Below are 54,298 nucleotides of genomic sequence, written 5' to 3'. Positions count from 1 at the left end.
TCCCGGGGTTATCCCAGTCTTACAGGCAGGTTGCCCACGTGTTACTCACCCGTCCGCCGCTAAGTTTATTAGGAGCAAGCTCCCATAAACTTCGCTCGACTTGCATGTATTAGGCACGCCGCCAGCGTTCGTCCTGAGCCAGGATCAAACTCTCCATAAAAAGTTTGAGTTAGCTCTCTTTGACTTTGGTCCCACAATTCCTTGTGGCACGCTTGGCTTGTTACACTGTTCAGTTTTCAAAGAGCAATTCCAACAACATTTAACATTTTATCATATCTTGTTGGCGTTTGTCAACATTTTTTTGTTAAATTTAATCGTTTCATTATAAGTCGTTAATCCTTAAAAAGAAGCGACAAGAGATATATTACACTATCAATTACCTATTGTCAATAACTTATTTAAATTTATTTTAAATCATTGTTTAACTATCTGATTTGTTATTATCTCTTCATTCTTTATTTAGAACAAAAATGCCAATCTTTGATTATTGTATTCGTATAAGCGTGATTTCCCGAAAGATAAAGAAAAGGGTTAACCTAAAAGGAATTGATTTTCTCCTTCGGTCAACCCTTCATATTTTCTTAATCCCTCTCACGCATCAACGGGAATAATAATACATCTCTAATTGAAGGTTGGTTAGTCAACAACATTACAAGTCGATCTATACCTATTCCTAGTCCACCCGTTGGGGGCATACCGATTTCTAATGCATGGATAAAGTCCTCATCCATCTCATGAGCTTCATCATTACCCAATTCACGTTCTTTTAACTGTGATTCAAAACGCTCCCTTTGATCAATCGGATCATTCAATTCAGTAAATGCATTTGCATGCTCTCTGCTAACAATAAATAATTCAAAACGATCAGTAAATCTTGGATCTTTATCATTTTTCTTAGCCAAAGGTGAAATTTCAACTGGATGACCGTAAACAAAAGTTGGCTGAACCAATTTTTCTTCAACTAATTGTTCAAAAAACTCATTTACGATATGGCCGTAAGTCATATGTGGTTCGATCTGTATATTATATTTTTTAGCTAATCTACGAGCTTCTTCATCAGACATTTGGCCACTTAAATCTACGCCAGCATATTTCTTTATTGCATCTACCATTGAAATTCTTTCCCATGGAGGATCAAGATTAATTTCCTGCCCTTGATATTCGATTTTGGTTGTTCCAAGTACCTCTTTTGCTACATAAGCAATAGCATTTTCTGTCAATTCCATAATACTCTTGTAATCACCATATGCCTCGTAAAGCTCTAACATGGTGAACTCAGGATTATGTCTCGTAGAAATGCCTTCATTTCTAAAGACTCTTCCAATTTCATACACTTTCTCCATTCCACCAACGATTAAACGTTTTAGGTGTAATTCTAGTGCAATTCTCATATATAATTGCATATCAAGTGCATTATGATGAGTAATGAATGGTCTTGCTGAAGCCCCACCTGCAATAGCATGCATAGTCGGGGTCTCTACTTCTATAAAGCCTAATTGATCGAAATATTTCCTCAAGGCTTTAATAATATTGCTTCTCATAATAAATGTTTCTTTAACTTCGGGATTAACAATTAGGTCTATATATCTTTGACGATACCTTAGTTCTACGTCCTTTAATCCGTGAAATTTATCAGGTAATGGATATAATGATTTTGATAAAATGTGTAATTTGTAGACTTTGATACTTGTTTCGCCCTTATTTGTTTTGAAAACTTTTCCTTCGACACCAATAATGTCTCCTAAATCCAATAGATCAAATACTTTAAACTCATTTTCAGTTACTTGATCTTTTCTAATATAGATTTGGATTCTACCACTAACATCTTGAATATGAGCAAAACCAGCTTTTCCTTGCAGACGTTTCGACATTACCCTACCAGCAATCTTAACATTTACATCTCTTGATTCAATTTCTTCTTTACTAAATTGGTTTAACTCATCTAATATTTCTTGTGCTGTATGCGTTCTTTCATATTTGTAGCCAAATGGTTCAAAACCTAGTTCTCTCAATTCGGCCAGTTTTTGACGCCGCACAAGAAGCAGATCATTTAAATCGACTACCTCTTGGCTCATACTACCAACTCCATATATAAAATTTTCATTGTATTATTTTTTAATATCCAAAATTTCATATTGAATTATTCCAGCTGGAACATTTACGTCAACAATTGCACCCTTTTGTTTACCTAATAGTGCTTTACCAACTGGTGATTCATTAGAAATTTTATTAGCCATAGGATCAGACTCAGCAGAGCCTACGATTGTGTATTCAACTATTTCATTATATTCTAGATCTTTTAACTTCACGGTTGAACCAACACTTACAACATCAGTTTCTACTTCATCTTCATTGATAACTCGAGCATTTCTTAGCATTTTTTCCAAAGTGATTATTCTTCCTTCAATAAATGCCTGCTCATTTTTAGCGTCATCATACTCTGAATTTTCGCTTATGTCACCATATCCAATCGCTGTTTTAATTCTTTCCGCTACTTCATGACGCTTGACGGATTTTAAATACTCTAATTCCTCTTCAAGTTTCTTTAAACCAGAAGGTGTTAAAATAACCTCTTTATCAGCCATAAATAATTCCCCTTTATGAAAAGTTTTCAGTACCAATTATATGTTTTTAAAAATAAAATATCCGAGCTAAATCAAGATGTGAAAAAAATAATAAAGATAGAACAAAAAGCTTCTTCTGGTTAAGAAAAAAGAAGCTTCAAAGCTTTGGTTTACCATGCCAATATTAAAAATTTATTAATCTGATGGAGGTATTATATTGCAATCATTTTTAATTGTCAACCAAATCCAAAAAAATCTAAAAAATTGCAGTATTAGCTTCTAACTCCTTAACATAACCCATCAATAATTGCTTCATTTCATCTTTTGATTCTATTTTATTGATCATCTCACGTACTTTAGCCGCCTGTGGTAAACCCTTTAGATACCATCCAGCGTGTTTTCTCATTTCTTTAACCCCTAATAACTCACCCTTTAGCTCTATGAGTTTGTCAAGATGAACAAAGGCAACATCTATTTTTTCCCTTGGAGTAGGTTCTGGATAAAGGATGCCTGTAGTTAGATATTTCACAGTCCGATACAAAATCCAAGGATTACCTAAAGCAGCCCTACCAATCATAACCCCATCAACACCGGTTTGATCAATCATCCTCTTGGCATCTTCAGGTGAAAATATATCTCCATTTCCTATCACTGGAATCTTAACAGTTGCTTTAACTTTGGAGATTAAATTCCAATCCGCCTTACCAGAGTACATCTGTTCCCTAGTCCTACCATGAATGATCACAGCACTTGCACCAGCACTTTCAACAGCCTTAGCATTTTCAATTACATAGATATGTTCAGCATCCCATCCGGTTCTCATCTTGACAGTAACAGGTTTTTTCACAGCTTTAACTATCGCTTTGATTGCATCTTCAATTCTTAAAGGATCTAGAAGCCATTTAGCACCTGCGCCATTTTTAGTCACCTTAGGAACCGGACAACCCATATTAATATCAATAATATCAGCCTTTGTTCCCTCATCAATAACCTTAGCAGCTTCAACTAAGCTTTCCTTTTCGCCACCAAAGATTTGTAAACTCAAAGGTCTCTCATTATCATCTATCTCGATCATTTTTAAAGTTCGTTCATTTTTTTGAAGTATTGCTTTATCGCTTATCATTTCTGTCGTGATCAGACCTGTTCCAAACTCTCTGGCTATGACTCGAAAAGCTTTGTTATTAATCCCCGCCATCGGAGCCAATATTACATTATTTTCTAATTGAACATCACCTATTCTCATTTATACCCCCCTGGTGTCTAATATAGTATATTGTTAAGTTTGATCTATGGTATCCAAAGCTTAACTTCATTTTCACTACTGTCTAGGCGCTTTATTAATTGCTCTATAGACAATTCTTCACCTGGAATACCACCTTTATAAATTTCAGATAAAGGTACAAGTACAAACAATCGTTGTGATAAATATGGGTGTGGAACTTGCAAATTTTGACTTCTAATTATTTTATCACCATATAGCAAAATATCAATATCGATTGTTCTTGGTCCCCAGTGAACTTCCCTCTTCCTTCCCAATTTGTGTTCTATCTCGTGAATATATTCTAAGAGTTCTTCCGGGGATAAAATCGTATTGATCTCAATAACCATATTTAAAAAGTCAGGTTGTTCTTTTAATCCAAATGGTTCTGTTTCATATATAGAAGATTCTTTGATTAATTCAATACTTTTATGCCCGTTTAAAGTTAAGATAGCTTCTTTCATATTTTGGTATCTATCACCAATATTTGAACCTAATCCTAGAAAGACCTGGATCATCTATCGTCAGCACTCCTTCTAATTTCTACTGAAACACTTTGTAAATGTCCAGGGATTGGTGGCTGAAGTTTTCTTACCCTTACCATAACCTCTTCTAATGGAAATAAGGCTAATAATTCTTCCGCAATACTTTCGGCTAAAGATTCTAGTAATTTTCTTCTTTTACCCATAAGTAAATCTTTTACAAGTTCATAAACTTTTGCATAATTAACCGTATCCTCTAGACAATCACTTTTTCCAGCCTTTTTTAAATTCAAAAACATTTCTAAATCAACTTCAAACTTTTGCCCTAAGCGATTCTCTTCTTCAAATACACCATGATATGCGTAGAATTGCATTTTTTCAAATATTATTTTGTCCATTACTAACTCCCCATCTTATTTGATATAAATAATGGCATCCATCATTTTGCAAACCCTTTTTATTTCTTTTACGTCATGAACTCTCATGATTTTACAACCTTTTGCAATACCTATTGAAACTGTAGCTGCAGTTCCTTCTAACCTCTGATCAACAGGTAAATCTAATGTTAAACCGATCATTGATTTTCTAGAAGTGCCCAATAAAACCGGATACCCTAATGCCACAATCTCATCAAGACGATTCATAACGACTAAATTTTGTTCGTAGGTTTTTGCAAATCCAATTCCCGGATCAAGAATAATATTATCATCCTTAACACCGGCTTTGATCGCAATATCAATACTCTCCCTTAAATCAGCAATTATATCATCCATTAGGGATTGATAGTTTCTATCCTCACGATTATGCATCAAGATAACGGGTACCTCTAGTTCTGCAGCAACATTTGCCATATCAGGATCCCTTTTAAATCCCCATACGTCATTAATAATATGTGCGCCAGCTTCAATTGCTCTTTTAGCTACTTCCGCTTTATAAGTATCAATAGAAATCGGTACCGATATCTCCTGTGATAACCTCTCTATAATTGGGATTACCCTTTTTAATTCCTCTTCTAAAGGAACAGCTTGATGTCCAGGACGGGTAGATTCTCCCCCTACATCAATAATATCTGCTCCCTCTTCAACCATTTTTTTTGCTTGGTTAATGGCCGCTTCTAAGTCGTTAAATTTCCCACCATCTGAAAAGGAATCTGGGGTAACATTTAGTATACCCATAACTAATGTCTTTTCTCCTATTGATAATGGGATTCCTCTGCAATCGAGAACTTTTTCCTGATTGCTTCTTTCATTCATTTTAAGTACATCTTCAATCTCTTTAGCAATTTGTTTTAACCCGAAGGGCTGAACCTTCAATTTTTTTATAACTTCAATAAACTGTTTTTTGGTAGCCATTAATAAAACATCAGAAACTTCCTCGGTTAAGTTTGAAACCCCTCTATGTAAAACTGCTTCGCCATTTTTAGATAGCAATTCTTGTTTCAATATGTTTGCCGCTTCTAATGGAACCCTTTGTACCTTAATCAGCAGCATCTCTCCCTTTGGGAGCATTACATTAATTCCGGCATTATCAGCGCCAATTTTATTCATTTCTTCTTTTAACTTAGCCGATGAATCGACTTTAATAAGGTGGGTATTATATTTTAAGTCATTCACTTCTCATTCACTTCCTTTGTTGTTAATGATGGTTTGCTTTATTGAATCTTTATAGGCCTTGATTATAGAGTATGTTAGTGTATTCATGTCAAAAAAATATTCTCGTTCATTTAACTTAAGAATTGGTACAACTTCTTGAATAGAGTTAGTAATAAAAATTTCATCAGCTTCAATCAATGTTTCAGGAGAAAACAATCCTTCCATAAGCGATATATTATTTTGTTCACATATAGAAATAATTTGTTGTCTTGTAATACCATTTAAAATCCCAGCATCCAATGAAGGAGTGTACACTTTCCCCTGCTTCACAAAAAAAATATTACTCACAATCCCTTCGGCCACGTAACCATCATGAGTTAAAAATATCCCTTCATAATTTTCTAAGTCTATGATTTCGTGTTTGGCAATTACATTGTTTAAAAAATTTATTGATTTTAATCTAATTCTAGTTTCAGCTAAGTTTCTAGGGGTTTTTAGAATGATAGCATTTTTCCCCATAGACGGCTCATCACTAAACGGCGGTAAAGGTTTGATTTGCCATAATATTGTTGGTTTGTCATATTTTTGGTTAGGTAATCCCAATGGAGCGGTCCCTGCTGTTACAGTTACCCTCACATAAGCGTCATTTAAATTATTAATTTCTAGCAACCGGTTTAAGTCCTGAGACATTTTGTTTTGATCAATTTTACTCTCTATTCCGATAAGGCTAAGTCCCTCTTTTAACCTCTTAATATGCTCTTGAAATAAGAACGGAGTACCATCATATACTCTAAAAGTTTCAAATAATCCTACTCCGTATAGAAATCCATGATCTTTAACGGATATTGATAGCTGGTCTTCCTCAACAATTTGTTCATTTAATATCCATTTCATAGGGTACCCTCGCATAATGACTAATAAAGTTTTTAATCAATTCTTTACCATATTCTGTTAAAATTGATTCCGGATGAAATTGAACACCTTCTAAAGGGTATTCTTTGTGTCTAATCGCCATTATCTCTCCCGCATTAGTTTTAGCCGACACTTCAAATTCAGGAGATAAACTCTTGTCATCAACGATTAGAGAATGATATCTTGTGGCTTTGAATGCTTGAGGAATATTTTTGAATATCGTTTTTTGATCATGGTAGATTATTGAGGTTTTTCCATGCATTAATTTTTCTGCACGGACTACTTTACCACCAAAGGCTTGGGCTATCGCTTGATGACCCAAACACACTCCTAATATAGGGATTCTGCCAGAGAAATGTTTGATGACTTCTAAACTAATCCCCGCTTCATCCGGGGTACAGGGTCCCGGAGAGATAACGATATAATTGGGGTTTTTATTCTCGATATCTAATAAAGTTATTTCATCATTGCGACTAACTTCAAGATCTTCACCTAATTCCCCAAAATATTGTACTAAGTTAAAGGTAAAAGAATCATAGTTGTCTATAACTAAAATCATGGTCGCGTCTCCTTTATCGCTTTTTCACTGCTCTCTACAGCCCTCCATAAAGCTTCAGCCTTGTTTAAGGACTCGATATACTCATTCTTAGGTATTGAATCAATTACTATTCCTGCACCAGCTTGAATATAACCGACCCCATCTTTAACCAGCAAGGTTCTTATTAAAATATTTAACTCTAAGTCACCACTAAAACTGATCCATCCCATCGACCCAGTATACGGTCCTCTTTTAACTGGCTCCAATTCTTCAATAATTTCCATCGTTCTAATCTTTGGAGCACCCGTAATAGTCCCTCCCGGAAAAGTTGCTCTAATACAATCATATATATCTTTTTTATCGTCTATCTGCCCTATCACATTGGAAACAATGTGCATGACGTGGGAGTATTTTTCGACAACCATAAATTCATTTACTTTGACAGTCCCAAACTTACAAACTCTCCCTAAATCATTTCTCTCTAAATCGACAAGCATTACATGTTCAGCTGTTTCTTTTTCGTTTCCTAATAGGTCTTTTACCAACATCTCATCTTCATGCTCATCTCTTCCCCGAGGTCTCGTTCCTGCAATCGGACGGGTTTGGATATAACCATCTGATACCTCTATTAAAAGTTCGGGAGAACCACTAACCAATTGCACATCTGGAAATTTGATGTAACCCATGTATGGAGAAGGATTGATCAAACGCAAATGTTGATAAATGTTAAATCCATCACTGTTTAATCTTCTTGATTGACGAACAGATAGGTTAACTTGAAACACATCGCCTTGAGCGATGTAATCCTGGACTTTCTTAACCGCATCTATGAAACCTTCCTCTGTAAAAGATGTAGAAATGATAGAACGATCTACCTTGCCATTATAAATTTTAATATTTGAAGTATTCTCGTCTATATTGGAAAGGGTATCATCCCAAACTTGCAGTAATTTTTTTAGTTGAAAATCATATATCTCCTTTAATGAATCTCCATCTTCAAAATGTACAAGTTCCACGTAATGAAGTTCCTGTTCTTGATTATCGTATATCCATACTTTATCGATAATCATAAGATACAAGTCAGGCACCTTTACGTCATCAGTCGCTATTTCTGGTAACTTCTCGAAATACTTTCCCATATCATAACTAAGATAACCGATCGCTCCACCAAAGAATTTTGGTAATTCTTTTATCTTAGGTACAGAAAAGCCATCCATTACTCCCTTTAGAATTTCTAAAGGATTTCCATAATATATTACTTCGTCTCCTGCCCGGTTTATTTTTGCTATTTGATAATCCTTACCTTTGATAACCAATACTGGATCTCCACCGATATAGGTGTAACGTCCTATTCTCCCACTTTCAAATATAAAACTATATTCTCCATTACTATTGACTTTTTGAAACAATTTTATCGGATCAAAGGTTACAAATTTTTTCTTTATCCCAATTGGCAAATATCGGAAACCATTATTAAAAAGTTGTTCTAATTGCTCATAAGACGGATAGTTCATAGTTTCACTCCATTTACATTAACATTGTCTCAAATTAATTAGAGAGGATTCTAACTGCATTATCTAAACTTAAGTATACATTTTTATAGGAGTATAAAAAACCCTAAAGAACATATCCGAATTTTAAAACCATGAACAAAATGCGACAAAAAAGGCCAACAAAAGTTGACCTCATTTTTAATCAATATTTTTTATTATATCGTCTAATATTTGAACATTCATTTCTGCTTTTAGTTGCTCTAATACCTCAGGCAAAGAATTACCTTGGCTTAGCGCTATTTCCCTTCTTATTCGATCTTTGACCTCTTCTAGAGTATATTGTACGGCATCTTTATGATCGACAACACGAATAATCGCATATCCACTATCTATGGGAACTGTGGCAATTTCGTTGATTTCTAAAGCTTTTGCCTTATTTAATATTGCAGGATCAACCGAAGGGTCGTCTATTGTGACCATCCCTAGATCTCCGCCATTACCTAAAGTTAACATATCGATTGAACGTTCCTTAGCCAGAGTATTAAAATCAGACCCATTATTTAATTCATTAACAACTTGGTTTGCTTCTTCTTCAGTGGCAACTACAATCTGCTGAATACGGAACCTTTCTGGGATACCATATTGTGAACGATTATTCTCATAATAATCTTTAATCTGTTCTTCAGATATATTCACATCTTTAGTTGCTAACTCTTCCCAAAGAATATAGTATTCTATATATTCAAGTAATTGTTCCTTCGTCCAGCCCACCTGTTCCTTTAAGTAACCTACAAAATCCTCCTCGGAATTATAATCTTTTTTTAACTCTGCATACTGACGCTGAATTTCATCTTGACTAGCCTTGATACCATATCTGTTTGCGGCTTCAACGATAATTTTTCGATTGATCATTTCGTTTAATACTTCTTTTCCATATAATCTTTTTAATTCATTTATAAATTCTTCATAAGTAATTTCTTTGCCATTTACCACAGCAACTGCACTTGGCGATTGATTGCCATTATTAAGCCATAGGTATCCTGTGATAATCGTACCTATTAATAACACGATGATCCCTATTAAGATCTTTTCTCTTGACATTCTATCCAACTCCTTGCTATGAGCCCAAAGCTTCTAAAAGCTTACCTAACTCCTCTTTATTGTAGTGGTACTTCGTATTACAAAATTGACAAACTACTTCCACTACATCTTCTTTCTCTATCATATCTTCAATTTCCTCTTTACCTAAACTAATTAATACTTTTTTGATTCTTTCTTTTGAACAATTACATTTAAACTGAATATCCATTTTTTCAAGTATCTGAACTGGATCTGCAAACAATTTTTCCAAAATATCTTCAGGCGTTAACCCTTGATCAATTAAGCTTGATACAGGAGGAAAATTTTCCAGGGTCCTTTCTATCAAACTGATCTCTTCGTCAGTTATATTAGGTAAAATTTGAATAATAAACCCACCTGCTGCCTTTATGGAATAATCCTTATTTACCAAAACACCCACTGCTACAGCTGAAGGAGTTTGTTCAGAGTGAGCAAAATAGTAAGTGAAATCTTCCCCTAATTCCCCTGATACGATAGGAATACTTCCCCTATAAGGTTCCTTTAGGCCTAAATCCTTAATAATGTATATATTTCCTTTTCCAACAGCTCTAGCAACATCTAATTTTCCCTTTTTATTCTTCGGTATGTCTACTACTGGATTAGTAACGTAACCTCGCACCTCACCCTTATTATTGGCATCTATTACTATTTGACCTATCGGTCCATCACCTTTTATCTGAATGGTTAACTTTTCGTCACCTTTAAGCATGGCACCCATCATAGCTCCTATTGTTGCAGCCCTTCCTAAAGCTGCACTAGCAGTAGGCCAAGTGTCATGGCTCTTTTGTAATTGACTCACTAATTCAGTTGAATTTATTACGTAAACTCTTACTTTACCATCAAAAGCTAATGCTTTAACTAAATAGTCTTTCATCTTTAATCCTCCTCAAAAAGTCAATAACAATAGCTATTCTAATCAATGAACTTATTAATTATAAAAGGACCCCAGCACTTGGGAATCCTTCTAAACTATTCTTACTTATTCTTATTTCGATTGTAAATAATCCTCAATCCTTCTAGTGTTAATAAAGAATTAACGACTTCAATAGTCTTTGATTCACTAGCTATCAAATTAGCTAAGCCACCCGTGGCAACAACTTTAGGTTTATTTGGAGACTGCTTTATCATTCTTTCAACTATAGCATCTACTTGTCCAGCAAAGCCATAAATAATTCCAGATTGCATTGCATTTACAGTATTTTTAGCAACCACATTGGGCGGCTTTACTAACTCAATACGAGGCAGTTTAGCCGCTTTATGATATAGTGCTTCTGTGGATATATAGATCCCCGGAGCAATTGCTCCACCCTGATAAGCCCCGTTTTTGTCGATATAATCAAATGTTGTTGCTGTCCCAAAATCAATAATTATTAAAGGTGTGCCATAGATTTCAATAGCAGCAATAGCATTAACTATGCGATCCGCTCCAACCTCTTTTGGGTTTTCCATATTGATTTTAATTCCAGTCTTAATTCCTGGTCCCACAACCAATGGTGTCTTCTTGATATACTTTTTTACCATTTTTTCTAGAGTGACAATTAATGGAGGAACAACTGATGAAATGATGGCCCCATCAATATCACTAAATGATAGACTATGATATTCGAATAATTGCTTGATTAACATCCCATATTCATCTTCTGTTTTGTTACGATCCGTAGCTACTCTCCAATATTCTACTAAATGTTGTCCTTTGTAGACTCCCAAAACGATATTTGTATTTCCAACATCGATCACAAGGATCATCTGCTTCACCTTAACTTTCATCTTCTTTTCATGACTTATCTTACCAATATGAAGTTACTTAATCAACATTTTAAAAAAATTAACCACAAAAATAAAAAACACTAATTTCCTAAGCGACAAAGAAAAACCACCCTAACGGGTGATTTTAATAAGTTTGACATTAATTCAGTTTAATCTAGAATAATCCTTTTATCACACCATTTTCATCAATATCCATATTTAATGCCGCAGGTTTTTTCGGTAGTCCCGGCATAGTCATAACATCACCGGTTAATGCAACGATAAAACCTGCCCCGATTGACGGTCTTAACTCACGAATTGTAATCTTAAATCCCTTAGGTCTACCCAATAATTTTGGATCATCAGATAAAGAGTATTGGGTCTTAGCCATGCATATTGGCAATTTATCCCATCCTCTTTTACTAAATTGGGCAATTTGTTTTTTGGCTGAACTTGTAAATTCTACACCATCTGCTCCATAGACTGACTTAGCAATTTTCTCAATCTTCGCCTCGATAGAATCGTCTAAAGAATATAATTCAGAATGTTCTTTTTCATTTTCTTCAATTGTTGTTATTAGCTTCTCAGCTAACTCTATCCCACCTTCTCCACCTTTAGCCCATACTTCTGAAATGGCCACCGGTACACCTTCAGCTTCAATCAATTGCTTTAATTCTTGAAGCTCATTTTCAGTGTCCGTATGGAATCTATTGATAGCTATTACAAATGGTAAATTGAATTCTCTTATGGTATCCATATGCTTTTGTAGATTGACAAATCCCTTTCTTAAGGCATCAATATTTTCTTCCATTAAGTCGTCTTTTGCTACGCCACCATGCATTTTTAATGCCCTTACTGTAGCAACAATAACCACAGCATTAGGTTTATACTCTCCATAACGTGAAGCAATATGGAAGAACTTTTCAGCACCTAAGTCAGCACCAAAACCAGCCTCTGTAACTGTATAATCAGCTAGTTTTAAAGCAATCTTTGTAGCAAGTATACTATTTGTACCATGAGCAATATTGGCAAATGGACCTCCATGGATAAGAGCTGGTGTATTTTCTAATGTTTGAACTAAATTTGGCTTTATCGCATCTTTAAGTAGTAATGCCATTGCCCCTTGTGCATTTAAATCGGCCACAGTTACTGGCTTTCTATCATATGTATAAGCCACCACTATCCTACTTAATCTCTCTTTAAGATCCTGTAAACCGTTAGATAAACAAAGAATTGCCATAACTTCCGAAGCAACTGTTATATCAAATCCATCTTCTCTTGGTACTCCTTGAATTGGTCCACCTAGTCCTACGACAATCTTTCTTAGAGCCCTATCGTTAAGGTCAACAACTCTTTTCCAAATAATTCTTCTTGGGTCAATATTTAATTGATTTCCTTGATGAATATGATTATCTATTATTGCTGATAAAGCATTATGAGCTGTTGTTATCGCATGAATATCCCCAGTAAAGTGCAAATTTATGTCTTCCATCGGTACAACCTGAGAATAACCACCACCAGCAGCTCCACCTTTAATTCCCATACTAGGTCCTAATGATGGTTCTCGTAAAGCGATTATTGCCTTCTTACCTATCCTATTAAACGCTTGGCCAAGACCTACAGTCACCGTAGACTTACCTTCCCCTGCCGGTGTAGGGTTAATGGCCGTTACTAGGATTAACTTACCATCTTTTCTGTCGTGTAAGCGTTTTAAAATTTCAAGTGAAACCTTCGCCTTATAGTTTCCATATAACTCTAATTCTTCGTCTAGAATTCCAATTTCTTCTGCAATCTCTTTAATAGGTTTCATTTTTGCTCTTTGAGCAATCTCAATATCACTTAAAAAGTTCTCCATAAAATCACCCCTTTAAATTTCCTCTCTCCTGTATCATATACAATTATAACCAAAACCTCAACGAAAACAAAAAAAAGACGCTTAAGAAGCGTCAAAAAATTTTTAATCATCGAAAAAATCATCTATGGTTTTTTCATCTTTAAAGTTCAATTCTGAATCAGAACGGTTTTCCTTACCTTGAATTTGAACTTTTATATCTGGTTCAGGTTTTTGATTTTCCAATTTACCACTTTCGATAAGTTGTTTAATCTCTTGTTCGTTTAGAGTTTCTTTCTCAATCAATGTTTGAGCTATTAATTCTAGCTCCGTCTTATGATCTTCTAATACCTGTTTACATCTATTGTAACTTTCTTCAATTATCGCTTTTACCTCTAGATCAATTTCGTATGCAATCTTATCGCTATAATTTTGTTGGCGTGTATAATCTCTTCCTAAAAATACTTCTCCTCTACCTTTCCCAAATTGCATCGGTCCCAAATTACTCATACCAAACTCTGTAACCATTCGTCTAGCTATTTCAGTCGCGCGCTCAAAATCATTATGAGCACCTGTACTTACTTCTCCAAGGATGATTTCTTCAGCAACACGACCACCAAGTAGTCCGGTAATCTTATCTAACAATTCCGGTCTAGTCATGAAAAATCTATCTTCTTTTGGTAACATAACAGTATACCCGCCGGCACTGCCCCTTGGCACAATTGTCACTTTATGAACTTGATCTGCATTTTCAAGATGATATCCAACTATAGTATGTCCTGCTTCATGATAAGCGACAATTTTTTTCTCTTTCTCACTGATAACTCTGCTTTTTTTCTCAGGTCCAGCAATGACACGATCGATAGCTTCATCAATCTCCGACATAGTTATCTCTTTTTTATCTCTTCTTGCTGCTAACAATGCTGCTTCATTAAGCAGATTTTCTAAATCAGCTCCAGTAAAACCTGGAGTCCTTCTAGCAATTATACTAAGATCCACATCTTTAGCTAAAGGTTTATTCCGAGCATGTACCTTTAATACTTCTTCACGTCCCTTTACATCTGGACGATCGATGATGATTTGCCTATCAAAACGCCCTGGTCTTAGTAAAGCCGGATCTAAGATGTCTGCCCGGTTAGTTGCAGCCATCATGATAATTCCTTCGTTAACTCCAAAACCATCCATTTCAACAAGTAACTGGTTTAAGGTTTGTTCCCTTTCATCATGGCCACCACCCAAACCAGCACCACGCTGACGACCAACGGCATCAATCTCATCTATAAATATGATACATGGAGCGTTTTTCTTAGCATTTTCAAATAGATCACGAACCCTAGAAGCACCTACACCCACAAACATCTCCACGAAATCAGAACCACTAATACTAAAGAATGGCACACCTGCCTCTCCAGCTACAGCCCTTGCCAATAAAGTTTTACCAGTACCAGGAGGTCCAACCAATAAAACTCCCTTTGGAATTCTAGCCCCTAGTGAAGTGAATTTTCTCGGGTCTTTAAGAAACTCAACTACCTCAATTAATTCTTCTTTTTCTTCATCTACACCAGCAACGTCCTTAAATGTAATTTTCTTCTTTTCTTCATTGTATAGACGTGCTCGACTTTTACCAAAGTTCATTACTTTACTTCCGCCACCCTGGGCTTGATTAAGTAAGAAAAAGAAAAGAACAAATATGAGGACAAAAGGTATTATAGATGTTAAAAAAGTAATCCAAATCGAATCCCTTTTTGGTTCTAAAAAGGTCAACTTGACTGGAGCACTAGTTAAATCATCTAAAAATCCTTCGCTAAAAGGAGCATTTGTATAAAAACGTTTTTTATTTTCAGCATTTTTTGCATAAGTTCCTTCAATACGGTACGTCAAACCATCGGGTCTGGCAGTAACTTCGCTATATTTTCCTGCCTTTAACTCTTCTTGAAATTGTGAAAAAGTTATCTGTTCCGTCGTAATATTCGGCTTTGTAAAAAAGCTCACTATTCCAACTGTAAGCAGGAAAATCAGTAAATAAAAACCAGTATTTTTTAAATAACGGTTCATTTCTTGCCTCCTCTCATACACTTACAATATTGTACCAAAAAGAATAACTACTAACAATAGGTGCATTAACCTGAATACACTTCTGGTTTAAGAACGCCTATGTATGGTATATTACGATATTTCTCAGCATAGTCTAAGCCATATCCCACTACAAACTCATCAGGTATGGTAAATCCACTTAAATCAGGTTTCAAATCTACCTTTCTGCGATGTGGCTTATCTAATAATGTAACGATTTTGATGGAGTTTAAGTTTCTACCCTTTAACATTTCAACCAAATAACTCAAAGTTAAGCCACTATCGATTATATCTTCAACGATAATAATATCTCTTCCTTCCACAGTTGTATCTAAATCTTTCAAGATTCTAACTACACCTGATGATTCTGTTGATTTACCATAGCTTGAAACAGCCATAAAGTCCATTTCCACTTCAATATCCATGTTCCTAACTAAATCAGCCATGAATAAAACAGCACCTTTTAATATACATACCATCAAAGGTGTTTTGCCTTGGTACTCTTTGCTCAAAGTTTCTCCAAGTTCTTTTACTTTTGCCTCGATTTCTTCCTTTGTAATTAATATTTCTTTGATGTCGTTTTCCATAATCATCCTCCTGTATTACACTATTTTAGATTTTCAAATTATAATTACAGCTATTATGTTTTTATATTTATTATTGATCAATAAAAACCACATAAAGAAAATCTTCTGTCGATTCAGAAATCAGAGCATGCTTTGACCTTCTGATCCCAGGAATCCAAAGTATTTCACCATCACATTCAAGGATCGGTTGTAAGTCACGATACTCCTTTGATATTTTTTCATCAATAAATATGTCTTTTACTTTTTTAGAACCACCTAATCCCAGTATTTCTATACGATCACCAGCATTACGGGAACGAATAATTAATTTCTTATTTTTTAATTGATTATAATCAAACACAGCCCATACTCCAGATGGTTCTTCAGGTTTTTTTGTAACATAGGCTATAATTTTTTTGTTAACCTCATCTAATTCTACGTCACCCGGAACGGTAAGTTGATAGGAATATGGCTTATTTCCCCGTTCCTTTACTGGAGTAAAAATAATTTGATCATAATCCCGATACACCCGTACACCAGGTAAATCGATAGACTTTGATGGATGTTTTTGATTTATTAAACGCATAATCCCATCAATATGGATATAGGTTAGCTCCTGATTTAAATTTAGATACCTTAATATTAGATAAATGACTCTTCTTTGTAAAGCAATATCCAGTTTTTGCAGGGATGATATATTTAGACTATTAGTATCACCTCGTTCATTAATCATATTTTCTGCTAAAAATTCCTCTGCTATTTTATTAAGATATCTATCCTCATCCTGAATTACTTTTGCAATTTGATGTAGATGAGAAGTTATTTTGTAATTATATTTTTCTAAATAAGGTAAGATATTTAACCTTACTTCATTTCGAAAATACTTCGTTGAAAAATTACTCTTATCTGTCCTGTAAGAAATGGAATTTTTTTTACAATAATTTTCTATCTCTTCCCTAGTTACATCTAATAATGGTCTTACTATCTTAAGCCCTTCAAAATCACGGGTATAGGGAATGCCAGCTAGCCCATGAATTCCTGTCCCTCTAATTATTCTCATCATAATGGTTTCTGCTTGGTCATTAGCATGGTGTCCTAAAGCAATAATCCTAGCATTCCATTCTCTCGCCACGTCACGATAAAATTGGTACCGCACTTCTCTAGCTGCTTCTTGGGCACCAAGCCCTGTCCTTTTCATATAAAGAGGAACATTTATTGATTTCACTACGACTTTAATCCCTCTTTTTTCGCATTCATTTTTTACAAACTCTGCATCTTCTTCTGCATCTCTACCTCTAAATTGATGATTTAGATGAGCTACAATTAGCTTATTAGTCAATATTTTGGACATAACATCTAAAAGAGCCATGGAATCAGGACCACCTGATACCCCTATGATAATCGGTTTATTATTATCCACCATCTGATAAGATTTAATTGTTTTTTCAACTTTCTTTAACATAATTACGCTCTTTCCCTCTTATGGTCTGTGATATTACCCCTGAAATAATTAGTCCAAAAGCAATTGCCCCTGAGATTAATAAGGTTTTTGTTCCCAACCTTACTCCAGTCAAATAATCATTCTCCACAAAATTCCGCATAGTATCATATGCCAAACCACCAGGTACGAGAGGTATAATACCTGAAATACTAAAAACAGTAACAGGAATTTTATGATATCTAGCCAATACTTGACTAAAATTTGCTACAAAAAAAGCTGCTACTAATGTAGCCGATACCATCTCATATTTAAGAACATCTATTAGCCAAGTATATATTGACCAACCTAACATACCTATGATCCCACCGCTAGTGATAGTTTTTTTAGGTACGTTAAAAATAATTCCAAATGCCATTGTAGCTATTAAGCTAGAATATAATGGTTTTAAATCTAAATCTAGAAATATCATTATCCATCACACACTTCTTACTTTCTATATTATTCCTATTTATAAAAATGAGATAACTACAGCGATTCCGGTACCAATTGCTAAAGCAGTAATTAAAGCCTCTGAACCTCTAGCTACACCAGATACCAAATCTCCGGCCATCAAATCCCTTACTGCGTTTGTTATTTGAACTCCTGGGACCATCGGCATTATTGAACCAACTACTATTTTTTCTAAATGGTTTCCCAATCCTATTTTTAGAAAGAAAACAGAGATTAATCCAATTATTGTTGAGGTAATGATTTCCGTAAAAAATTTTACCCGAACTAAGCGATGAATGTAAATAAATACAACAAAACCGATTCCTCCGGTTATGAAAGCTGAAAGATAGTCTTTCCAATCACCACCAAACATCAAAGCAAAAAAACCAGTAGCGATTGCAGCAGCTATGATTTGTATCCATTTGGGGTATAGATGTTTTTGGTTTTCAATTTCTAACAACTTTTCATATGCTTCGTCTATAGTTAACGAACCATTACAGATTCTTCGTGAAATATCATTAACTAAAACTACTTTATTCAGGTCTATCGAACGTTCAAAAATTCTTATGAATTTTGTTTGTTCCTGTCCTTTGTTTTCTCCTTGGACCGTTAGAAAAATTCCCGTAGGAGTTACAAAACTATAAACTTCCTTAACTGAATAAGATTGAGCTATTCGGATCATCGTATCTTCAACCCGATATGTTTCTCCACCGTTAGAAAGTATTATTTTTCCTGCTAATAAACAAACTTCGATGATTTCAGATATATCGGCCTTCACTTCAAGGTTTCCCCCAAATCTACCAATAATAAATTAAATGTACAAAAACTAGAATAAATAAAATAACGGAAGTTGTAAATAACCATTCTATCCAACGGTTAGATTTATTTTTATCATCTAAAGTTGGAGTATTATTTTGTAAATCTTTAATAACTTTTTTTGAATTTATCGATTTACCGTACAAGACCTCTTTAAACGTTGGCTTTAAAGGCCTTAGTAAATTAATATTACGTATTATATCATAAACTTTATTTATATCACGGGATTGTTTAAAAATTTTGAGCAATTTATTTTTACCAATACTTATTTGAATAAAAACCATTACTAGAGCAAATAGATCATAATGAGAATCGGCTTTGCGATTGCCAACTTTCCAACTACCACGATCATAAAGCTCCGTAAATTGTCTAACCCCCTCATTAAAACGAGTAACTCCACCAAGATCAATAATTGAGATCCTTAGCTTTTCGGGTTCAATTAGGATATGTTCTGGTTTGATGTCTCCAAGTACCCAACCCTCATCATGAATCGAAATTAATAATTCTAGAACTCGCCTAAAGACATTGTAATACTCTATGCAGTCCTTACCATAAAGATATTTTTCAATCGATATTCCATTTTTATAGGGCATCACGTAAAATGTAAATAGTTTTTCCTTATACTGAAAATCATCTATATCAAACACAGAAAACCCAAGGAGTTGACCTTGGGTATTATTTAAACGCTGAATAACCTGTATTTCAAGACTTAAATCTATGGTGGCTAGACTCATTTTAAGGGCATATTGTTTGCCTAAGAATTGGACTAAATAAACTATACCATTTTCCCCCGAACCAAGGATCCTAATCACAGTATATTTTTTTTTATTCCACTTTCCAGTAATAACGGTTCCAGGTTTTAATATATTGTCTTTTGAATTAAATAACATACTCATCTAAAACACCATTTGTAATAGATTTATTAAACTGATTATCAAGCTGAGCAAAATATTGTATACTAGCTAAAATAGCTGGCCCTGTAGGCGTATTGCCCCTTGGTGTCAAGTTATTTAAAAGAGAATTTATCCGTTTAATTTCATTTGTCCAGGGGACTTTAATATCTATGTAACTGCTTTCTCCTGGAAAAGTAACGATGGAAATGTAGCTACTACCAGCCCTCGATGATAAGCTTAGCTGAAAATCCAAAATTGCTTCTTCAACCTTTTTCATCTTTCTTGCCATGCTAGCACTCTGATCTATTAAAAGTAAAACATTGAGATGTCCATATTCAGCCATGTTATCCATCATCTGCGCTACTTTTATTCGTTCCTTTGGGGGAATGGAAACTAGGTCATCATTACCTAATATTTGTGTCAATTGAGTATGTACAACTTGTTGAATGGTGTTATTGATAGCTTGTCTAGTAACCATTTGTACAGTTCTTGAAATTTTTTCTAAAGGAACAATCTGACTCAGACCGCCACCGGAGTCCGCGATATTTTTAATCTCTAATCTACCTTGTTCACCAATTGTTCCAGCATCTGTAATACCAACAACATTTACCGAAATATTCTGTCGATTAGCCTGTCTAGCGGCTACAATCGGTGATATTCCTTGATTCGAAAATCCGTCAGTAATTAGCGTTATTTGATTGAACTTTACATTACGAACCACAAACCTTCCTCCTCTCTTTAATACATTAATATCCACAATCGAGGAAGGTTATACCAAATAATATTCCTAATTTATCTTTTTCTCTCGTTCTATTCTTGATATACCCGGTATTTTTATCGTAGACCAATCAGGTTTGTTTTCTTCAATTTTTGCAACGATTACGGTCATATCATCATTAATCACTCCCTTTTTATCACGAACTACCTTTTCTAATATTAAGTCGGCAAATTCTTGCGGGTCATTTGTCTCTATTTCTTGAATCATTCGCTTCATCCATAGTTCTTTATTAACCACCTGTTTTGGCGAGTCATATATCCCATCTGTTAACATTACTAAAAGATCACCTGGTTTTAGTGAAAATTCCTTACTATCAATATCAATATCTTGAATTATCCCTACTGGAAGATTACTTGCCGATATCATAAAAATTTCATCTTGACGTTTTATGAAACTTGGGGTTGAGCCAACCTTCAAAAACTTTGTATATCCATCAAATAAATCTATAATCGCTAAATCAAGAGTGGAGAAAATATCCTCCTGTGATCTTAATAGTAATACTGAATTAATCGTTTTTATCGAGAAAGTCTCATCAAATCCGGAACGCAATAATTGACGAAGTAACTCAAGTGTTGTCTTGCTCTCCTTTTGGGCTCTCTCACCATTTCCCATACCATCGCTTAAAGCAATTGCATATTTTCCATTGCCGATTTCGATTGTACTAAAACTATCTCCCGATAGCCATTTTCCATCTTTTGCTGCGCTAGCATAACCAATACCAACATCATAATTCTTGGCTGACTTTAGACACATTTTACAGCTACCATCATTGCCATAACATTCTTTCTTACTTACTATTATATTTTCCCCAACCACTTCAGATAATAATGGAGCGACCACCTTAGTACATTCTTCAGTACCATTACAGGTAGGTTGTATTACCTCTATTTCTACATTTCCTTCATCTAAATTTATTACATTTACTTGTCTAATCGATAATCCGAGCATCTCCAGAGAATCTTTTATCTGTTGCTCTTGCTCCTTTAACTCTTTATCCCCCTTATTAATTTCTGTCGCCAGATCTTTCATTACTTGAGAAACTCCGAACAGTTGATGCGCTACTAAAAGTCTGCTTTCTTCCAATTGTGTTTTCCAATATAAATGCTCACTATAGCTTTCATAAATATCTAATAGCTGAAATGCTATCTGATCACTCTTTACACACTTGTCTGACCAACTATCAGGAATGTCTTTTTTAGAAAATTTTTCTTTAGACTCTATTGTCGTCATCAACTCTGTGATCAAATTATAAGTTTTAAAAAACTCTTCATCCCAACATTTTTTTCTTTTCCAACATACATCACAATTACTTTTTGTTACGTGATTGATAAAATGATTTACTTGTTCATTTTGTTCTAAACGGGGTGAAATAGAAATATCTTGGAAACTATTTGCTAATTGTGAAAACATATTGGCAAATTGCTCAATCTTTTTAGAGGTGATATTTCTAATCCCCGTAATATAATCTTGATAATAATGATGATATTCATTTGTCCCGGGTACAAATTTAGCAATCCCTTTTAAAAAATTGTTAGGAGTAAGTAGAAAAAATATTATCGCAATTATTGATTCACTTAATGATTGTAATATTTGATCTTGATTTCCTATATAAACTGATAAGATCGCAGTACCTAGCAAAAAACCTATGGTAACCCCGATTTTATTAGCTTGTTTCAAAAGTCCAGCTAATAATCCAGCAAAAGCTAGTAGACTAATTTGATATATTGCATTCGAATTAGAAAGGCTTAATATTAAACCAGTTACAACTCCAATTGTTGCTCCAATTGTACTTCCACCCGCTAGAGCAAAAATTAATATAAAATATCGAGAAATCATATTCTCTATCAAATACCCATTTAATGTCCAACCAACTGTTCCCGACATTACAGATGCTAAAACAATCGTTAGAGCAATAATTTCTTCTTGGTTTAAAGTTACGTTTTCTCGTTTATAAATTAAAATTGGCATAGCTTGTACAAAAATTAAAGTAAGAATAAAACCTAATAAACTTTCTATACCCGTCATTATCCATGGATAAAACTGATTTGCCTGATTATTAGAGAATAGAGCTATTTGAGGAATAAAAATGGCGATGGCTACTATAAATGGTGAATATGTGAGATCTATTTTACGCTTTTTTTCTAGCCATTTTTCAATTACAAGAAAGATTATCATCCCGAACAATACCCTGTCGGTATAATTATAGGCGGCTAGATTCGAACCAAATAATATTGCTAAAGAGATAAAAAATAACTTACTTCGCTTCAATTGGTACATCACTGCAAAAAAGGGAATTGCAAAAGGTGACAATTCATTTAAAATCATTGCCCTCCCTAACAATAAGCCCATAATAAGAATATGGATTTCCAACTTTTTAACAAACAAATTAGAAAGAGATCTAAAAAGCTTTTTTAACAATTCATTTAAACGATTTATATATTTAGATGTAATCTCCCCTTGAATCTGCAAACCCGTTCTGATATTCATTTTTCGTATCATCAATGGCACCACCTTATTACTTTTTGTGCCATCTATTATAATCATAAACCACTATAAAATTTGTCAAAACAGGAATGGTAATCAAAAAAAATTTACGACAATTTTCTTGTTAACGACACGAACCTATGAGGTGTTTAACGTTTTGCAAACATACGTTTCTAAAAATTGCTGTCGATTTACTGGAGAAAACCGACTAATCCGACAAAACTTCCTAAAAAAATAACCATGTTTGGATATTGAATTAAATAAAAAAAACAAATAAAAAAACACGTTTGATAAACGTGTTTGACTTCGATTAATGGTGGACGGTGACGGGATCGAACCGCCGACCCCCTGCTTGTAAGGCAGGTGCTCTCCCAGCTGAGCTAACCGTCCTTATTATGGTGACCCGTAGGGGATTCGAACCCCTGTTACCGCCGTGAAAGGGCGGTGTCTTAACCACTTGACCAACGGGCCACATATTTAAAATGGTAGCGGCGGAGGGAATCGAACCCCCGACCTCACGGGTATGAACCGTACGCTCTAGCCAGCTGAGCTACGCCGCCATAACATCTTAGTTTTTAATTGGTTGCGGGGACAGGATTTGAACCTGCGACCTTCGGGTTATGAGCCCGACGAGCTACCAGCTGCTCCACCCCGCGTCAGTCACGAGATTTATTATATTATATCTATAACTCCTTTGTCAATATTTTTTTTTATTTTTATTATCACTTTCTATCCCCTTTTTCTAAAGAATTAAGACTTAAGAAAAAGCACCTAAAAGGTGCTTTTATTTATACTTAACCGCGACGTGTGCCACGCCCCCCTCTTTTAGAGTCAGTACTTTTCCTCAGAGAAGAGAGTCGTTCTTCACTATCCTTTAAAAACTTGTTTAATTTCTCATCAAAACTTTCCCTAGAATAGCGACGCGTTTGTTTCATCGATTTACTTACTTGCTTTTCTCGAGCTCCTCTTAATGATAAGCCTATCTTCCCATTCTCTTCAACATTAATTACTTTAACTGTAACCACATCATCGACTTTTAAAAATTCATTAACATCTTTCACATAACTATCTGAGATTTCTGAAATGTGGACCAAACCAGTTTCACCATTTGGCAGCTCAACAAAAGCCCCAAAGTGGGTAATTCCAGTTACCTTTCCTTCCAATTTGCTGCCTATTTCGATTGACATGTATTAAAAGTGCCTCCTTAATAAAAATAAATAAAACTAAGCTGATTATACCTAAATATTTGAAAGCATGTCAATATAGACAATAGTTACTCCTCTAGAGATATTATTATTATTTCCCCAGGTTTCGATAAAAAATAATATTTTCTAGCTAGTTCTGCAATATAATCTTTATTTTGCAGAAGTTGGGCCTTTTTTTCCAAGTCATTTTTTATAGTTAACACCCTTTGTTCTTCTTTCTTTAATTCTACTAATTTTCCTTTTATCTCGCTGATGTCCTGCCATTGATGATATACCGTAAAAATAGCCCATAACGAAAATGCTGCTAAGATTAATAAAATGCCCTTAATTCTTTTTTTGCTGGGATTATTAATCTTACTCAGATTATGTTTCTTAACTTGCAAGCATAATTCCTCCCCAAGGAGATATTAAAAATTACTAAAGTCTGAATAACTTCTTCAAAAGGGACAAAAATTCCTCTTTTTTTATTAATTTTTTCCCCTTAATTGCTATTTTCCTTATATTTTTATATATCCATTTATACAAAATTAAAAATGGATAGGAAATAAACATCCCCAATGATAAAGCCATTTTAATTAAGGATGCTACGATTAATAATATAAAATGGTACACTACAATTATAGGCTTAATTATCACCAAATCGATGACTTTAATAATCTCAATTATTCCATGGTACAAAAAATTATACGCTAATAACCATAATTCAACAATAATCTTGCTAAAGCTAATAAAGTATATCCATAATCCTAAAAAAAACGCAAACAATATTACCAATCTAATTTGACCATGATTACTCCACAATAATGCCAAAAAAATTATAATCGCTGAGGAAATACCAAAGATAATATCTAAAAAAAATATCAATAATCTAGGTAATTTAATTTTATCGATCAATACTCTATATCCATCAAATAATGTCCCCAATAAGAATCCGCCACTTAACATAATAATCAAGGTCAGAAATTGTTCTTGTAAAGTCACTTAAACAATCTGCCAAAGAACCCCTTAGCTCTCTCCGTCGAGTATCCATCATTTAAATAACTTATATCCTTAATTAACCCAGTAATTTCAACCTCGCCTTGTGATACGTTCAAATTCTTTATGTGAAGATTTTGTCCGCGAATGTTTAAATATCCATAATCCGTATTTAATAAAAATTCCTCACTATCAAAACTATCTACATCTTCTACTCCTGATACCTTTAAATGTTCTCTATTTAAAAGTAAAATTTTATGTTCTCTTTGTGGTCGCTCTTCCATTTTCATTCCCCCTTTCTGCTACATATTATGGCTTGGCCTAGAACTTTAGAACAAAAAAAGAAGGGTTACCCCTTCCTATTCGTAAATTTTTTCTTCGCTAATTCTTTCTTCTTTGATTATTTCATACATCTTGGCAGCTTCCTCTTTTTTCGAGGTCTCTTTAATTTCTTTTACCAAAATTGTTAATTTTCTTTGGCCTAACTTAATGATAATATTGTCTCCCTCTTTAACATTTGTACTTGCTTTAGCAGTTTTACCGTTTACTTGGATTCTTCCTTGATCAGTAACTTCCTTTGCTAACGTTCTTCTCTTTATTATCCTTGATACCTTTAAGAATTTATCAATTCTCATATCTATTCCCCTTTATTATATTAACCTACTCTTGGATTCAATCCAATATTTTTCCATCAATTCTAAAGATGCTTCTTCAATCGGAATATTTAATTCCTTCAATTTATTCTCGATATAGTTAAACCTTTTAATGAATTTGGTATTGGTTTTGGCTAAAGCTTCTTCGGGATCTATTTTCATAAAACGCGCCAAATTAACAACAGCAAATAATAAATCACCAAGTTCCTCCATCTGGTTACTTTTATCAGCACTTTTCACTTCTTCAAATTCTTCTTGAATCTTTTTATAGACATCTGTAATTTCAGTCCAATCAAAACCAACTTTTGCAGCCTTTTTCTGTAATTTATATGCTTTTAATATGGCAGGTAGGTCTTTTGGTATTCCATCTAAGATAGAATTTGACTGTTTTCCTTTGTCGATCTTTTCCTGCTGTTTTATTTGGTGCCAATGCTCAAGAGCCTCTTCTGCTTCATTAGCGTTTTCATCACCAAAAACATGAGGATGCCTTCTAACGAGTTTTTGGTTCAGTTGTTGAATAACATCATAAATATTGAAGAAACCTTCTTCTTCGGCGATTTGTGAATGTAACATTACCTGTAACAGCACATCACCTAATTCTTCTTCCATATGTTCCATATCCATTTCATCTATGGTTTCAACTAATTCATAAGTTTCCTCTATAAGATTTTTCCGTATTGATTGATGGGTTTGTTTCCTATCCCAAGGACAACCATTGGGACTTCTTAGAATTTGAACTATTTCAACTAATCGAGAAAAATTACGTTCCAAAATCTTTTCATCCTTTACCTTAGGTATGAAAAGAGAACTTAAGTGATGGAAATCTTCTGGATTATGATCTAGCTCATACAACGGTACTTTCTTTATCACTTCTTCTCCAATAATTCCTAAGTTAGAAGTTATGTATATCGGCATTTCATCCGGATATATTTCCATCAAAGTAAGCTTAACTTCTGAAGCTACCCATTGATTATAAACTTGTCCTATTATCGTGTTTTTTGTTGGATTTAAGTCTGAAAGGGTTAATGTTTCACCATTTAGAAATAATAATCCTTCTATCGGGTCAATTTGTAATCTTGAAAAAGCAGTATCTAAAAAGCTTTCTCCACCTAAAACGTTTACAGATACATTTTGCTCTTCCCCTCGCTGTAAAATGTATTGAACGCTCCTCTCAGCCACCATTGGATGACCAGGCACCGCATAAACAAGAGATTTTCCGGTTGATGCTTCTCCAATCAATGATGATGCAATTCTTGAATATACTTGGTCATAATCGGTTAATGTATCATATAAATAATCAAATGTTTTAAATGCAATTCTTTCCTTCTTTAAAAAATCTACAACCGGATGAATCCTAGTCCTTAAATATAGATTTTTAGTATTTTTAAGTAATTTATAGATTCCTAATGATAATTGGTCTTCGTTACCCGAGCCAAGACCAATTATTGTTATCTTTCCACCCATAAAAAAACCCCTTAGCCTTTTAAGATTTTCACTTTATCTGCAAGCTTTATCATTTTTTGTCCATACTTTGGTATTCTATTTAGATCCTGTCTCGTTATTGCACCTGAAATAAATAGACTAACAACAAAAGAAAGAACTCCTATCCCAACTGACGTTAAAGCGATTATCGCCATTAGCAAACGTTCTGATAAGATTATCGGTTCTAATCCAACTTGGATAAGAATTTTTGATATGAAAACAAATAATCCCATCATCAAAGTAGCGATTACTGGTTTTAGTATGAAATTTGAAAAACTGATTTTAATATCAATATAACGCATTATTGAAACAATATTTAAAGTAGCTGCCAAACCATACGCAGTTACTGTTGCTATTGCTGCCCCATTTATAGAAATATAATAAACTAACGTGATATTTAAAACCAATTTAAAAATAACTGCTATTAATAAGTTTTTAGCAGGTAACATCACTTTACCAATTCCTTGTAAAATACCGGAAGAAGTCATAAATAAGGTCGAAAATATGGTAGTAAAAGCTAAAATTGCCATCGTGTCAGTCCCAACATTATCCTTATAAAGCATAATATTGACTGGTTCAGCTAATACAGCTAATCCTATAGATGCTGGTAATCCTATCATTAGAGTCAAGCGTAAAGCCAATTCTGTACCCTTTGCTACCAAATCCATGTCATTTTTTGCCTTAGCACCCGAAACTGCTGGAACTAACGCTATAGATAGTGAAGTTGCAAAAAATGCAGCAAATTGAATTAAAGCTTGTCCCCTTGAATAAATTCCAAACCAGTACTCAGTGAAGTTTGCTAACATCTGACCCTTTAAGTAAGTACCGAATAAAAACTTCGATTTTGTTACGGATAACGCGATAACATTGGAAACAGAAAATGAATCAACTATCTGAAAAAATGGTAAAATTATTGAACCTAAAGCAATCGGTATAGAATAATATAATATCTTTTTGATAACCTGCGTTGTATCTTCTTGTTTTCCAATATGGATTTTCCCTGATTCTAATATCATTTCATCTGTTATTTGATTGGTTTTTTTCCAGTATAATAAAAGAACCAGGAAGGCAAATATTGCCCCTGTTACTGCTCCGAAGGTAGCCCCAGCAGCAGCGTAATAAACACTATAACCATTGTTGATAAACCAATATGACAATATTAAGATCGTTATAACACGTACGATTTGTTCAACTATTTGCGAATTTGCTGTTGGTATCATATACTGATGACCTTGATAATAACCCCTGATAGCTGCCATTGTTGGAACGATTAATAACGCAAAAGAAACACTTTTTATTACTATAGTCAATTCTGGATTTCCCATCCACCTGGCTATTGAACTAGCTCCAAAAAATAGCAAAGCGAAAAAAATAAAACCTGTAACCGATAATACATAGACAGAAATATTAAGTACTCTTCTAGCACCAATTTTATCACCTAATGCTAAACGCTCTGCCACAATCTTAGAAATGGCCAATGGAAAACCAGCGGTAGCCATAATAAGTAACATACTATATAAAGGATAAACTTTATTATATGCTGCTAAGCCAACATCTCCAGTTATATTCTGATATGGGATCCTGTATATAGCTCCCAGTAATTTGGATGTCAATGCTGCGGCTCCCAATATAGCTGCACCAGTAACAAATGATTGCCTACTCTTAGAACCCATTGAAATTCCTCTCCTCAAATGTTTTTAACACGTACATTATTATATCAGTAACCCCCGTGCATTTCATTATGTTTATTTTTTGTTAATTCTATAGAAAGAAGCAGGCAATGCCTGCTTCTTACTGTTCCATCTGTTTTGCTAAAAATGAAGCTGCCGTCTCCGCAATTTTTACTTCTAAATCTCCCATTTCCGCCCCATCTTCTCCAATTAAAACTACGGAACCGATAGGGTCTCCTGCCGAAATTATGGGAGCAACAACGTAAGAGGAAATATTTTCTGATAAATCTTTAACTATCTCATATTCACCTAAATTTGTTTCGATCAACGTTTTTCGATTTTCCATACTCTGCTCAATGACTTCGCCAATCGATTTATCAAGATATTCTTTCTTACCTACACCTGCTACAGCGATTATTGAATCACGATCGGAAATTAGCGTTATATGATTTAGATTTTCATATAAAGAATCCGCATATTCTTGTGCAAAGTCACCAAGCTCTCCAATTGGAGAATATTTTTTTAAGATTACTTCTCCATCATGATCAACAAAGATTTCTAGCGGGTCTCCTTCTCGGATTCTTAAAGTTCTCCTTATTTCCTTAGGAATAACTACCCTGCCTAAATCATCAATACGACGAACAATACCTGTTGCTTTCATAATTCTAGATGCCTCACTTTCTTGTAAGTTGTGATTTCCTTACTAAAAAATGTAATAGTAATATTATCATGTACAATTACATAAGTTTTATGAGTTTTAAAGCATATTTTGGTTTATTAAACTTTTCTTGGTTCCTTCTTAGTATTCTTCCATTAATAAATCATTATACAGGAGTGAGACATCTGTATTCAGGGATTTTCGCCAAAATAATTTCACCTAAAGATTGATTTCTGAAATGATATTAGGTAATTTTTCTACAATAAATTTACCAAAACCTGAATTATACGCCAGTGCTCTATCTTGATCACTTAATTCATCAATTCTTAAGATTTTTCTGTCAATAACCTTGATAATATGATAGCCATAATCCGTTTTAACTAAACCGCTTATTTCATTTAAAGGTAAAGCAAGAACTGCTTCTTTGAATTCAGGAACCCAAAATGCAACACGTGCATCACGATATATCCCGCCATTATCTTTGCTGCCTGGATCATCTGAATATTCTTTCGCTAATTTACCAAAATCTTCACCTGCTTTTAATTTTGCTAAAACCTCTTCAGCAAGTTTTTTGGCCTCCTCTTCATTGCGATCAGAATTGATTGCCACTAATATTTGACTAACTGTCGCTACTGTAAATTCTTCTCTATTTTCACTGTATTCCTTCTCGACAAAATAATTTTCAATTGTGTAATATCTATTCATATAACTGATTAAATCGCTTTCAGTAATCTTTAGATTATTTAAAAGTTCATTGTATTTTTCTTTAGAGCCAGATTCTTGAATTTTCTTTTCCTTCACTATTTCAAAATTTGTTTTAGCTTTCTCCTCAATAGATGGGTCAACCTCTGCTTGCTCAAACAGATACTTTTCCCCAATATACATCTTCAGTATTTGAGTCTTCAATTCTTTCTCTTGCTCTTTATCTAGTTGCTCTAAGTATTCCTGGATAGATGGATCAAAATAACTCATTACACTTAAAAAAGTATTAAATTCTGCCTCTGTTACTTCTCCTCCCTCATATTTAGCAATAACCTTTTGAGTAGGTTCAGTTTGACTACTACATCCTACGATACTAACTAAAGCTAATAATAAAACACCTAAAATTATCTTGTTAATTTTTTTCACTTGACAGGTTCTCCTTCCTTTTTTAAAGCTTCTTGATAACGTTTTAGAAAATTCTCGATTAAACTGATTGATTGTTCTGATGTAAGGTTCTTGATATTAAAGGTTATACCTATTTGATGGCCAGAGGAAAGTTTAATTCTCCTATTAAAATCTCCAGATATCTTAAATAATTTGTACCCATCTACAACTTGATTTTGGTCAACACTTACCTTTAGTACTATCTCATTGCCATTTTGGATTATCGATTCAATTCGATAGATATATGCATAAGCCTTTATCCTTGCAACTGCAAGAAGATTTCGAACTGGTTGTGGTAAATCTCCAAAACGATCTATTAATTCTTCTTCTAATTCAAATGTTTCTTGGAGCGTTTTAACATTGGCAAACTTTTTATACATCTCTATTTTTTGCATTGAATCTCCAATATAATCACCTGGTAGGTATGCATCAATTTCCAACTCTAATTGAGGCTCAAAAGTAATCTCCTCCGTAATTTCCCCTTTTAACTCACTTATAGCTTCCTTTAACATTTGGCTATATAAATCAAAGCCTACCGATGCGATAAAACCATGTTGTTCAGCACCTAATAAGTTACCAGCACCTCTTATCGCTAAATCTCTCATAGCAATCTTAAACCCTGAACCTAACTCCGTAAACTCTTTAATCGCCTGTAACCTTTTTTCAGCAACTTCAGATAAAATTTTATCCTGTTGATAAGTAAAATAGGCATAAGCAATTCTATTTGATCTTCCTACCCTACCTCTTAATTGATAGAGTTGGGATAACCCCATCTTATCAGCATCATAAATGATTAAAGTATTGACATTAGGGATATCCACACCAGTTTCAATAATCGTAGTACTTACTAATACATCATACTCTCCTTCTAAAAAGTCAAACATGATGTTTTCTAATTCAGATTCTTTTAATTGCCCATGTGCCACAGCAATCCTTGCTTCAGGAATAAGAGCTTTGAGTTGGTCAGCTATCTTTTGAATCGATTTTACTCTATTATATAGAAAATACACTTGTCCGCCCCTAGCTATCTCCCTTTCTATCGCTTCACGTACCATTGCATTACTGTATTCTAGTACGTATGTTTGAACTGGGAAACGATTTTCAGGAGGTGTTTCAATAAGAGATAAATCTCTAACACCTAACATCGACATATGAAGCGTTCTAGGTATTGGAGTAGCTGTTAGAGTTAATACATCCACATTAGTCTTCAATTCTTTTAATTTTTCTTTATGTCTAACCCCAAATCTTTGCTCCTCATCGATGATTAATAGACCTAAATCTTTAAATATAATATCCTTTGATAATAAACGGTGGGTACCGATTACGATATCAACTGTACCATCCTTTATTCCTTTAATTACTTGGTTTTGATCTTTTCTTGAACGAAAACGGCTGATCACCTCAATTTTTATCGGATAATCCATAAATCTTTCTTTGAATGTTTCAAAGTGCTGTTGAGCTAGTATTGTCGTAGGAACCAATACTGCAACCTGTTTACCAGAAATAGCCGCTTTAAAAGCAGCTCTCATTGCAACTTCTGTTTTTCCATAACCTACATCACCACATAATAAACGGTCCATAGGACTACTCTTTTCCATATCTTGTGTGATCTCTTCAATAGCTCTCAATTGATCCTGTGTTTCATCATATGGGAAAAGAGCAGCAAATTCACGATGATACTCATTGTCCTTTGGAAAAGCGAAGCCTTTTGTTGCATTTCTTTTAGCATATAATTTAATCAAATCTTTGGCGATATCTTTTACGGAAGATTTAACTTTGTTTTTTACTTTGTTCCATTCATTGCCTCCCAATGAATAAACTTTAGGCGCATTTTCTTCTCCACCAATATACTTTTGAACTAAATCAATTTGTTCAATGGGAACGTAAAGCTTATCATTTCCGGCATATTTTATTTGAAGATAATCCTTGTGTATTCCATTTATTTCTAATGTTTGTATTCCTATATATTTACCAATACCATGATTTACATGAACGACATAATCCCCAACACGGAGGTCAGTGTAATTTTTTATCCTTTCTGTATTGGTTTGCTGAACAGTTTTCCTTGCCTTCCGTTGTTTCTTAGAAAATACTTCTCCCTCTGTTATTATCGCTAAACGGATACTAGACATTTCAAAACCAGATTGCAAATTACCAATTATTATTACAGAATTTGCAGGATTGATATCAATGCTTTGAGTTAGGATGTCTACTTCCATACCATAATCTTCTAAAACCCGTTGTAACCTTTTAGCCCGCTCCATATCAGCAGCTAAAAAGACTGTATTTACACCAGACTTCTTCCACCTACTTAATTCAGATTTAAGAACATTAATCTGACCATGGAAATTTTGCATATTTCTACTAACAAAATTAACTATGTTTTCTGGGGAGGTGTTTGGAATTTGCTTCAAGAAAAGTGACAAATATATTACCTGTTTTCCCTGAAACGTCATTAAATCAGTGAACGACTTATAAACTTCTAGCTGCGGTAAGAATTCTCCTTGTTGCAATAGGGCTGTTGTCCACTCACCAACTTCTTTCTCTACCTGTTTAGAAACCTCAATAATGCGATGTACCTCATCAAAAATGATAATGCTATTTTTTTCTAAATAGTCAAATAGAGTGTTACTTCTTGAATAGAGAAGAGAAACATATTTATATATTCCACTAAAATAATTAGCTTGTTTTAACTGTTCAATTTCCCAGGAAATATTAGAATGAAGTTTTTCTTTGATTGATTGATCCTTAGTTTTATCTAATTGCTCTCTTAACAAGGTCTCAGCTTTAACGGCAGCCTGTTGAAAGTCCTCTTTGGTAGCAATCCACTCACGTACTGGCGTTATTATAATTGAATCTAAATAATTTACCGACCTTTGCGAATCAATATCAAAGGTTCTGATAGAATCTATCTCTATATCAAATAATTCTAGTCTTATTGGATTTGTTTCAGTAATGGGAAAGATATCGATAATTCCACCACGAATACTAAATTCGCCTGGTTTACTAACAATATCTGAACGCTCATATCCTAAATATATCAACTGATTTAAAAACTTCTCTAATTCAATTTCCGTTCCAACCTTCAAAGTAATAATCGATTTTTTAAAATAACTTTTTGGTGGAACCAATTTACTTAAACCGATATAAGGAATGATATAAATGCCATTCTTTTTATTAATCAAATTCTGCAACACACGGATTCTTTGACTTAATGTTTCTGGACTTTGTGCATCTATATCCATAAATGTAAATTCATTAGCTGGATATAAAAATATTCTATCATTATCAAATAATTCGATTAAATCTTCATAAACCTTCTGAGCTTGTAGCAAATTATGAGTGATCACTACTAGCGGTCTCTTTTCCTCATGAAAAAGACTTGCCATTAAGATATTCTTTGTTGAGCCACTTAACCCTGTAACCAATTGCTCTCTTAGTCCTTCTCTAAAACCAGTAATGATCGATTGAAATTCGTTACTAGTAGAGAATTTTTTTAAAATATATTCCATAAAATCCTCCTTTCCTATTAAATTTATATTCACCATCTTTTAATCAAGACAAAATAAGCTTTAGCTAGACAGCCAAAGCCCTATTGCTGACCGTATATCTATTGCAAAGGATTAGAAATTAGTGATAATTCAGGATTTTTTTCTAACGCCTCTTGGCAATATTCACATATAATATTAGCAGTCATGTCTCCATTTAACTCAAAGGTAATTATACTCTTCAGCTCTAAGGGGGTCAAGGATTGTAAGCCTAATCTTACTTCGTCAACCTGATTTAGATCAATGCGACCCAAATTTTGACCACAATATTTACATACATATCTTAACATTGTAGTGTGCCTCCATTATCCCATTTATAATCCTATTATTTCCCGCCCCCTGTAAAGTCCATACCAAAATTTAAGATTTTTTATATATCTTAACTTTTCTACTGATAAGTACTCATAATTTTTTTGAAGTCTACACCATTTATCCAATCTATAATAGCATCACTCACCGTATTAATACTTTTTTCAATAACAGTCTTTTCTTGAGCGCTAAATGGCGTCAATACATAATCAACCACAGGTATCTCCTCTTTTCTGTCTATACCAATCCTAATTCGCTTGAATTGATCAGTTCCAACATTCTGAATGATTGACTTCATTCCATTATGTCCACCAGCACTTCCTTTTTCTCTGATCCTAATTTTCCCTAGAGGTAGATCTAAATCATCATAAATGATAATCATATCTTCTATATCAATCTTATACCAATCTAAAATAGGTCTGACTGCCTCCCCAGATAAATTCATATATGTTAAAGGCTTAACTAATAATACTTGTTGATTGTTATGGCTAATCTTGGTAATCAAAGCATTAAATTTAGAAATGTCTTTTATCATAGAATTTTCACCGATTTTTTTAGTTAAATTATCAATGGTTAAAAACCCAATATTATGTTTAGTATATTCATATTTTTTTCCGGGATTGCCTAACCCAACTATAATTTTCATAGATTATCCTCCTACCATAAACTTGCTGACTTTATTGTAACAAATCTTAAGAAAAGAAAAAACGTAACCTTGTTAGGTTACGCCATTTAAATGTAGATCTAATCATTTAGCTGCATCTATGCCACGACCATCTTTAGCATCCACAATCTCCGGTTCTGAATCGGGTACATCTCCTTCTATCTCTTCCTCATTCATTTTAGGCGGTAATATTGTTAAGACCACTGATTCTGATTCATTGAGAACCTCTAATTCATCCGGAATGTCTATATCCTTTATTAATAGACTATCTCCAATTTCTAGATCTGTTACATCTACGTAAATTGATTCAGGTATAAGGGTCGGCAAAGCTCTAACCTTAATCATTCTCAATTGCTGCTGAATAGTTCCTCCACTTTTCACTCCGACCGCTTGACCAGTAAGATGTATTGGAACTGCAATATCAATAGCTTTATCCATTTCTACCCGCTGTAAATCGACATGGATTATTTCTTTATTAATAGCATCCTTTTGAACTTCATTCATTTTTACTGGTACTAATTCTTCTCCTATCTCAACTTGAAAAATACTACTCATTCCATGTCTGTTAAGCTGTTTATAAAGAGCTTTTTTATTTAATTGTATAGGTTGACTAGATTGTTCATGCCCATACAATACACCTGGGATAAAACCCTCTTCTCTTAATTGTCGTAAATAGGCATTAGAATTTTTGGATCTTGGTATAGCCTCTATATTAGATTTTTCCATAGATTTCCCCTCCAGAAATAAGCTATCCATATTATTTCCTGATATAGGGAAATCTAAACTATTTTAGTCAAATAATTTGCTTACAGATAATTGTTCATGGATCCTTATTATCGCTTCACCGATAAGCGGTGCAACGGAAAGCACCTTGATCTTATCTATATTTTTCTCCGCAGGCAATGGTATGGTGTTGGTAATTACTAATTCCTTGATATGAGATTTTTGTATCCTTTCAATCGCTGGCCCGGATAAAACGGGATGAGTACAAGTTGCATAAACTTCTTCAGCTCCTGCCTCTTTTAAGGCATTAGCAGCTAAAGTAATTGTTCCTGCTGTATCAATAATATCATCTATCAGTATTGCTGTCTTTCCTTCTACGTTACCAACGATATTCATAACCTCAGCTACATTAGGCTCTGGTCTACGCTTATCAATTATGGCAATTGGAGCACCCAGTCTTTCTGCCATTTTTCTTGCTCTAGTAACCCCGCCATGATCAGGTGAGACAACTACAATATCTTTTAAATTCTTCTTTGAGAAGAAATCTGCCAAAATTGGTACTCCTAATAAATGATCTACAGGAATATCAAAAAATCCCTGTATCTGTGTAGCATGTAAATCCATTGCGATCATGCGATGAGCACCAGCGGTTTCAATTAAATTTGCTACTAACTTTGCTGTAATTGGGTCACGAGCCCTAGCTTTTCTATCTTGTCTTGCATATCCGTAATAAGGAATAACTACATTGATACTTTTAGCTGATGCTCTTTTTAATGCATCTACCATGATTAATAGTTCCATCAGATTTTCATTAACAGGGGCACAGGTCGGTTGAATTACAAATACATCAGAACCGCGGACACTTTCATTTAACTTGACTTGAATTTCGCCATCACTAAAATGGGCAACTTCAGCGTCACCTACTGGTACACCAATTATTTGTGCAATTTCTTCAGCTAGTTCTCTGTTTGCATTGCATGTAAAAACCTTTAAATTTGAATCAGCGTATGACATTTTATTTTCCTCCAAAAAGTTATCTATTTATTTGAATTGATTTGTTTTTTTTCCTTGATTTTCTTAACATAATCTTTCTTATTTGTCTGTCTTTCTCTAGCTATAGCTAAACTAAAATCAGGAACATCATCAGTTATTGTAGAACCTGCTGCCACATAAGCGTCTTTTCCAACGCTAACAGGTGCGATTAGATTAGTATTACATCCAATAAAAGATCGATCTTCAATTATCGTGCGATGTTTACTAAACCCATCGTAATTTACAGTAATTGTTCCACAACCTATATTTATATCTTCTCCTAAGTCTGCGTCACCGATATAAGAAAGATGTGAGACCTTAGTCCCTTTTCCCAGCTTAGAATTTTTAATTTCAACAAAATCTCCTACTTTAACTGATGCTCCAATATGTGACCCAGGTCTGATAAAAGCAAATGGACCTATTTTCGCATTCTCTTCAATATTAGAAGATATCACAACTGAATAGGTAATTGATACATTACTAGCTACTTCAACATTTGTCAGTTCTGTGTTTGGTCCAATCTCACAATTTGAACCAATGACTGTTTTTCCCCTTAAATAGGTACCTGGATAAATTATGGTATCTGGAGCTATCTGAACATCCTTCTCAATATATGTGTTATCAGGGTCAATTATTGTAACCCCTTCTCTCATATGCTTTTCAATTACGCGGTTTCTCATAATTTTTTCAGCCTTAGCCAAGGCTATCCGGTCATTAACTCCGATTGTTTCTAAATGATTATCAGTTTTATAAGCTGTAACTATCTCTCCACTAGTTTTAAGGATTTCGATCACATCAGTAAGGTAGTACTCACCTTGCTTATTATTGTTATTAACCTTAGAAAGTGCAGCAAATAATTTTTGATTATCAAAACAGTAGGTTCCAGAATTGACTTCCTTTATTTCTTTTTCTTCTAATGATGCATCTTTTTCTTCTACTATTTTAAGCACATTACCTTTATCATCGCGAATTATTCTTCCATAACCTGTAGGAGAGCTCAATTCGGTTGTTAAAATGGTCGCTGCAGCATTTTTATTATGATGCTTTTCAATAAGGGCTGACAAAGTTTCCTTTGTAAATAAAGGTGTATCACCACAAATAACTAAAGTAGTTCCTGATTTATTGCTTAAAATTGGACTTGCTTGAGATACAGCATGAGCTGTTCCTAGTTGTTCCAATTGTTCGGCAAATAAGGCGTTGCCACCAACGTACTCTTTAACCTTTTCCGATTCATGTCCTACTATTACAACAATTTCTTGCGTATTGATTTCTTGTAAGACGTCAATAACATGCCCAATCATTGGTTTGCCACCAACTTTATGAAGTACTTTAGGCAGTGTGGATTTCATCCGTGTTCCTTTGCCAGCTGCTAATACAATTGAATACAAATCAGACATAAACTACCCCCATTTTTTCGCTCAATAATACCCATTTTGACTATATATCAATTGTACACTGTTTTCAAGATAATTTAACTATAGGATTATTTTTCAAAAAACATCAATTTCCACAATCTATAAAAATAAAAGAGGGCCCATATTTTGAGCCCTCTTGCTTCTTAAAATAATCAAAATTTTATGCACCTGCTACCATTTCTTCTTCCTCAGCACGTTCATACTCTGCAAGTACAGCAGCTTGAATCTTTTCACGTGTGGAAGAAGTAATAGGATGAGCTATATCTCGAAACTCTCCATCTGGAGTTCTCTTACTTGGCATAGCAACAAACATTCCATTGTTACCATCAATGACACGAATATCATGGACAACAAACTCATTATCAATAGTAATAGATGCAATAGCTCTCATTCGACCCTCCGTATTAACTCTGCGAAGTCTTACATCAGTAACTTCCATTCTATTTTTCACCACCTTTTCTATAAATCCAAGCTCGAGATAAATATTCTATATAAATAGAAAAAATCCTGCAATTAAATGACAAAAAAATAAAAAAATTTGAAATTTATTCAGATTTAAACGCTATCATTTCGATTTCTACCTTCACATCTTTAGGTAATCTTGCAACTTCTACAGTGGACCTAGCTGGTTTATGTTCTTTGAAGTAAGTGGCATAAACTTCATTCATCTCTTGGAATTCATTCATATCCTTTAGATATACAGTTACTTTAACAACATCATTAAGAGTTAATTGTTCGGCTTCTAATACGGCTATTAAGTTCTTAAATACTTGCTCTGTTTGTTCCTTTATATTACCATCAATCAATTCACCATCTTTTGTCAAAGGAATTTGTCCTGAAGTAAAGATAAAGGAATTTACTTTAACAGCCTGAGAATAAGGACCAATCGCTTTAGGCGCTTTGTTTGTAGAAATAGTTTCCATTTTTATCCCTCCTTGAAATAATTACCTAATTCTACTTTTATATTTTTTTCCTTCTCATCAACTTCAGTCAGACGAGCTAAAGATATGTAATCTTCAACCAATTTCTCTTGGGCACCATCTACCTCCACGAAGACTCCTATTCCTTTTATCTGAGCATTAAATTCCTGTAGAAGATTGATCATACCCTTTATTGTGCCTCCAGCTTTCATAAAATCATCAATGATTAAAACATTGGCTCCCTCTCTTAAGGCTCTTTTTGCCAAAGACATAGTTTGAATCCTTTTTGTGGAACCAGAAATATAATTAATGGTTACAACAGAACCTTCTGTTACCTTACTATCTTTATTTGCCACCAAAACCGGAACGTTTAAATAACTTGCTGTAGCGTGGGCAATTGGTATTCCTTTAGTTTCAACTGTTACTATCACATCTATTTCTTCTTTAGCAAAAATTGAAGCAAACATTCTTCCAATTGTTTTGAGCCATTTTGGAGTACCTATAATATCTAACATATATAAGTATCCACCAGGTAAAAGTCTTTCATTATTAGATAATTCTTGACAGATCTTTATCATACTTTCCTTAGCTTCTTTTATAGAAATAGCTGGTATATATTTAACTCCTCCTGCGGCTCCAGCAGAAGTAACCAATTCACCAATCCCTTCACTTTGGAACATTTCGTTAACGATAACTATATCTTCGCTAATCGATGATTTGGCGGCTTGATAACATTCGGCAAAATAGGTTAACGGAATTAAGGTATGAGGATTTTCTAAAAACTGCCTCGTCAAATCAACTATTCTTTCACTTCGCCGCATTTTCTTCATACTACACCTCCATAAAAACGAATATTTTGAACAGAATATATCACTATAGTACGTATTTTTCAAGTTAGTATTACCTTAGTAAGCGTACTGCATATACTTCCTTACAAAATCCCCTTAATGCATTATAAATACGATTTTTTCTTGACTCCATATTTACTAATGCATATACAGTAGGACCACTTCCCGACATTAGTACCCCTTCTCCACTAAATTGCTTCATTTGTTTGTACAATTGTTTAACTTGGGGATAAAGTGAAAACGTTACATTCTCTAATACATTGGAAAGTAATTTTGTCATCATAGAAAAATCCTGATCTTCAATAGCTTTTATCATTTGCTCCGTCTTTGGATGCTCTTTAATTTCATCAAGTTTAAGGGCATTATATATCACAGATGTAGATACTCCTATTGGCAATTTAGCTAATATTACCCAACCTGAAGGAACAGAAGTTATCTTTTGAATCTTCTCGCCCCTACCAGTTGCTAATGCTGTACCTCCGACAACACAAAAGGGTACGTCTGAACCAATTTCTTCTCCTAATTCCATCAGTTCTTTTTCACTTAAACCGAGTTTCCACAAGCGATTTAATCCTCTTAATGTTGCTGCAGCATCACTGCTACCACCTGCCAAACCAGCAGCAACCGGGATATTCTTTTCTAAGTAAATTTTTACACCTTTATCAATATTAAACTTCGATTTAATCAGTTTTGCCGATTTATATACAAGATTTCTTTCATCGTTAGGAACTATACCAGAATTTGATTCTAATATTATCTGATTCCCTTCTATTTCCTCAAAAGAAATTCTATCCGCTAAATCTATCGTCGTCATGATCATTTCAATTTCATGATAACCATCATCACGCTTACCTATAACATCTAATGTTAAATTTATTTTAGCTGGAGCTTTTTCAAACAGCTTCATTAACCATCACCCACTCTAATAACTATATCCATCATTTCATTTTAGCATTTTACTTATAAAATAAAAAGCTAGGGAAAATTATTTCCCTAGCTCGTTGTCCACAATTTATGATCGACCCTTTTCAACTAAGCTTCTCTCGGCTATCTCAATAGCCTTTTTCACCATGTTTCCTGCATCGCGGGTTGTGATTCCACCCCATCCTTCCTTTTGGACGGTATCATAAAAACCAAGTTCTTTTGCTAATTCTTCTTTAAAAGCTTCAGACATCACTCCGCGTCTACGGCCCATCATTATACCTCCCTTTTTTGTGGACGCTCATAGTATATGTATTTTTGTTTGTATTTAATAACGTTAAAGTATGGGATTAATAACAAAAAAAAAGTAGAACAGAATGTCCTACCCTCAAAATATTATATACCACTTGTTATTTTAACTTGTCCATCATCCTTACATATTGTAAGTTCAACAGATGCAGTAAGTATATCAGCGTAACTATAAGATACCCTTTTAAAAGAATTATTATCTTCATCTAACTTTACAATGAAGACAGAAGGGTAGGTCTCTTCTAGAACACCTGTGCGTTCTATTGTTTTCTTTCTCCCACCATTGGCCTTAAGCATAATTTTTTCACCTATATAGTGATCCAAATTACGCTTAATTGCAGTTAACGAACTATTAGCCATATATACTAACCACCTCTCTACGTACCAATTGTAACATAGAGGGGATAAAATGTCAATGAAAAGATATATTATAGCAGTGGTACAATTATCTTGTCAATACATTTCTTAATCATTTAATAACTTTTCTAAGTAATTGGTTAAAATTGCAAATTCATCAAGATTGAATGTTTCGGCTCTTCTTTTAGGATCAATGTTTATTTCTGAAAATAATTGTTCTAATTGCTGTTTTTTACCTTTTTCAATTAAACCATGAATTAAATTATTAAACAAAGTCTTACGCCTATGTTGGAAAGCAACTCTCACTACTTTGAAGAAAAATTCTTCATCAACAATTTTAATAGGTGGATTTTTTCGAACTTTTAATTGGATTACAGCAGAATCGACATTAGGTTTGGGGATAAATACAGTGCTTGGAACACTAAAGATGATATTTGCCTCTGCATAATAATTCACCAATACAGTCAAACTGCCATAATCCTTACCACCTGGTTTTGCAGTTATCCTTTCAGCTACTTCTTTTTGAATCATTACAGTAATGGAATCGACCTTTGTTTTTTCTGTTAGTATCTTTATTAAGATTGGGCTTGTTACATAATATGGTAAATTGGCAACCACCTTTATTGAGCTAAAACCACTTAGTTCGTTTTTAATAATTGAATCAATGGATGTTTTAAGTACATCAGCATTAATTACTTTAATATTTTGGTATTCAGCTAATGTTTCGTTAAGAATAGGTATTAAACGTTGATCTATTTCTATTGCAACCACTTTACCCGCTCGCTCAGCTAATTTTTGTGTTAAAGCTCCAATGCCTGGACCTATCTCGATAACCCCGGTTGAATCGTTGATGTCGGCACTGTCTGCAATTTTATCGAGAATATTGGGGTCTACTAGGAAGTTTTGTCCCAAACTTTTTTTAAAGGCAAAATTATATTTTTTGATAACACTTTGGGTCATAGTTTTATTAGAAATATTTTTTTCCATCGTCCATTCATTCCTTCTCATCTATCGACTTTAAAGCATTAATAAATTCTTCTTCACTGATCCGAAACATTTTCAATCTGCTATATAGTTGTTTGGCGTTTGCATAGCCAATCCCCAATGCATTTCCTAATGCTAGTCTCCGTTGTCTGGCTTTTTGACCACCGACTAAACCTGCATCTATTAGTCTTTCCCACGAAATCATTTCTATTGGTTCTTCTATCCACTCAGTTTTAACTTGACTTAATGCACGTTTTATAACCTCTGGAGAAGCATTTTCTACTCCTAAATCACCGTTTTTTATTGCTTCTTCTTTCGTAATAAATGCATGCTTTATGCCTGAAACATGTTGACTAATAGTTTTACGAATTTTCTCCCCCGGATAATCTGGGTCAGTAAATACAATCACTCCCCTAGTTTCCTGAGCTTTTTGGATCTGACGAATTACTTCCTTAGAAATTGCCGAACCACCAGTTTCTATCGTATCAGCCTTTACCGCCCTTTTAATAGCTACTGTATCATCTCTTCCTTCAACTACAATAACTTCCTTAATAATCAATTTTAATTCCTCCATGATCAATTTAGGCCACACCTATTTAGGCTATTAATTTAATGTAAATGCCTTTTACCGTAAAATAAACAGGGAATAACCCTGTTTATTTTAACTAAAATTTGAATACTTTCTTAGCATTTTCAGTCGTTATTTTTTCTATTTCTTCTATATCCATACCTCTTAATTCAGCAATTTTTTCTGCTATATACCTTACATAGGAAGACTCGTTTCTCTTACCACGAAATGGTTCAGGGGTTAGATAAGGCGAATCTGTTTCAATTAATATCCTCTCTAATGGGATATTGGACGCAACTTCTTTAGGCTTTTTGGCATTTTTAAAGGTTACTGGTCCACTAAAGGAAATATAAAAGCCCATCTCTATACATTCTTTAGCCATCTCCACACTTCCAGAAAAAGAATGCATAACTCCTCCTATTTTATTAACCCCTTCCTCTTTTAAAATATTACATACATCCTGATGGGCATCCCTATCGTGAATTACTATTGGCAAACCTACACGCTTAGCCAGTTGTATTTGCTTTCTGAACACTTCCTGTTGAATATCTTTAGGAGCAAAATCCCAATAATAATCTAAACCAATCTCTCCAATAGCTAAAATTTTAGGATGTTTGCTTAACTCTTCAATCCACTTTAAGTCTTCATCAGTCATTTCGTGAGCATTATTAGGATGAAAGCCGATAACCCCAAAGATAAAATCATATTTATCTATTAGATCAAGGGTTGCCAAAATCGTCTTCCTATTGTAACCAACGTTAATTATATGGCTAAGTCCATTTTCCTTCGCTCTAAGGATTACTTCTTCGCGATCCTCTTCAAATTTTTCATCATCAAGATGAGCATGAGTATCTATCAGCATAATGATCACCTATTTTTATTTTACTTGTGCCCCATTTGGAATATCGTCAGATACGGTAGCCAATACAAGTTTATCTCCTTCAGAAGTTGCAAGGATCATTCCATTAGAAACTTCTCCTCTTAACTTAACAGGTTTTAAATTTGTTACACAAATCACTTTCTTACCAATCAATTCTTCTGGTTTATAGTATTTAGCTATACCCGAAACCACTTGTCTTTTTTCATAACCTAAATCTAATTGGATTTTTAGTAATTTGTCAGCCTTTGGAATCTTTTCAGCTTCGATTACCTCTGCTACACGTAAATCAACTTTGAAAAAATCATCTATGGTAATTTGAGTTACATTTGCTTGATCCATATCTTCATCCCCATTTTTCCTCACTTGTTGTTCTTGTTTTACTTTGTTTTCCTCTGCCTTTTTCTTCGCTGCTAAAGTTGTCTCATCGATAATCCTAAGTTCTTCTTGGATATCTAACCGTGGAAAGATAGCCTCTTTTTTATCTACTTTGGTTCCTGGAGAAATTATATTCCAATCTTTTGCTTGATCCCAGCTGATTTGATCATTATTTATGCCCAATTGCTCCCAAATTTTTTGTGGAGCCTTTGTCATAAATGGCTGAATTAAAATAGATATTACCCTGATACTTTCAACCAAATGGTACAATACAGTACCAAGACGATCTTTTTGGGATTCATTTTTCGCCAATACCCAAGGCATAGTTTCATCAATATATTTGTTAGTTCTACCAATTAACTGCCAGATATGTGTTAAAGCTTGACTAAATAACATCTTATCTAAAGTTTCTTCTACTTTTATTGCTGTATCATGAGCAAATTGTTTTAATTCTTGATCTAGTTCAGTTACAGCCTTTGGCGTGGGTAATACACCCTCAAAATATTTTTCAACCATTGCTACGGTTCTGCTAACTAAATTTCCTAAATCGTTAGCCAAATCCACATTTAATCGTTGAATAAAGGCTTCTGGTGTAAACACACCGTCAGAACCAAAAGCGATTTCTCTTAATAAGAAGTATCTAACACTATCTGAACCATAACGATCGATCAAAAATTTTGGATCAATAGCATTTCCTTTTGATTTAGACATCTTACCATCGGGCATTAATAACCAACCATGCCCAAATACTTGCTTCGGTAATGGTAAGTCTAAAGCCATCAATATTATCGGCCAATAAATGGTGTGAAATCTTAAAATATCTTTACCGATCAAATGGACATCAGCAGGCCAAAAATGTTCGAATCTCTCTCTTTCCTTCGGATCATCAGATAGATAACCTAAAGCAGTGATATAGTTTGTTAAAGCATCAATCCATACATAAATCACATGTTTAGGATCATCTGGGATTTTGATCCCCCAATCAAAGGTACTTCTAGAAATGGACAAATCCTCTAAACCAGGTTTTAAAAAGTTATTTATCATCTCATTTTTTCTTGACTCTGGTTGAATAAACTCTGGGTTTTCCTCAATATATTTTAATAAACGATCTTGGTATTTAGACATTCTGAAGAAATAGCTTTTTTCCTTAACTTTATCTACAGACCGTCCACAGTCTGGACATACATAACCTTCTTCTGAATCAGCCTGCCTTTCTGTCCAGAAAGCCTCACACGGTACACAATAGTATCCTTCATATTCTCCTAAATAGATATCTCCATTCTCTTGAAGTCTTTTAAATATCTTTTTAACAACCTTTTCATGACGTTCTTCAGTTGTTCTAATAAAATCATCATATGAAATATCTAGTTTTTGCCATAAATCCTTAATCCAATCTATTATGGGATCAATAAAATCGATTGGTTCTAATCCTTCTTCAGCTGCTCTTTTTTGTAATTTTTGACCATGCTCATCAGTACCAGTTAAATAGAAAACATCATAACCACGCAATCTTTTATACCTAGCCATGGTATCAGCAGCAATAGTGGTATAAGCGTTACCAATGTGCAACTTATCACTTGGATAATAGATTGGTGTGGTAATATAATAAGTTTTCTTACTCATATGCCCCAACTCCTTTCCAAAAATCAAAAAACCCCCATCCTTTCTTGGGACGAGAGTTCTACTCACGCGGTACCACCCAAATTCCTTTAAGCAATTAAAGGCCCTTTGTGTGTCAAAATTGACTCCTTTAACGCAGAATGTACGTTATTCCCTAAAAGGGGTTAAACATGATCATTAGATCATTCAAACCCTTCTCAGAAATAAATCCTCCAGGACCATCTTCATTCACTCCACTTACTGGTTCCCAGCATTCCCAGCTCTCTTTGAAAGTGGTCATGAATTACTCATCCCTTCATCGTAATCACATATAACTACTAATTACCATTGTATCAATTTCTTCCCCAAAATATACATAATTATTCGCTAACTGTCAACCGTATTTTAAAATTTTTAAAATGACATTTTTCAGAAAATTCTTGCTATCAAAAAACTATTGACTATTTTGGGAATGACTGGTACTATAAGTACATAAAATAATTTGTCGAATTTTGACGACATTTATTTTATGTTTTTAGTGAGGGGAGGAAATTAAATGTTAAAGTCTACTGGTATTGTACGTAAAGTAGATGAACTAGGAAGAGTTGTTATACCTATTGAGCTTCGTAGAACTTTAGGCATCAGCGAAAAAGATGCATTGGAAATTTATGTTGATGGTGAGCGTATCATCCTAAAGAAATACGAGCCAGCTTGTATCTTCTGCGGTAATGCTGAAAACGTAACTCACTTTAAAGGTAAGATCATCTGCAGCGAATGCTTAAACGAAATGCCAAGAGGTTAATTTAACTACATGATTAACTACATAATATGTTAAAAACAAAAGCTTCAGAATAATATTCGAAGCTTTTGTTTTTTAATACCCATGATAAATCTTATAAACATCCCTTTTTGGTAAATTTCGGTCCTTAGCGGTTAATTTAATAGCTTCCTTAGATGTTTTACCATCTTTTATATAATACTCAACATGCTCGTTTATCGTTAGTGCTATCCACCATGACTCTGGTCCCTTTTTTTGACTTTCACTTATTCCCTCAATTACTAATGTCATCTCACCTTTTAACGGATTGAATTCAATATATTTAAGAATTTCCTCAATTGTACCCCTAATGAACTCTTCATGTTTTTTAGTTAATTCCCGAATTAAAACTGCTTTACGATTTCCTAACACCTCAGTAATAACTTTTAAAGTTTTCTTTATCCGATGTGGTGCCTCATAAAATACTAATGTTTCTGTATAATCTTTTATTCTTTCCAACTCTTTTGTTATTGACTTTTTTTCTCTAGGCAAAAAGCCTAAAAATACAAACTTTCTTGTAGATAATCCTGAAGCAACCAAGCCTGAAATCGCTGCATTTGCACCGGGTATTGGGATAACAGAAATTCCACGACTAACTGCTTCATTAACTAGCTCATTCCCTGGATCTGAGATCGCTGGCATACCAGCATCACTAACTAAGGCTATATTTGTCCCTTCTTCTAGCCTTTTTATCAACTCTTTTCCACTTGAATCTTTATTATGTTCGTGATAACTAACTAACCGTTTTTGGATATCAAAATGATTTAATAATTTTATCGTATGTCTTGTATCTTCCGCCGCAATCAGATCAACTTGTCGTAATATTTTAACTGCTCGATATGTCATATCATCTAGATTTCCTATCGGCGTCCCAACAAGATATAGTACTCCCAAATCATTTTCACTATTATAGCTTTTTTGAGTATTCACTTAGTACACCTTCTTTATTTTTATACCTATTCTTTACCATAATATATTTGATACACTTCATCCGTATATTTACCTACCTGTTCATATACTATTAATGGAGGTAAAACATGTATTTCTTTTCCACCATGCTTTATTGCTTCTACTAAAACCATATTAGCCTCTTTATGTTTAAAGGGGTGAACAAATCTGATCCTCTTTGGCTCTAATTTAGCCTCTCGTAATAAAGTAATAATATCCACTAATCTAAAAGGACGATGAACCATTGATAATCGTCCACCGACTTTTAATAATTGCCTACTAGCTTCGATCACTTCTTCTAAATTTGTACGCAATTCATGCCTTGCAATAGCAAGATGATGATTTGTATTTTTATCCTGTCCTGTTAATGGGAGATAGGGCGGATTAACGAGTACCGCATCGAATTTGCCTCTACCTAACCTGTCAGGTGAATCCTTTAGGTCACCTTGTAAAAAATGAATTCGATGAGATAAGTTATTGAGTTTAGTGCTACGTTGAGCCATATCGACCAATCGTTCTTGAATTTCGACTCCATAGATTTCAGCCTTTGTCCTAGTTGAAATTAATAGTGGAATTACCCCATTTCCACTACAAAGATCAATTATTTTCCCACTCAAAGGAATGTTAGCAAAGTTAGCTAATAATACAGCATCCATAGAAAAAGAAAAGACTTCGTCACTCTGAATTATTTTAAGATTTTCCGTTAGTTCATCTAATCTTTCTGTATGAAGTAAATCAATATCCATCAATATCCTCCTTATGATCTTAACCACAAAATATATCGTAAAAAAAAGTCACATCTGTGACTTTTAAATAAAAATCTATTGAGACTTGTTAAGAAAAGATAAGCAAAATAAACAATCTCCTTCTGTCCTTAGGTTACCAAAATGCAGATTACATACATGAAAACCTTCATGGTATAATCGAGCTAAGTTATCGTAACCTTCTCCAACAACCTTTTTATTATTAATAGTAGACTTAGATTTACCCTTTTTTTCTGATGAAGTATACTCACTTTCTAATCTTCGACGCAATTCCTCATTTTCTATCCGTAAATGGTGATTTTCCTCTAAAAGGGTGACGACTTTTTGTTTTAGTTGTCCTAATTCACGATATAAATTCCCCAATTTTTCTTCAATATCAACTATATGTGAAAAAATTTCGTTTTTTTCCACATTATCACCCCAAGTATTAAAATTCAAAATCCCCTTCAACTACATCATCTAGAGGTAAAATTTCCACAGTCTGGGTTTCTTTAAGTTCAACCTGAACCTTTCTTTCTAATATATTAAGCCCTACAACTCGGCCAATACCCATAGGCGTCATAACATTACTGCCTACTTCAGGTAAATCCTGTTTACTAGCCTCATAATTATCATTCTCATATTTAAGACAGCACATCAAACGTCCACATAATCCTGAAATTTTGGCTGGATTTAAAGATAAATTTTGATCTTTAGCCATCTTTATCGATACTGGTTCAAAGTCACCTAAAAATGATTTGCAACATAAAACTCGGCCACATGGCCCAATTCCACCGAGCATTTTTGCTTCATCTCTTACACCAATTTGTCTTAATTCAATCCTGGTTTTGAATACGGCAGCCAAATCCTTAACTAGCTCTCTAAAATCGACTCTGCCATCAGCGGTAAAATAAAATATGATCTTATTTCTATCAAAAGTGTATTCCACATCGACCAATTTCATTTCTAAACCATGTTTTTCGATTTTTTCTAAACAAACATTAAAAGCTGCTTTGGCATCAGCCTTATTTTTTTCAACAATTATTGCATCTTCTTCATTTGCTAATCTTATGACTTTTTTTAAAGGTAGTACAACATCTTCCTCACTTACTTCTTTCTTACCAATAACGACTTGGCCATATTCGATACCTCTAGCAGTTTCTACGATTACATATTGACCTTCATCTATCATCAAATCATCTGGATCAAAATAATATATCTTGCCAGCTTTTTTAAAACGAACTCCTACTACTGAGTACACAAATAATTATCCCTCCCAAATAGATAGAACCAAATGTTCTAATGCTAATTGTAAATTTACATTTGCCGCAATTTGTTTCTTTGCAAAGAAAATCTTCTCAATTTGATCAATGAGCCGTTCTTCTGTTAGTTGCATACCTTGCTTAATTAAAATATTTTCATAATCCCTGTAAACCAAGAATGCATTTCTATTTAATTTAACATTCAGAATATCTCTATACCATAAAATCAGCAAGTCCAAAAATTGCGATAAATGTTGTTTTATATAATCATTCTTAACTATTTTATCATTTACTGTTAATAATGCACGATAATCTTCAGAATATATTTCCTCGTTCCATTGTACCATTATATTTTTCATTTGTGCAAATTCATCAGAGTCTAAAATGTTTTTGACTTCCTCAATATCTACCGTTAAATTTGAGGCAAGTAAAATTTCTACTTCCCGATAACCTTTTTGTTTCATTTCTTGCACTATACTTTGTTGATCTAAATAGGGAAAAGTTATTATTTGACACCGAGACCTTATTGTAGATATTAACTGATGTTGACTTTCGACGAGCAATATAGCAACCAATGGTGATATTGGTTCTTCTAAAAACTTTAATAAGCTATTTGCTGCTTGTAAGGTCATAAATTCTGCCTGTTTGATAATCAGTACTTTATATTTGGAGTCTACTAATTTGTACTGAAAACTCTTCTGCAACTGACGAATTTGTTCAATTTTGATGGACTTCCCATCTGGCTCTATCCAAATAACATCTTGATGATTATGATGCTCAATTCGGCGACAATTATGACAACTATCACAGGCATCAGCTTGGGTGGAAATGCAATTTAATGCTTTAGCAAATTCTAATGCCATCTTATCTTTTCCTACACCTTTAGGACCAGCAAATATATAGGCATGGGAAACACGTTGATGTTCAATCATCCCTGTTAATAATTTTGCAATCCTTTTCTGTCCTAATACATTTGACATAGCCATTGATTCATCCCTACCTAGCAAAAATCAATAATAAAGATTTACTAGCAAACCTCTAATCTCACCAATCTGATCTAGAATATTAAGTTGTTTGCCTTCTTTCTCTATTATCCCATCTGTTAATTCAATTAACCTTTGATCTATTTCTTTAATAATTTTGTATCTTTTTTGTCTTCCTCGCGAATCAAAACCAAATCTCTCTTCCAAGGCAAGCGCCCCATTTATAACCTCTTCCATAAACTTTTTGATAGCCCTTTTATATGCTTCTAAATCCTTTAGTTTTTTTGTTTTAGTCAATTTTTCTCCTTGTTCATCAATTTCATTCAGTAATTTATTGAGATACTCTATTGAATGTCGCTTCCCCTCTTGATGTAAAAAATCAGAAAAACCCTTGTTCGATTCGAAGTTTTCGATATTTCTTTTAGATTTTAACTTAATTGAAGAACCTTGACTTATTTGACCTATCCTCATAACAATCAATCCTAAAATTGAAAATATTGTTCAATCGGTAATACAAATACTGTAGCCCCACCAACTTGTACTTCAACAGGATAAGGAATATATGAATCTGCATTTCCACCCAATGAAGATATTGGTGAAACTAATTGCTCTCTAGACTTACAATTCTCTTTAATTATTGTTAAAACATCTTCTACCCGCTCATCTTCTATACCTATAAAAAATGTTGTATTGCCAGACCTAAGAAATCCTCCGGTGCTTGCTAATTTTGTAGCTCTAATATTTTCTCTAATTAGCGCATTTGAAAATCTTTGGCTATCCTTATCTTGGATAATGGCAATAACAAGTTTCATTAAATTACCCCTCCTTCCAATTCATATTTAAAAACTTTTCAAAATCTTTTTTTATCACTTCAAAAATCATTTCTATCGATTTATTAGCGTCGATTTTTAATATTCGATTAGGATATTCTTCTGCAAGTACTGAAAATCCCTGATAGACCCTTTCATGATATTCTATGTCTTTTTGCTCGATCCGGTCTAAATCACTGTCAAACTCCCGATTATTTCTTTTTATCATTCGTTCTCTTCCTAATTCAGGAGAAATATATAGTAGGTATGTCCTATTAGGTTGTAATTGGGAACTGGCAAATCTATTTATCTCTTCGACAATTTCCTTATCTATCCCTAATCCGTAAGATTGGTAAGCAATACTTGCATCAATATAACGATCACATAAAACTATTTTTCCTTGCTCTAAAGCTGGAATTATCAGTTCATGTACCAACTGCGCCCTTGAAGCTGCATACAGTAAGATTTCAGTTTGATTTTTAAGTTCTAAATGATTAGGATCTAACAATATCTTTCTAATCTGGTCGCTGATGTGTGTTCCACCGGGTTCTCTAGTAGTAACAACATCATACCCTTGTTCACGCAAGTAATTAGCTAATAATTGCAATTGAGTTGTTTTTCCTGATCCATCTGGACCTTCAAATGTAATGAATAATCCTTTCACATTCCTGCCTCCAATTTATTGATCTAAAACCTTAATTCGCTGTAAATAATGATCATGAATTCCTTGAAATCTTATACCTTTATCTTTTAATTCTATCAAATACTCGATCGTCTCCTTCGTTATCTCTTCACCTAATTGTAACACTGGTATCCCCGGCGGGTAAGGAATCACCATTTCGGCTGCTATTTTCCCTATTGATTCCTGTAGCGATACCAATCTAGTTTTGCTATAAAGAATTTTTTCTAAGGAAATTTTACTTTGCTTGTTATTTAAAAAAATAAAATGATCTACAGATCCAACCTCTGTATTTTCAATATCCTGTATATCATCAATAGAATTAATAAGTGTTTGCTCAATTTCCCATAAACCATCGCTTAATCGCTTTAAATCTTGATAGCTTGTACCTGGGGTAACGATGGATAGAGCATTATATAAATCAGCTAATTCTAAATATATGTTTTTCTGTTCTAGATATTTTTGAATATCTACTCCTGAAACCTTCTTATTTTGACTATGAATAATTATTTTTAATGGATCAAGAAAATAACGTCTATCCAATCGATGTTTTACTCTCATTATTTTTAATTGATCAACTTTTTGATAAAAATCATCAAGTAACTGAATTATATTATCCCACAGACCTTTGCCTTCTTTTTCAATCCAGTGACATGTCAAATCTAAAGAAGCCATGATCGGATAAGAGGGACTGGAAGTTTGAATCATTGATAGGTATAACTTTAATCGATCTACGTCAATATATTTACTTCTAACATGAAGCATAGAACCCATTGTCATTGCAAATAGGGTTTTATGAGTAGATTGGACAACAATATCTGCCCCCATCTCTAAAGAGGAGCTAGGAAAGGAGGGATGTAAGCCAAAATGAGCCCCATGGGCTTCATCAACTAATATTGGAATTTTATAACTGTGAACCAAGTCAATTATTTCCTTTAAATCAATCCCAATTCCATAATAATTGGGATTCATAATAAATACTCCTTTGGCATCAGGATGAGTCCTTAAGGTTTGTTCCAAACTTTCTTTGTTAATACTACCAGCTATCCCTAGTTGAGGTATCATTTTAGGATTTATATAGATCGGTACTGCTCTTGCAAGCATTAAACCATGAATCACTGATTTATGGACATTTCTTTGTACAATAATTTTGTCTCCTGGCTGACAAGTTGCTAGTATCATCGCTAGATTCCCTGTAGTACTACCATTCACAAGAAAAAATGTATGATCGGCTCCAAATAGTTTTGCCGCCCTTTGTTCAGCTTCTAAAATTACCCCTTCGGGTTGATGCAAATCATCTAAACCAGGAATTTCGGTCATATCTATCTTTAATATTTCTTGATAAACCTTTCGTCCTAAAGGACTGAAACCTTCTCCCATTTTATGACCTGGAACATGAAAAGATATCGAGTTTCGCTGATAATAGGAGACTAATTTATCAAAAAGCGGTGCATTTGCTTTATCCATAGAAAACCTCTTTTTGCTTATATTTTATAGATATAAACCAGTTAATTTTTTGGCTTAATTCTCAAGTTATTTATATTATTATAATATAACGTATAATCATTTACACCTTAAAAAATTTCTAAATCTACACCCTTAAACCAAGGTGGCACGTTACAAATACAATTTCTGACTTTTCCACAAAAATAAATAACGGTAATTTCCCAAGTAATAAAAAAGCACTCTTTTTCTAAATAAAAGAGTGCTCAGACTGAAGACTAACCTCATGCTAAATTAC

56 protein-coding genes, 4 tRNA genes, 1 rRNA gene and 1 other annotated feature are annotated in these 54,298 nt (G+C 33.9%); of the genes, 1 reads left to right on the top strand and 60 read right to left on the bottom strand.

The window, feature by feature from the left end:
* The 51 genes from BHF71_RS01160 to metG form a co-directional block, all read right to left on the bottom strand.
* A 16S ribosomal RNA gene (locus BHF71_RS01160) occupies positions 1-160 on the bottom strand; the annotation flags it as partial.
* A 421-nt stretch (positions 161-581) separates the two neighbouring features.
* Positions 582-2,075 carry a lysine--tRNA ligase gene (gene lysS, locus BHF71_RS01155; protein ID WP_069655859.1) on the bottom strand — a complete coding sequence of 498 codons (1,494 nt, stop codon included), beginning with the start codon at positions 2,073-2,075 and terminating at the stop codon, positions 582-584.
* A gap of 33 nt (positions 2,076-2,108) precedes the next feature.
* Positions 2,109-2,585 (bottom strand): transcription elongation factor GreA, encoded by a 477-nt coding sequence (gene greA / locus BHF71_RS01150; protein ID WP_069655858.1) that lies wholly within the window; start codon positions 2,583-2,585, stop codon positions 2,109-2,111.
* Between the two features lie 235 nt (positions 2,586-2,820).
* On the bottom strand, positions 2,821-3,807 hold the full coding sequence (gene dusB, locus BHF71_RS01145; protein ID WP_069655857.1) for a tRNA dihydrouridine synthase DusB: 987 nt from the start codon (positions 3,805-3,807) through the stop codon (positions 2,821-2,823).
* A gap of 44 nt (positions 3,808-3,851) precedes the next feature.
* Positions 3,852-4,340 carry a 2-amino-4-hydroxy-6-hydroxymethyldihydropteridine diphosphokinase gene (gene folK, locus BHF71_RS01140; RefSeq protein ID WP_069655856.1) on the bottom strand — a complete coding sequence of 163 codons (489 nt, stop codon included), beginning with the start codon at positions 4,338-4,340 and terminating at the stop codon, positions 3,852-3,854.
* Positions 4,337-4,702: a dihydroneopterin aldolase gene (gene folB, locus BHF71_RS01135; RefSeq protein ID WP_069655855.1), complete on the bottom strand. Its 366-nt coding sequence runs from the start codon at positions 4,700-4,702 to the stop codon at positions 4,337-4,339. Before folB ends, folK begins: the two co-directional genes overlap by 4 nt.
* A 15-nt stretch (positions 4,703-4,717) precedes the next feature.
* Positions 4,718-5,917, bottom strand: coding sequence for a dihydropteroate synthase (folP, locus tag BHF71_RS01130; RefSeq protein WP_245683799.1), 1,200 nt, complete (start codon positions 5,915-5,917; stop codon positions 4,718-4,720).
* A 3-nt stretch (positions 5,918-5,920) separates the two neighbouring features.
* Positions 5,921-6,790, bottom strand: a complete 870-nt coding sequence (pabC, locus tag BHF71_RS01125; RefSeq protein WP_069655854.1) for an aminodeoxychorismate lyase — start codon at positions 6,788-6,790, stop codon at positions 5,921-5,923.
* Positions 6,771-7,367: an aminodeoxychorismate/anthranilate synthase component II gene (gene pabA, locus BHF71_RS01120; RefSeq protein WP_069655853.1), complete on the bottom strand. Its 597-nt coding sequence runs from the start codon at positions 7,365-7,367 to the stop codon at positions 6,771-6,773. The genes pabC and pabA overlap by 20 nt, the downstream gene beginning before the upstream one ends.
* Positions 7,364-8,860 (bottom strand): anthranilate synthase component I family protein, encoded by a 1,497-nt coding sequence (locus BHF71_RS01115; protein WP_084024060.1) that lies wholly within the window; start codon positions 8,858-8,860, stop codon positions 7,364-7,366. The genes pabA and BHF71_RS01115 overlap by 4 nt, the downstream gene beginning before the upstream one ends.
* A gap of 177 nt (positions 8,861-9,037) precedes the next feature.
* A complete protein-coding gene (locus BHF71_RS01110) occupies positions 9,038-9,940 on the bottom strand; it encodes a peptidyl-prolyl cis-trans isomerase (protein WP_069655852.1) in 903 nt (300 codons plus the stop codon).
* A 16-nt stretch (positions 9,941-9,956) separates the two neighbouring features.
* Entirely contained in the window at positions 9,957-10,832 is an 876-nt protein-coding gene (gene hslO, locus BHF71_RS01105; RefSeq protein WP_069655851.1) for an Hsp33 family molecular chaperone HslO, read from the bottom strand.
* 101 nt (positions 10,833-10,933) lie between these two features.
* On the bottom strand, positions 10,934-11,704 hold the full coding sequence (locus BHF71_RS01100; protein ID WP_069655850.1) for a type III pantothenate kinase: 771 nt from the start codon (positions 11,702-11,704) through the stop codon (positions 10,934-10,936).
* A gap of 175 nt (positions 11,705-11,879) precedes the next feature.
* A complete protein-coding gene (locus BHF71_RS01095) occupies positions 11,880-13,559 on the bottom strand; it encodes a formate--tetrahydrofolate ligase (protein ID WP_069655849.1) in 1,680 nt (559 codons plus the stop codon).
* Positions 13,560-13,661: 102 nt separating this feature from the next.
* Positions 13,662-15,590: an ATP-dependent zinc metalloprotease FtsH gene (gene ftsH / locus BHF71_RS01090; RefSeq protein ID WP_069655848.1), complete on the bottom strand. Its 1,929-nt coding sequence runs from the start codon at positions 15,588-15,590 to the stop codon at positions 13,662-13,664.
* Positions 15,591-15,655: 65 nt separating this feature from the next.
* Positions 15,656-16,195: a hypoxanthine phosphoribosyltransferase gene (gene hpt / locus BHF71_RS01085; RefSeq protein ID WP_069655847.1), complete on the bottom strand. Its 540-nt coding sequence runs from the start codon at positions 16,193-16,195 to the stop codon at positions 15,656-15,658.
* Positions 16,196-16,265: 70 nt separating this feature from the next.
* Positions 16,266-17,636, bottom strand: a complete 1,371-nt coding sequence (gene tilS, locus BHF71_RS01080) for a tRNA lysidine(34) synthetase TilS (protein WP_069655846.1) — start codon at positions 17,634-17,636, stop codon at positions 16,266-16,268.
* Positions 17,620-18,084, bottom strand: coding sequence for a threonine/serine exporter family protein (locus BHF71_RS01075; RefSeq protein WP_069655845.1), 465 nt, complete (start codon positions 18,082-18,084; stop codon positions 17,620-17,622). The genes tilS and BHF71_RS01075 overlap by 17 nt, the downstream gene beginning before the upstream one ends.
* A gap of 39 nt (positions 18,085-18,123) precedes the next feature.
* Complete coding sequence (locus BHF71_RS01070; RefSeq protein WP_069655844.1) at positions 18,124-18,882, bottom strand: threonine/serine exporter family protein; 759 nt, start codon at positions 18,880-18,882, stop codon at positions 18,124-18,126.
* A 19-nt stretch (positions 18,883-18,901) separates the two neighbouring features.
* On the bottom strand, positions 18,902-19,816 hold the full coding sequence (locus BHF71_RS01065; protein ID WP_069655843.1) for a protein kinase domain-containing protein: 915 nt from the start codon (positions 19,814-19,816) through the stop codon (positions 18,902-18,904).
* On the bottom strand, positions 19,800-20,534 hold the full coding sequence (locus BHF71_RS01060; protein WP_069655842.1) for a vWA domain-containing protein: 735 nt from the start codon (positions 20,532-20,534) through the stop codon (positions 19,800-19,802). The genes BHF71_RS01065 and BHF71_RS01060 overlap by 17 nt, the downstream gene beginning before the upstream one ends.
* A gap of 66 nt (positions 20,535-20,600) precedes the next feature.
* The gene (spoIIE, locus tag BHF71_RS01055; protein WP_069655841.1) at positions 20,601-23,090 is read right to left on the bottom strand and encodes a stage II sporulation protein E; all 2,490 of its coding nucleotides are present in this window, start codon (positions 23,088-23,090) and stop codon (positions 20,601-20,603) included.
* A gap of 299 nt (positions 23,091-23,389) precedes the next feature.
* Positions 23,390-23,465 (bottom strand) — tRNA-Val (locus BHF71_RS01050).
* Between the two features lie 6 nt (positions 23,466-23,471).
* Positions 23,472-23,546 (bottom strand) — tRNA-Glu (locus BHF71_RS01045).
* Positions 23,547-23,558: 12 nt separating this feature from the next.
* Positions 23,559-23,635, bottom strand: a tRNA-Met gene (locus BHF71_RS01040).
* Between the two features lie 20 nt (positions 23,636-23,655).
* A tRNA-Met gene (locus tag BHF71_RS01035) sits at positions 23,656-23,731 on the bottom strand.
* 138 nt (positions 23,732-23,869) lie between these two features.
* A complete protein-coding gene (locus BHF71_RS01030; protein ID WP_069655840.1) occupies positions 23,870-24,262 on the bottom strand; it encodes a S1 domain-containing RNA-binding protein in 393 nt (130 codons plus the stop codon).
* Positions 24,263-24,348: 86 nt separating this feature from the next.
* Positions 24,349-24,663: an FtsB family cell division protein gene (locus BHF71_RS01025; protein ID WP_069655839.1), complete on the bottom strand. Its 315-nt coding sequence runs from the start codon at positions 24,661-24,663 to the stop codon at positions 24,349-24,351.
* Between the two features lie 34 nt (positions 24,664-24,697).
* The gene (yabQ, locus tag BHF71_RS01020; protein ID WP_069655838.1) at positions 24,698-25,261 is read right to left on the bottom strand and encodes a spore cortex biosynthesis protein YabQ; all 564 of its coding nucleotides are present in this window, start codon (positions 25,259-25,261) and stop codon (positions 24,698-24,700) included.
* Positions 25,258-25,539, bottom strand: a complete 282-nt coding sequence (gene yabP / locus BHF71_RS01015) for a sporulation protein YabP (RefSeq protein ID WP_069655837.1) — start codon at positions 25,537-25,539, stop codon at positions 25,258-25,260. The genes yabQ and yabP overlap by 4 nt, the downstream gene beginning before the upstream one ends.
* A gap of 75 nt (positions 25,540-25,614) precedes the next feature.
* Complete coding sequence (locus BHF71_RS01010; protein ID WP_069655836.1) at positions 25,615-25,890, bottom strand: RNA-binding S4 domain-containing protein; 276 nt, start codon at positions 25,888-25,890, stop codon at positions 25,615-25,617.
* A 15-nt stretch (positions 25,891-25,905) separates the two neighbouring features.
* Entirely contained in the window at positions 25,906-27,372 is a 1,467-nt protein-coding gene (gene yabN / locus BHF71_RS01005; RefSeq protein ID WP_069655835.1) for a bifunctional methyltransferase/pyrophosphohydrolase YabN, read from the bottom strand.
* An 11-nt stretch (positions 27,373-27,383) separates the two neighbouring features.
* Complete coding sequence (locus BHF71_RS01000) at positions 27,384-29,063, bottom strand: putative polysaccharide biosynthesis protein (protein ID WP_069655834.1); 1,680 nt, start codon at positions 29,061-29,063, stop codon at positions 27,384-27,386.
* A 118-nt stretch (positions 29,064-29,181) separates the two neighbouring features.
* Positions 29,182-29,721: a stage V sporulation protein T gene (spoVT, locus tag BHF71_RS00995; RefSeq protein WP_069655833.1), complete on the bottom strand. Its 540-nt coding sequence runs from the start codon at positions 29,719-29,721 to the stop codon at positions 29,182-29,184.
* A 216-nt stretch (positions 29,722-29,937) separates the two neighbouring features.
* The gene (locus tag BHF71_RS00990; RefSeq protein WP_069655832.1) at positions 29,938-30,846 is read right to left on the bottom strand and encodes a peptidylprolyl isomerase; all 909 of its coding nucleotides are present in this window, start codon (positions 30,844-30,846) and stop codon (positions 29,938-29,940) included.
* Positions 30,843-34,376 (bottom strand): transcription-repair coupling factor, encoded by a 3,534-nt coding sequence (mfd, locus tag BHF71_RS00985; RefSeq protein WP_069655831.1) that lies wholly within the window; start codon positions 34,374-34,376, stop codon positions 30,843-30,845. The genes BHF71_RS00990 and mfd overlap by 4 nt, the downstream gene beginning before the upstream one ends.
* A gap of 98 nt (positions 34,377-34,474) precedes the next feature.
* Complete coding sequence (locus tag BHF71_RS00980; protein ID WP_069655830.1) at positions 34,475-34,702, bottom strand: anti-sigma-F factor Fin; 228 nt, start codon at positions 34,700-34,702, stop codon at positions 34,475-34,477.
* A gap of 98 nt (positions 34,703-34,800) precedes the next feature.
* Entirely contained in the window at positions 34,801-35,367 is a 567-nt protein-coding gene (pth, locus tag BHF71_RS00975; protein ID WP_069655829.1) for an aminoacyl-tRNA hydrolase, read from the bottom strand.
* A 102-nt stretch (positions 35,368-35,469) separates the two neighbouring features.
* Positions 35,470-36,111, bottom strand: a complete 642-nt coding sequence (locus tag BHF71_RS00970; protein WP_069655828.1) for a 50S ribosomal protein L25 — start codon at positions 36,109-36,111, stop codon at positions 35,470-35,472.
* Positions 36,112-36,174: 63 nt separating this feature from the next.
* Positions 36,175-37,122 carry a ribose-phosphate diphosphokinase gene (locus tag BHF71_RS00965; protein WP_069655827.1) on the bottom strand — a complete coding sequence of 316 codons (948 nt, stop codon included), beginning with the start codon at positions 37,120-37,122 and terminating at the stop codon, positions 36,175-36,177.
* A 23-nt stretch (positions 37,123-37,145) separates the two neighbouring features.
* Complete coding sequence (glmU, locus tag BHF71_RS00960) at positions 37,146-38,537, bottom strand: bifunctional UDP-N-acetylglucosamine diphosphorylase/glucosamine-1-phosphate N-acetyltransferase GlmU (RefSeq protein WP_069655826.1); 1,392 nt, start codon at positions 38,535-38,537, stop codon at positions 37,146-37,148.
* 178 nt (positions 38,538-38,715) lie between these two features.
* On the bottom strand, positions 38,716-38,994 hold the full coding sequence (gene spoVG / locus BHF71_RS00955; RefSeq protein ID WP_069655825.1) for a septation regulator SpoVG: 279 nt from the start codon (positions 38,992-38,994) through the stop codon (positions 38,716-38,718).
* Positions 38,995-39,100: 106 nt separating this feature from the next.
* Positions 39,101-39,478: a RidA family protein gene (locus tag BHF71_RS00950; RefSeq protein WP_069655824.1), complete on the bottom strand. Its 378-nt coding sequence runs from the start codon at positions 39,476-39,478 to the stop codon at positions 39,101-39,103.
* Positions 39,479-39,480: 2 nt separating this feature from the next.
* Entirely contained in the window at positions 39,481-40,305 is an 825-nt protein-coding gene (purR, locus tag BHF71_RS00945; RefSeq protein WP_069655823.1) for a pur operon repressor, read from the bottom strand.
* A 70-nt stretch (positions 40,306-40,375) separates the two neighbouring features.
* Complete coding sequence (ispE, locus tag BHF71_RS00940; RefSeq protein ID WP_069655822.1) at positions 40,376-41,230, bottom strand: 4-(cytidine 5'-diphospho)-2-C-methyl-D-erythritol kinase; 855 nt, start codon at positions 41,228-41,230, stop codon at positions 40,376-40,378.
* A gap of 105 nt (positions 41,231-41,335) precedes the next feature.
* On the bottom strand, positions 41,336-41,518 hold the full coding sequence (locus BHF71_RS00935; RefSeq protein ID WP_069655821.1) for a small, acid-soluble spore protein, alpha/beta type: 183 nt from the start codon (positions 41,516-41,518) through the stop codon (positions 41,336-41,338).
* A gap of 122 nt (positions 41,519-41,640) precedes the next feature.
* Positions 41,641-41,913 (bottom strand): biofilm formation stimulator Veg, encoded by a 273-nt coding sequence (gene veg / locus BHF71_RS00930; RefSeq protein ID WP_069655820.1) that lies wholly within the window; start codon positions 41,911-41,913, stop codon positions 41,641-41,643.
* A 105-nt stretch (positions 41,914-42,018) separates the two neighbouring features.
* Positions 42,019-42,897, bottom strand: a complete 879-nt coding sequence (gene rsmA, locus BHF71_RS00925) for a 16S rRNA (adenine(1518)-N(6)/adenine(1519)-N(6))-dimethyltransferase RsmA (RefSeq protein WP_069655819.1) — start codon at positions 42,895-42,897, stop codon at positions 42,019-42,021.
* Positions 42,898-42,904: 7 nt separating this feature from the next.
* Positions 42,905-43,453, bottom strand: a complete 549-nt coding sequence (rnmV, locus tag BHF71_RS00920) for a ribonuclease M5 (protein ID WP_218064909.1) — start codon at positions 43,451-43,453, stop codon at positions 42,905-42,907.
* Positions 43,454-43,559: 106 nt separating this feature from the next.
* Entirely contained in the window at positions 43,560-44,324 is a 765-nt protein-coding gene (locus tag BHF71_RS00915) for a TatD family hydrolase (protein ID WP_069655818.1), read from the bottom strand.
* A 15-nt stretch (positions 44,325-44,339) separates the two neighbouring features.
* A complete protein-coding gene (gene metG, locus BHF71_RS00910; RefSeq protein ID WP_069655861.1) occupies positions 44,340-46,340 on the bottom strand; it encodes a methionine--tRNA ligase in 2,001 nt (666 codons plus the stop codon).
* 42 nt (positions 46,341-46,382) lie between these two features.
* Positions 46,383-46,645: a binding site (T-box leader), on the bottom strand.
* 227 nt (positions 46,646-46,872) lie between these two features.
* On the opposite strand from metG, the gene BHF71_RS00905 reads away from it, so the two are divergent.
* On the top strand, positions 46,873-47,118 hold the full coding sequence (locus BHF71_RS00905) for an AbrB/MazE/SpoVT family DNA-binding domain-containing protein (protein ID WP_069655817.1): 246 nt from the start codon (positions 46,873-46,875) through the stop codon (positions 47,116-47,118).
* A gap of 72 nt (positions 47,119-47,190) precedes the next feature.
* Here BHF71_RS00905 and rsmI read toward each other — a convergent pair whose 3' ends face one another.
* The 9 genes from rsmI to BHF71_RS00860 form a co-directional block, all read right to left on the bottom strand.
* Positions 47,191-48,063: a 16S rRNA (cytidine(1402)-2'-O)-methyltransferase gene (rsmI, locus tag BHF71_RS00900; protein WP_069655816.1), complete on the bottom strand. Its 873-nt coding sequence runs from the start codon at positions 48,061-48,063 to the stop codon at positions 47,191-47,193.
* 26 nt (positions 48,064-48,089) lie between these two features.
* Positions 48,090-48,827 carry a tRNA1(Val) (adenine(37)-N6)-methyltransferase gene (locus BHF71_RS00895; protein ID WP_069655815.1) on the bottom strand — a complete coding sequence of 246 codons (738 nt, stop codon included), beginning with the start codon at positions 48,825-48,827 and terminating at the stop codon, positions 48,090-48,092.
* 75 nt (positions 48,828-48,902) lie between these two features.
* Positions 48,903-49,256 carry a DNA replication initiation control protein YabA gene (yabA, locus tag BHF71_RS00890; RefSeq protein ID WP_069655860.1) on the bottom strand — a complete coding sequence of 118 codons (354 nt, stop codon included), beginning with the start codon at positions 49,254-49,256 and terminating at the stop codon, positions 48,903-48,905.
* A gap of 16 nt (positions 49,257-49,272) precedes the next feature.
* Positions 49,273-50,085 carry a PSP1 domain-containing protein gene (locus BHF71_RS00885; RefSeq protein ID WP_069655814.1) on the bottom strand — a complete coding sequence of 271 codons (813 nt, stop codon included), beginning with the start codon at positions 50,083-50,085 and terminating at the stop codon, positions 49,273-49,275.
* A gap of 6 nt (positions 50,086-50,091) precedes the next feature.
* Positions 50,092-51,072 carry a DNA polymerase III subunit delta' gene (gene holB, locus BHF71_RS00880; protein ID WP_069655813.1) on the bottom strand — a complete coding sequence of 327 codons (981 nt, stop codon included), beginning with the start codon at positions 51,070-51,072 and terminating at the stop codon, positions 50,092-50,094.
* Between the two features lie 24 nt (positions 51,073-51,096).
* Positions 51,097-51,540 (bottom strand): YaaR family protein, encoded by a 444-nt coding sequence (locus BHF71_RS00875; protein ID WP_069655812.1) that lies wholly within the window; start codon positions 51,538-51,540, stop codon positions 51,097-51,099.
* An 11-nt stretch (positions 51,541-51,551) separates the two neighbouring features.
* A complete protein-coding gene (locus BHF71_RS00870) occupies positions 51,552-51,881 on the bottom strand; it encodes a cyclic-di-AMP receptor (protein ID WP_069655811.1) in 330 nt (109 codons plus the stop codon).
* Positions 51,882-51,885: 4 nt separating this feature from the next.
* Positions 51,886-52,542 carry a dTMP kinase gene (tmk, locus tag BHF71_RS00865; RefSeq protein WP_069655810.1) on the bottom strand — a complete coding sequence of 219 codons (657 nt, stop codon included), beginning with the start codon at positions 52,540-52,542 and terminating at the stop codon, positions 51,886-51,888.
* A 15-nt stretch (positions 52,543-52,557) separates the two neighbouring features.
* On the bottom strand, positions 52,558-54,024 hold the full coding sequence (locus tag BHF71_RS00860; RefSeq protein ID WP_069655809.1) for an aminotransferase class I/II-fold pyridoxal phosphate-dependent enzyme: 1,467 nt from the start codon (positions 54,022-54,024) through the stop codon (positions 52,558-52,560).
* Between the last annotated feature and the right edge of the window lie 274 nt (positions 54,025-54,298).

This window comes from Vulcanibacillus modesticaldus, from assembly GCF_001730235.1.
Lineage (GTDB): Bacteria > Bacillota > Bacilli > Tepidibacillales > Tepidibacillaceae > Vulcanibacillus > Vulcanibacillus modesticaldus.
This window is presented reverse-complemented; position numbering and strand designations above follow the sequence as displayed.

What these genes read in the sequence shown, in the direction of transcription:
- lysS (WP_069655859.1), bottom strand. Translation starts at nt 2,075, where the DNA reads ATGAGCCAAGAGGTAGTCGATTTAAATGATCTGCTTCTTGTGCGGCGT.
- greA (WP_069655858.1), bottom strand. Translation starts at nt 2,585, where the DNA reads ATGGCTGATAAAGAGGTTATTTTAACACCTTCTGGTTTAAAGAAACTT.
- dusB (WP_069655857.1), bottom strand. Translation starts at nt 3,807, where the DNA reads ATGAGAATAGGTGATGTTCAATTAGAAAATAATGTAATATTGGCTCCG.
- folK (WP_069655856.1), bottom strand. Translation starts at nt 4,340, where the DNA reads ATGATCCAGGTCTTTCTAGGATTAGGTTCAAATATTGGTGATAGATAC.
- folB (WP_069655855.1), bottom strand. Translation starts at nt 4,702, where the DNA reads ATGGACAAAATAATATTTGAAAAAATGCAATTCTACGCATATCATGGT.
- pabC (WP_069655854.1), bottom strand. Translation starts at nt 6,790, where the DNA reads ATGAAATGGATATTAAATGAACAAATTGTTGAGGAAGACCAGCTATCA.
- pabA (WP_069655853.1), bottom strand. Translation starts at nt 7,367, where the DNA reads ATGATTTTAGTTATAGACAACTATGATTCTTTTACCTTTAACTTAGTA.
- BHF71_RS01115 (WP_084024060.1), bottom strand. Translation starts at nt 8,860, where the DNA reads ATGAACTATCCGTCTTATGAGCAATTAGAACAACTTTTTAATAATGGT.
- BHF71_RS01110 (WP_069655852.1), bottom strand. Translation starts at nt 9,940, where the DNA reads ATGTCAAGAGAAAAGATCTTAATAGGGATCATCGTGTTATTAATAGGT.
- hslO (WP_069655851.1), bottom strand. Translation starts at nt 10,832, where the DNA reads ATGAAAGACTATTTAGTTAAAGCATTAGCTTTTGATGGTAAAGTAAGA.
- BHF71_RS01100 (WP_069655850.1), bottom strand. Translation starts at nt 11,704, where the DNA reads ATGATCCTTGTGATCGATGTTGGAAATACAAATATCGTTTTGGGAGTC.
- BHF71_RS01095 (WP_069655849.1), bottom strand. Translation starts at nt 13,559, where the DNA reads ATGGAGAACTTTTTAAGTGATATTGAGATTGCTCAAAGAGCAAAAATG.
- ftsH (WP_069655848.1), bottom strand. Translation starts at nt 15,590, where the DNA reads ATGAACCGTTATTTAAAAAATACTGGTTTTTATTTACTGATTTTCCTG.
- hpt (WP_069655847.1), bottom strand. Translation starts at nt 16,195, where the DNA reads ATGGAAAACGACATCAAAGAAATATTAATTACAAAGGAAGAAATCGAG.
- tilS (WP_069655846.1), bottom strand. Translation starts at nt 17,636, where the DNA reads ATGTTAAAGAAAGTTGAAAAAACAATTAAATCTTATCAGATGGTGGAT.
- BHF71_RS01075 (WP_069655845.1), bottom strand. Translation starts at nt 18,084, where the DNA reads ATGATATTTCTAGATTTAGATTTAAAACCATTATATTCTAGCTTAATA.
- BHF71_RS01065 (WP_069655843.1), bottom strand. Translation starts at nt 19,816, where the DNA reads ATGAGTATGTTATTTAATTCAAAAGACAATATATTAAAACCTGGAACC.
- spoIIE (WP_069655841.1), bottom strand. Translation starts at nt 23,090, where the DNA reads ATGATACGAAAAATGAATATCAGAACGGGTTTGCAGATTCAAGGGGAG.
- BHF71_RS01030 (WP_069655840.1), bottom strand. Translation starts at nt 24,262, where the DNA reads ATGTCAATCGAAATAGGCAGCAAATTGGAAGGAAAGGTAACTGGAATT.
- yabP (WP_069655837.1), bottom strand. Translation starts at nt 25,539, where the DNA reads ATGGAAGAGCGACCACAAAGAGAACATAAAATTTTACTTTTAAATAGA.
- BHF71_RS01010 (WP_069655836.1), bottom strand. Translation starts at nt 25,890, where the DNA reads ATGAGAATTGATAAATTCTTAAAGGTATCAAGGATAATAAAGAGAAGA.
- yabN (WP_069655835.1), bottom strand. Translation starts at nt 27,372, where the DNA reads ATGGGTGGAAAGATAACAATAATTGGTCTTGGCTCGGGTAACGAAGAC.
- BHF71_RS01000 (WP_069655834.1), bottom strand. Translation starts at nt 29,063, where the DNA reads ATGGGTTCTAAGAGTAGGCAATCATTTGTTACTGGTGCAGCTATATTG.
- spoVT (WP_069655833.1), bottom strand. Translation starts at nt 29,721, where the DNA reads ATGAAAGCAACAGGTATTGTTCGTCGTATTGATGATTTAGGCAGGGTA.
- mfd (WP_069655831.1), bottom strand. Translation starts at nt 34,376, where the DNA reads ATGGAATATATTTTAAAAAAATTCTCTACTAGTAACGAATTTCAATCG.
- BHF71_RS00980 (WP_069655830.1), bottom strand. Translation starts at nt 34,702, where the DNA reads ATGTTAAGATATGTATGTAAATATTGTGGTCAAAATTTGGGTCGCATT.
- pth (WP_069655829.1), bottom strand. Translation starts at nt 35,367, where the DNA reads ATGAAAATTATAGTTGGGTTAGGCAATCCCGGAAAAAAATATGAATAT.
- BHF71_RS00970 (WP_069655828.1), bottom strand. Translation starts at nt 36,111, where the DNA reads ATGGAAAAATCTAATATAGAGGCTATACCAAGATCCAAAAATTCTAAT.
- BHF71_RS00965 (WP_069655827.1), bottom strand. Translation starts at nt 37,122, where the DNA reads ATGTCATACGCTGATTCAAATTTAAAGGTTTTTACATGCAATGCAAAC.
- glmU (WP_069655826.1), bottom strand. Translation starts at nt 38,537, where the DNA reads ATGTCTGATTTGTATTCAATTGTATTAGCAGCTGGCAAAGGAACACGG.
- spoVG (WP_069655825.1), bottom strand. Translation starts at nt 38,994, where the DNA reads ATGGAAGTTACTGATGTAAGACTTCGCAGAGTTAATACGGAGGGTCGA.
- BHF71_RS00950 (WP_069655824.1), bottom strand. Translation starts at nt 39,478, where the DNA reads ATGGAAACTATTTCTACAAACAAAGCGCCTAAAGCGATTGGTCCTTAT.
- purR (WP_069655823.1), bottom strand. Translation starts at nt 40,305, where the DNA reads ATGAAGAAAATGCGGCGAAGTGAAAGAATAGTTGATTTGACGAGGCAG.
- ispE (WP_069655822.1), bottom strand. Translation starts at nt 41,230, where the DNA reads ATGAAGCTGTTTGAAAAAGCTCCAGCTAAAATAAATTTAACATTAGAT.
- BHF71_RS00935 (WP_069655821.1), bottom strand. Translation starts at nt 41,518, where the DNA reads ATGGGCCGTAGACGCGGAGTGATGTCTGAAGCTTTTAAAGAAGAATTA.
- veg (WP_069655820.1), bottom strand. Translation starts at nt 41,913, where the DNA reads ATGGCTAATAGTTCGTTAACTGCAATTAAGCGTAATTTGGATCACTAT.
- rsmA (WP_069655819.1), bottom strand. Translation starts at nt 42,897, where the DNA reads ATGGAAAAAAATATTTCTAATAAAACTATGACCCAAAGTGTTATCAAA.
- BHF71_RS00915 (WP_069655818.1), bottom strand. Translation starts at nt 44,324, where the DNA reads ATGCTGATAGATACTCATGCTCATCTTGATGATGAAAAATTTGAAGAG.
- metG (WP_069655861.1), bottom strand. Translation starts at nt 46,340, where the DNA reads ATGAGTAAGAAAACTTATTATATTACCACACCAATCTATTATCCAAGT.
- BHF71_RS00905 (WP_069655817.1), top strand. Translation starts at nt 46,873, where the DNA reads ATGTTAAAGTCTACTGGTATTGTACGTAAAGTAGATGAACTAGGAAGA.
- BHF71_RS00895 (WP_069655815.1), bottom strand. Translation starts at nt 48,827, where the DNA reads ATGGATATTGATTTACTTCATACAGAAAGATTAGATGAACTAACGGAA.
- holB (WP_069655813.1), bottom strand. Translation starts at nt 51,072, where the DNA reads ATGGCTATGTCAAATGTATTAGGACAGAAAAGGATTGCAAAATTATTA.
- BHF71_RS00875 (WP_069655812.1), bottom strand. Translation starts at nt 51,540, where the DNA reads ATGAGGATAGGTCAAATAAGTCAAGGTTCTTCAATTAAGTTAAAATCT.
- BHF71_RS00870 (WP_069655811.1), bottom strand. Translation starts at nt 51,881, where the DNA reads ATGAAACTTGTTATTGCCATTATCCAAGATAAGGATAGCCAAAGATTT.
- BHF71_RS00860 (WP_069655809.1), bottom strand. Translation starts at nt 54,024, where the DNA reads ATGGATAAAGCAAATGCACCGCTTTTTGATAAATTAGTCTCCTATTAT.